General features: G+C 45.0%; 55 protein-coding genes, 1 pseudogene, 1 riboswitch and 1 other annotated feature (2 of these 58 only partly in view). Of the genes and pseudogenes, 14 read left to right on the forward strand and 42 right to left on the reverse strand.

Annotation, left to right across the window (positions count from 1 at the left end):
- The 17 genes from ACTQ50_RS00800 to ACTQ50_RS00880 all read right to left on the reverse strand — a co-directional run.
- On the reverse strand, positions 1-223 hold the beginning of the coding sequence (locus ACTQ50_RS00800) for a glycyl-radical enzyme activating protein (RefSeq protein ID WP_441482534.1). 569 nt of this gene lie to the left of the window's left edge; 223 of the gene's 792 nt are visible here — the first part of the coding sequence; the start codon lies at positions 221-223; its stop codon lies beyond the left edge, outside the window.
- A 74-nt stretch (positions 224-297) separates the two neighbouring features.
- The gene (locus ACTQ50_RS00805) at positions 298-2,823 is read right to left on the reverse strand and encodes a glycyl radical protein (RefSeq protein ID WP_441482535.1); all 2,526 of its coding nucleotides are present in this window, start codon (positions 2,821-2,823) and stop codon (positions 298-300) included.
- A 522-nt stretch (positions 2,824-3,345) separates the two neighbouring features.
- On the reverse strand, positions 3,346-3,474 hold the full coding sequence (locus tag ACTQ50_RS00810; protein ID WP_441482536.1) for a FeoB-associated Cys-rich membrane protein: 129 nt from the start codon (positions 3,472-3,474) through the stop codon (positions 3,346-3,348).
- Between the two features lie 152 nt (positions 3,475-3,626).
- The gene (locus ACTQ50_RS00815) at positions 3,627-4,697 is read right to left on the reverse strand and encodes a PTS transporter subunit IIC (protein ID WP_441482537.1); all 1,071 of its coding nucleotides are present in this window, start codon (positions 4,695-4,697) and stop codon (positions 3,627-3,629) included.
- Between the two features lie 130 nt (positions 4,698-4,827).
- Complete coding sequence (locus ACTQ50_RS00820; RefSeq protein WP_441482538.1) at positions 4,828-5,811, reverse strand: sensor histidine kinase; 984 nt, start codon at positions 5,809-5,811, stop codon at positions 4,828-4,830.
- The gene (locus ACTQ50_RS00825) at positions 5,808-6,476 is read right to left on the reverse strand and encodes a response regulator transcription factor (protein WP_441482539.1); all 669 of its coding nucleotides are present in this window, start codon (positions 6,474-6,476) and stop codon (positions 5,808-5,810) included. Before ACTQ50_RS00825 ends, ACTQ50_RS00820 begins: the two co-directional genes overlap by 4 nt.
- 4 nt (positions 6,477-6,480) lie before the next feature.
- Positions 6,481-7,512, reverse strand: coding sequence for a M42 family metallopeptidase (locus ACTQ50_RS00830; protein WP_441482540.1), 1,032 nt, complete (start codon positions 7,510-7,512; stop codon positions 6,481-6,483).
- An 18-nt stretch (positions 7,513-7,530) separates the two neighbouring features.
- The gene (gene hflX, locus ACTQ50_RS00835; protein ID WP_441482541.1) at positions 7,531-8,766 is read right to left on the reverse strand and encodes a GTPase HflX; all 1,236 of its coding nucleotides are present in this window, start codon (positions 8,764-8,766) and stop codon (positions 7,531-7,533) included.
- 216 nt (positions 8,767-8,982) lie between these two features.
- Positions 8,983-10,068, reverse strand: a complete 1,086-nt coding sequence (locus ACTQ50_RS00840) for a tetratricopeptide repeat protein (protein WP_441482542.1) — start codon at positions 10,066-10,068, stop codon at positions 8,983-8,985.
- Positions 10,069-10,070: 2 nt separating this feature from the next.
- Positions 10,071-11,417 carry a phosphoglucosamine mutase gene (gene glmM / locus ACTQ50_RS00845; RefSeq protein WP_441482543.1) on the reverse strand — a complete coding sequence of 449 codons (1,347 nt, stop codon included), beginning with the start codon at positions 11,415-11,417 and terminating at the stop codon, positions 10,071-10,073.
- A 111-nt stretch (positions 11,418-11,528) separates the two neighbouring features.
- On the reverse strand, positions 11,529-12,446 hold the full coding sequence (locus tag ACTQ50_RS00850; protein WP_226821878.1) for a sugar phosphate nucleotidyltransferase: 918 nt from the start codon (positions 12,444-12,446) through the stop codon (positions 11,529-11,531).
- Positions 12,447-12,584: 138 nt separating this feature from the next.
- Positions 12,585-13,658 carry a peptide chain release factor 1 gene (gene prfA, locus ACTQ50_RS00855; RefSeq protein WP_295307905.1) on the reverse strand — a complete coding sequence of 358 codons (1,074 nt, stop codon included), beginning with the start codon at positions 13,656-13,658 and terminating at the stop codon, positions 12,585-12,587.
- Positions 13,659-13,803: 145 nt separating this feature from the next.
- Entirely contained in the window at positions 13,804-14,673 is an 870-nt protein-coding gene (prmC, locus tag ACTQ50_RS00860; protein ID WP_441482544.1) for a peptide chain release factor N(5)-glutamine methyltransferase, read from the reverse strand.
- Positions 14,670-15,725 (reverse strand): DUF1385 domain-containing protein, encoded by a 1,056-nt coding sequence (locus tag ACTQ50_RS00865; protein WP_441482545.1) that lies wholly within the window; start codon positions 15,723-15,725, stop codon positions 14,670-14,672. The genes prmC and ACTQ50_RS00865 overlap by 4 nt, the downstream gene beginning before the upstream one ends.
- A gap of 141 nt (positions 15,726-15,866) precedes the next feature.
- Positions 15,867-16,070: a 50S ribosomal protein L31 gene (gene rpmE / locus ACTQ50_RS00870; protein ID WP_117851138.1), complete on the reverse strand. Its 204-nt coding sequence runs from the start codon at positions 16,068-16,070 to the stop codon at positions 15,867-15,869.
- Positions 16,071-16,332: 262 nt separating this feature from the next.
- On the reverse strand, positions 16,333-17,982 hold the full coding sequence (rho, locus tag ACTQ50_RS00875) for a transcription termination factor Rho (RefSeq protein ID WP_441482676.1): 1,650 nt from the start codon (positions 17,980-17,982) through the stop codon (positions 16,333-16,335).
- 467 nt (positions 17,983-18,449) lie between these two features.
- Positions 18,450-19,484 carry an anthrax toxin lethal factor-related metalloendopeptidase gene (locus tag ACTQ50_RS00880; RefSeq protein ID WP_441482546.1) on the reverse strand — a complete coding sequence of 345 codons (1,035 nt, stop codon included), beginning with the start codon at positions 19,482-19,484 and terminating at the stop codon, positions 18,450-18,452.
- Positions 19,485-19,651: 167 nt separating this feature from the next.
- Positions 19,652-19,735, reverse strand: a riboswitch (cyclic di-GMP riboswitch).
- Positions 19,736-19,980: 245 nt separating this feature from the next.
- Here ACTQ50_RS00880 and ACTQ50_RS00885 point away from each other — a divergent pair.
- From ACTQ50_RS00885 to ACTQ50_RS00915, 7 genes are all read left to right on the forward strand, one after another.
- Positions 19,981-20,910: a transglutaminase-like domain-containing protein gene (locus ACTQ50_RS00885; protein ID WP_441482547.1), complete on the forward strand. Its 930-nt coding sequence runs from the start codon at positions 19,981-19,983 to the stop codon at positions 20,908-20,910.
- A 70-nt stretch (positions 20,911-20,980) separates the two neighbouring features.
- The gene (locus ACTQ50_RS00890) at positions 20,981-22,024 is read left to right on the forward strand and encodes a type II secretion system F family protein (RefSeq protein WP_441482548.1); all 1,044 of its coding nucleotides are present in this window, start codon (positions 20,981-20,983) and stop codon (positions 22,022-22,024) included.
- Positions 22,025-22,045: 21 nt separating this feature from the next.
- A complete protein-coding gene (locus ACTQ50_RS00895; protein ID WP_441482549.1) occupies positions 22,046-22,396 on the forward strand; it encodes a hypothetical protein in 351 nt (116 codons plus the stop codon).
- Positions 22,393-22,881, forward strand: a complete 489-nt coding sequence (locus ACTQ50_RS00900; RefSeq protein WP_441482550.1) for a DUF4860 domain-containing protein — start codon at positions 22,393-22,395, stop codon at positions 22,879-22,881. Before ACTQ50_RS00895 ends, ACTQ50_RS00900 begins: the two co-directional genes overlap by 4 nt.
- A gap of 40 nt (positions 22,882-22,921) precedes the next feature.
- Positions 22,922-23,383: a hypothetical protein gene (locus tag ACTQ50_RS00905; protein ID WP_441482551.1), complete on the forward strand. Its 462-nt coding sequence runs from the start codon at positions 22,922-22,924 to the stop codon at positions 23,381-23,383.
- Complete coding sequence (locus ACTQ50_RS00910) at positions 23,380-23,856, forward strand: hypothetical protein (RefSeq protein ID WP_441482552.1); 477 nt, start codon at positions 23,380-23,382, stop codon at positions 23,854-23,856. Before ACTQ50_RS00905 ends, ACTQ50_RS00910 begins: the two co-directional genes overlap by 4 nt.
- Before the next feature lie 4 nt (positions 23,857-23,860).
- On the forward strand, positions 23,861-24,931 hold the full coding sequence (locus ACTQ50_RS00915) for a type IV pilus twitching motility protein PilT (protein ID WP_441482553.1): 1,071 nt from the start codon (positions 23,861-23,863) through the stop codon (positions 24,929-24,931).
- A 26-nt stretch (positions 24,932-24,957) separates the two neighbouring features.
- Here ACTQ50_RS00915 and ACTQ50_RS00920 read toward each other — a convergent pair whose 3' ends face one another.
- The 3 genes from ACTQ50_RS00920 to mgtE form a co-directional block, all read right to left on the reverse strand.
- Positions 24,958-27,624, reverse strand: coding sequence for a C1 family peptidase (locus ACTQ50_RS00920; RefSeq protein ID WP_441482554.1), 2,667 nt, complete (start codon positions 27,622-27,624; stop codon positions 24,958-24,960).
- 118 nt (positions 27,625-27,742) lie between these two features.
- Entirely contained in the window at positions 27,743-28,807 is a 1,065-nt protein-coding gene (gene hisC, locus ACTQ50_RS00925) for a histidinol-phosphate transaminase (RefSeq protein WP_441482555.1), read from the reverse strand.
- Positions 28,808-29,230: 423 nt separating this feature from the next.
- A complete protein-coding gene (gene mgtE / locus ACTQ50_RS00930; RefSeq protein WP_441482556.1) occupies positions 29,231-30,625 on the reverse strand; it encodes a magnesium transporter in 1,395 nt (464 codons plus the stop codon).
- 861 nt (positions 30,626-31,486) lie between these two features.
- On the opposite strand from mgtE, the gene ACTQ50_RS00935 reads away from it, so the two are divergent.
- Together ACTQ50_RS00935 and ACTQ50_RS00940 are read left to right on the forward strand one after the other, a co-directional pair.
- The gene (locus tag ACTQ50_RS00935; RefSeq protein WP_441482557.1) at positions 31,487-31,657 is read left to right on the forward strand and encodes a hypothetical protein; all 171 of its coding nucleotides are present in this window, start codon (positions 31,487-31,489) and stop codon (positions 31,655-31,657) included.
- Positions 31,658-31,678: 21 nt separating this feature from the next.
- Positions 31,679-32,575, forward strand: a complete 897-nt coding sequence (locus ACTQ50_RS00940; RefSeq protein ID WP_441482558.1) for a cobalamin B12-binding domain-containing protein — start codon at positions 31,679-31,681, stop codon at positions 32,573-32,575.
- 205 nt (positions 32,576-32,780) lie between these two features.
- Here ACTQ50_RS00940 and ACTQ50_RS00945 read toward each other — a convergent pair whose 3' ends face one another.
- From ACTQ50_RS00945 to ACTQ50_RS00960, 4 genes are all read right to left on the reverse strand, one after another.
- Entirely contained in the window at positions 32,781-34,106 is a 1,326-nt protein-coding gene (locus ACTQ50_RS00945) for a phospholipase D-like domain-containing protein (protein WP_441482559.1), read from the reverse strand.
- Positions 34,107-34,365: 259 nt separating this feature from the next.
- Entirely contained in the window at positions 34,366-34,500 is a 135-nt protein-coding gene (locus tag ACTQ50_RS00950; RefSeq protein WP_441482560.1) for a hypothetical protein, read from the reverse strand.
- A 247-nt stretch (positions 34,501-34,747) separates the two neighbouring features.
- A complete protein-coding gene (locus ACTQ50_RS00955) occupies positions 34,748-36,106 on the reverse strand; it encodes a GntP family permease (protein WP_441482561.1) in 1,359 nt (452 codons plus the stop codon).
- 28 nt (positions 36,107-36,134) lie between these two features.
- Positions 36,135-37,754 carry a mannitol dehydrogenase family protein gene (locus tag ACTQ50_RS00960; protein ID WP_441482562.1) on the reverse strand — a complete coding sequence of 540 codons (1,620 nt, stop codon included), beginning with the start codon at positions 37,752-37,754 and terminating at the stop codon, positions 36,135-36,137.
- A gap of 326 nt (positions 37,755-38,080) precedes the next feature.
- On the opposite strand from ACTQ50_RS00960, the gene ACTQ50_RS00965 reads away from it, so the two are divergent.
- On the forward strand, positions 38,081-39,214 hold the full coding sequence (locus ACTQ50_RS00965) for an ROK family transcriptional regulator (RefSeq protein WP_441482563.1): 1,134 nt from the start codon (positions 38,081-38,083) through the stop codon (positions 39,212-39,214).
- Positions 39,215-39,363: 149 nt separating this feature from the next.
- Here ACTQ50_RS00965 and ACTQ50_RS00970 read toward each other — a convergent pair whose 3' ends face one another.
- A complete protein-coding gene (locus tag ACTQ50_RS00970; RefSeq protein ID WP_441482564.1) occupies positions 39,364-41,061 on the reverse strand; it encodes a carbon starvation CstA family protein in 1,698 nt (565 codons plus the stop codon).
- A gap of 139 nt (positions 41,062-41,200) precedes the next feature.
- Positions 41,201-41,440 (reverse strand) — a binding site (T-box leader).
- 194 nt (positions 41,441-41,634) lie between these two features.
- Between ACTQ50_RS00970 and ACTQ50_RS00975 the strand changes: the two genes are divergently transcribed.
- Entirely contained in the window at positions 41,635-42,087 is a 453-nt protein-coding gene (locus tag ACTQ50_RS00975) for a MarR family winged helix-turn-helix transcriptional regulator (protein WP_441482565.1), read from the forward strand.
- On the forward strand, positions 42,077-43,426 hold the full coding sequence (locus ACTQ50_RS00980; RefSeq protein WP_441482566.1) for an MATE family efflux transporter: 1,350 nt from the start codon (positions 42,077-42,079) through the stop codon (positions 43,424-43,426). The genes ACTQ50_RS00975 and ACTQ50_RS00980 overlap by 11 nt, the downstream gene beginning before the upstream one ends.
- 242 nt (positions 43,427-43,668) lie before the next feature.
- On the opposite strand, the gene ACTQ50_RS00985 is transcribed toward ACTQ50_RS00980, so the two are convergent.
- The 12 genes and pseudogenes from ACTQ50_RS00985 to ACTQ50_RS01040 all read right to left on the reverse strand — a co-directional run bounded on the left by ACTQ50_RS00985 (position 43,669) and on the right by ACTQ50_RS01040 (position 53,064).
- Positions 43,669-45,060 (reverse strand): alanine/glycine:cation symporter family protein, encoded by a 1,392-nt coding sequence (locus ACTQ50_RS00985; protein ID WP_441482567.1) that lies wholly within the window; start codon positions 45,058-45,060, stop codon positions 43,669-43,671.
- A gap of 296 nt (positions 45,061-45,356) precedes the next feature.
- A complete protein-coding gene (gene iolG / locus ACTQ50_RS00990) occupies positions 45,357-46,277 on the reverse strand; it encodes an inositol 2-dehydrogenase (protein WP_441482568.1) in 921 nt (306 codons plus the stop codon).
- Between the two features lie 386 nt (positions 46,278-46,663).
- On the reverse strand, positions 46,664-47,521 hold the full coding sequence (locus ACTQ50_RS00995; protein WP_441482569.1) for a KilA-N domain-containing protein: 858 nt from the start codon (positions 47,519-47,521) through the stop codon (positions 46,664-46,666).
- Positions 47,511-47,717, reverse strand: coding sequence for a helix-turn-helix domain-containing protein (locus tag ACTQ50_RS01000; protein WP_441482570.1), 207 nt, complete (start codon positions 47,715-47,717; stop codon positions 47,511-47,513). The genes ACTQ50_RS00995 and ACTQ50_RS01000 overlap by 11 nt, the downstream gene beginning before the upstream one ends.
- 69 nt (positions 47,718-47,786) lie before the next feature.
- Positions 47,787-49,892 carry a S8 family serine peptidase gene (locus tag ACTQ50_RS01005; RefSeq protein WP_441482571.1) on the reverse strand — a complete coding sequence of 702 codons (2,106 nt, stop codon included), beginning with the start codon at positions 49,890-49,892 and terminating at the stop codon, positions 47,787-47,789.
- Positions 49,893-49,983: 91 nt separating this feature from the next.
- The gene (locus tag ACTQ50_RS01010) at positions 49,984-50,583 is read right to left on the reverse strand and encodes a YczE/YyaS/YitT family protein (RefSeq protein WP_441482572.1); all 600 of its coding nucleotides are present in this window, start codon (positions 50,581-50,583) and stop codon (positions 49,984-49,986) included.
- 117 nt (positions 50,584-50,700) lie between these two features.
- The gene (locus tag ACTQ50_RS01015) at positions 50,701-51,021 is read right to left on the reverse strand and encodes a GGDEF domain-containing protein (protein ID WP_441482573.1); all 321 of its coding nucleotides are present in this window, start codon (positions 51,019-51,021) and stop codon (positions 50,701-50,703) included.
- Positions 51,018-51,689, reverse strand: a complete 672-nt coding sequence (locus ACTQ50_RS01020; protein WP_441482574.1) for a hypothetical protein — start codon at positions 51,687-51,689, stop codon at positions 51,018-51,020. The genes ACTQ50_RS01015 and ACTQ50_RS01020 overlap by 4 nt, the downstream gene beginning before the upstream one ends.
- A gap of 26 nt (positions 51,690-51,715) precedes the next feature.
- Positions 51,716-52,264, reverse strand: coding sequence for a nitroreductase (locus tag ACTQ50_RS01025; RefSeq protein WP_441482575.1), 549 nt, complete (start codon positions 52,262-52,264; stop codon positions 51,716-51,718).
- Position 52,265: 1 nt separating this feature from the next.
- Positions 52,266-52,544, reverse strand: a pseudogene (locus ACTQ50_RS01030) (DapH/DapD/GlmU-related protein); the annotation flags it as partial.
- The gene (locus ACTQ50_RS01035) at positions 52,472-52,924 is read right to left on the reverse strand and encodes a hypothetical protein (RefSeq protein ID WP_441482680.1); all 453 of its coding nucleotides are present in this window, start codon (positions 52,922-52,924) and stop codon (positions 52,472-52,474) included. The pseudogene ACTQ50_RS01030 and the gene ACTQ50_RS01035, both read right to left, overlap by 73 nt.
- Before the next feature lie 5 nt (positions 52,925-52,929).
- Positions 52,930-53,064: a hypothetical protein gene (locus tag ACTQ50_RS01040; protein WP_441482576.1), complete on the reverse strand. Its 135-nt coding sequence runs from the start codon at positions 53,062-53,064 to the stop codon at positions 52,930-52,932.
- 62 nt (positions 53,065-53,126) lie between these two features.
- Here ACTQ50_RS01040 and ACTQ50_RS01045 point away from each other — a divergent pair, with 62 nt between their 5' ends.
- A complete protein-coding gene (locus ACTQ50_RS01045; RefSeq protein ID WP_441482577.1) occupies positions 53,127-54,005 on the forward strand; it encodes an AraC family transcriptional regulator in 879 nt (292 codons plus the stop codon).
- A 28-nt stretch (positions 54,006-54,033) separates the two neighbouring features.
- On the opposite strand, the gene ACTQ50_RS01050 is transcribed toward ACTQ50_RS01045, so the two are convergent.
- A complete protein-coding gene (locus tag ACTQ50_RS01050) occupies positions 54,034-55,215 on the reverse strand; it encodes an MFS transporter (RefSeq protein ID WP_441482578.1) in 1,182 nt (393 codons plus the stop codon).
- Between the two features lie 83 nt (positions 55,216-55,298).
- Here ACTQ50_RS01050 and ACTQ50_RS01055 point away from each other — a divergent pair, with 83 nt between their 5' ends.
- Positions 55,299-55,601, forward strand: coding sequence for a helix-turn-helix transcriptional regulator (locus tag ACTQ50_RS01055; RefSeq protein WP_441482677.1), 303 nt, complete (start codon positions 55,299-55,301; stop codon positions 55,599-55,601).
- 16 nt (positions 55,602-55,617) lie between these two features.
- On the opposite strand, the gene ACTQ50_RS01060 is transcribed toward ACTQ50_RS01055, so the two are convergent.
- The 4 genes from ACTQ50_RS01060 to ACTQ50_RS01075 form a co-directional block, all read right to left on the reverse strand.
- Positions 55,618-56,001 (reverse strand): winged helix-turn-helix transcriptional regulator, encoded by a 384-nt coding sequence (locus tag ACTQ50_RS01060; RefSeq protein ID WP_441482579.1) that lies wholly within the window; start codon positions 55,999-56,001, stop codon positions 55,618-55,620.
- Between the two features lie 145 nt (positions 56,002-56,146).
- Positions 56,147-56,542 (reverse strand): pyridoxamine 5'-phosphate oxidase family protein, encoded by a 396-nt coding sequence (locus tag ACTQ50_RS01065; protein ID WP_441482580.1) that lies wholly within the window; start codon positions 56,540-56,542, stop codon positions 56,147-56,149.
- Positions 56,543-56,686: 144 nt separating this feature from the next.
- Positions 56,687-57,280, reverse strand: coding sequence for a nitroreductase family protein (locus ACTQ50_RS01070; RefSeq protein ID WP_441482581.1), 594 nt, complete (start codon positions 57,278-57,280; stop codon positions 56,687-56,689).
- 206 nt (positions 57,281-57,486) lie between these two features.
- Positions 57,487-57,671, reverse strand: the final stretch of a protein-coding gene (locus tag ACTQ50_RS01075; protein ID WP_441482582.1) for a radical SAM protein. It continues 421 nt past the right edge of the window; the window shows 185 of its 606 coding nt (coding positions 422-606); its start codon lies beyond the right edge, outside the window — the gene reads right to left on this strand; the stop codon is at positions 57,487-57,489.

Raw genomic sequence — 57,671 nt, forward strand, 5'->3', positions numbered from 1 at the left:
CCAGTTCGATCATCTCACGGACGGTTACATCCCGTCCCATGGTCTTCACCCCGTCTGGAGTCTTCATTGTCTGGATCTTATATTCCTGGGATTCCGGATTGCAGCACCACTGGCATCTGAGCACACAGCCTTTCAAAAACACAATGGTACGGATTCCAGGACCGTCATGGATGGAATAACGCTGGACGTCGAAAATACGTCCTGTGGTATCTAAATATTCCATAGATTTCTCCATTATATGGAAGCGCCAGCTGACGTCCTATTGAGAAGCAGCCAGCAGTTCCATTTATATTTTCTTTAAAAGCCCTGCTCAGTTCTGCGGATGATATCATCCTGCAGAGACTTGGACAGTGTGGTAAACAGTGCACTGTAACCAGCCACACGTACAACCAGATGCTTATAGTTCTCCGGATGTGCCTGTGCATCAAGCAGTGTCTCCCTGCTTACAACGTTAAACTGCATATGCATTCCTTTCTGATCGAAGTAGGAACGGATCAGTGCAACGAACTTCTCAAGGCCTTCACGTCCTGACAGTGCTGACGGATGGAATTTCTGGTTGAACAGAGTACCGTTGGATACAATAAAGTGATCCAGTTTTGCAACAGAGCTTGCTGCTGCAGTCGGTCCGTTCACATCCTTGCCTGCGGATGGGGAAACACCATCTGCAACAGGTGTATGCGCATATCTTCCATCTGGTGTAGCACCAGTCTGTCCGCCAAGAGGTACGTTAGCAGATACCGGATAAAGTCCTGCCTGGTACTGTCCGCCTCTTGGGTTCTTGAAGTTCTGTAACGGTCTTGTATAGGTGTAAGCCACGTCTCTTGCGAAGTAATCAACCTCCGGAATGTCATTTCCAAATTTCGGAACTTCTGCGATCATGTCGTGGATTTCCTGATATCTTGCCATCTTCTCAGGTGCCATCTGGGCATTCATAACAGATTTCAGTACAGCAGCTGCTGTATCTGCATCAACCTTGGCACCACTCTCGGTCATCTCTCTTAAGATGCCGGTTGTGATCTCTTTCACAGACTGCTCATCCAGTCCTTTGCCATAGTTCCATGCAAGAGCTTCCTTCAGTTCCTCCATTGTGAGCTTCTTCTCCTGATAAACCAGCTGGCGGATGGCGTAAAGAGAATCTGCCATGTTTGCAATACCAAATCCCTGAGGACCGGTAAAGTTATAAACTGCGCCGCCTTCCTGTACCGTCTTTCCACGGGCGATACAGTCATCGATCATACTGGAAAGGAATGGAAGCGGGCAACGCTTTGCATGGGCTACGTCAATAGCATTATCTGCATTTACAAGCAGGGAAATGCAGTATTCCATCTGTTTCTTATATGCATCGTAAAATTCATCGAAGGTTTCCATCTTGTTAACATCGCCGGTAGGAATACCAACCATCTCACCCTGATCCATACCATTGCCAAATACAAGCTCTAACGGACGGCACATGTTAAAGAATGCTGCATCATGCCAGCCCTCTGTCTTGCCTGCTTTCTGCGGCTCTACGCATCCGATGATATTGTACTCACGGGCATCTGCCAGGGAAAGACCTCTGTTCTGCAGTGCCGGGATGATCACTTCGTCATTATAATAAGCCGGAAGTCCGATACCGGTTCTGGTAAGCTCTGCTGCCTTGATCAGAAGATCGTGCGGAGAGCCGTTCCATACACGGATGGAAAGGGACGGTGCCGGAAGATGTACATGCATAGATGCTTCAATGCACATAAAGGAAAGATCATTTGTCACATCCTCGCCGTCTTTGTTCTGTCCGCCTACGATCAGGTTCTGGAACAGGCTGTAGCCTGCGAAGCCCTCTGCGGAGGCTGCGTCACGGACTTTATTCAGATCATTTAATTTTACCCAGATACAGTCGATCAGCTCCTGAGCTGCTGTTCTGGTGATCGCACCACTCTCAATATCCTTCTTATAGTAAGGATACATATACTGGTCAAAACGTCCTGGAGAAATAGAATGTCCGCTGGACTCCATCTGAAGGAGCTGCTGTACAAACCAGAAGGACTGACATGCCTCCCAGAAGTTGGTGGCCCCTTTCGCCGGTACCTTGCTACAGTTGGATGCAATTACAAGAAGCTCGGCTTTACGCTGGGGATCTGTACATTTCTCTGCCATTTCAAGGGCAAGTTTGGCATATCTTGCAGCGTAATCCATAACAGCCTGGCAGCTTATGATAACTGCTTCCAGGAAACGGGAGCGCTCTGCATAGTCACCGTCACCTACGTTGCATTTGTCCAGCTCAGCCTGTGCTTTCGCCATAATGCCTTCGTATCCGATCTCGAGAACTTCCCAGTATTTTACAGTAACATGTCCTACACCGTTATAGAAATAGTTTCCTGGTGTGAAGATGTTATGATCAATGGCACGGATTGCCTCTGGTGCCATGTATGCTGTGGCAAGCTCACTGGTGGTCTTGCCCTTCCAGTATTTATGCACCTCATGAAGATCTGCCTTGGCCTGCTCTGAAATGTAGAACGGATCGGCAGTTCTGGTCGCAACGGTATCCAGCTCATCCTCCAGCCACTGGTAGGAAAATTCCGGGAATGTCTGACATCCTCTCGGTGCAATGGAGTTGCTTCCTACGATCAGCTCCTCATCACGGATGATGATGGGGATATTATGTAAAATGTGGGCAAAAGCTTTCGCTCTTCTGGTAATGATCGGCTGGTCTTCAGTCTCTTTATAAGATTCTGTGATCAGCTTGGCTCTGTACGATTCGATTTCCGGCATCTTGGCATAGAGATGGTCAACCAGACGGGTAATTCTGGAAGATTTGGGAATCTCACTTGTATTGTATTTTTCCATGGTTCTCCTTTCTCATGGATGTTCCGGCAGGGAAAACGACTGACTCACAAAGCACAGCTCCTGTGAATCGGTTCCTTCAATGTCATCAAATCTCTCCCCTTCGGCAACAAAAATGTCCGTTATTCCATGACATAGTTGTTACTGTTCACTGCGTTCACAGCAACACGCTTCGCGATGCACAGAAATCATGCTTTGCATGATTTCGCGCCGCACTTCTCGGGTTTTCTGTGAGCTCTGCTCACACAAAACACCTCGCGGAACTTTTCCAGCGAACAATAAACTATAGTTTTCTATGCTCATTATACGTCATCCACTATTCAGTGTCAACATAATTCAACACCAATTTTGTTGCTTTGATTTGTGTTTTGTTTTGATTGTTGTGGTTTTTCGTTGTTTTTAAGCATAAAAGCCACAGTATTTTCTCATGCTGCGCGAACAAAAAAACTGCCATACCAGATTTCTCCAGCATGACAGTCCTTTCAAGATTACTTTGGCATATGTAAAATAATCAGTCATCCAGTCTCAATGGCATCCGCCGCAGCTTCCGCAGTTTCCGTTGCAGCCTTTTCCATTCTTTTTGTCTTTGCGCATGCTTCTGATCGCAAGACCAACGATCGCTACTACGATAGCACCTACAACTACTGTTCCCATACTAAACTCCTTTCAAGTTCCCTGTAGATTAGCTGTTGCTGTTCACTTCGCAGCCGCGGCAAATGACCGTGACGCTTTTTCGGTGAACGGTAACAATAGTTTCCACTTATAGTGTTAGTATATTCTAACGTCCATTAGATGTCAATATCTTTTTACACATTCAGCTTCATCTGTCCATCCTTGATATATCCCATATTTCTCATGCCACGGTAAATAATGTAAGACAAAAGTCCCGGAAGCAGGAAGTGGAATACTACGATCTTCAGGATTACCAGAACCGGAGACTCAGTAGCCGCCATAGTCTGATAGGTCATGATCTGTCCCACCAGGCCAGAGGTTCCCATTCCGGAACCGGTAGCATTGTTTGTCATATGGAACGGTCCGATAATGGCGATGGGGCCAAGAATGGCGGACGCCAGTGTAGGCGGCAGCCAGATCAGCGGGCGCTTCATAATGTTCGGGATCTGCAGCATGGAGGTTCCAATTCCCTGGGCAAAAAGACCGCCAACGCCGTTGTCCTTAAAGCTTGTCACTGCAAAACCAATCATCTGACAGCAGCATCCAATGGTTGCAGCGCCTGCTGCCACACCGTTCAGTCCCAGAATAATTCCAAGGGCTGCAGAACTGATGGGCAAAGTCAGTACCATTCCCATAATAACAGAAACCACAATTCCCATCAGAATCGGCTGCTGCTCGGTTCCCCAGTTTACCAGATTTCCAAGCCATGTCATAAATCTTGACACTCCAGGACCTACCAGGATACCAACTGCACCACCGGACAGAATGGTCACAGCCGGTGTGATCAGAAGATCCAGCTTTGTTTTTCCAGCAACCAGTCTTCCAACGGTGATTCCCACATAAGCTGCCACAAACGCACCAAGAGGCTCTCCAGGGCCTGACAGCACAAGTGCACCTGTATCAGACAGCAGAGTTCCAGCGATCAGGTTCGATGCATAAGCACCGATCATTCCAGCTGCCGCTGCAGACAAAAGCACATATGTGGATTCCCGGAATTTATACGCCACTCCGATACCGATCCCGGCACCGGTCAGTCTCTGGGCAATGACGGCAAATGTACTCAGGTAAGCCCCATAAGTACCGCCCATCAGATCCCCGATCTGCTTCAAAATCGTTCCGATGATCAAAGTGGAAAACAGGCCCAGGGCCATACCACTTAAACCATCAATAAAAATGTTGTTCAAAACCTTCTTTACTGCTTTCATGCTCTCTCCTTATCCCCTGTCGATCTTACCGTTTCCAGTCTGCGCTACACAGACCTGGTTAACTATCATTTATAAAAGGCAACACAGCAGAGTTTTCCTTAATTCTTCTTTTCTGACTTTCCAGAGCTCCCTAATACAGATCCAGCTTTTTCCTTCCCAGTTCCAGAAAAACCTTCGTCCCTTTTCCCAGTTCCGATTCAATCCGGATCCCATGATCCAGCTTCTTCATGATCTTCCCACAAAGGTAAAGCCCGATTCCCGTGGACCTGGTCTCTTCTCTTCCGTTGTAACCGGTAAAGCCTTTTTCAAAAACCCGGGGCAGATCTTCCCCGCGGATTCCGATTCCCGTGTCCTCTACCACCAACGTATGGGCCTTTGCCTTACTCATATAAATGGATATTTTCCCTTTTTTCGTGTATTTCAGCGCATTTGACAAAATTTGTCCCAGCACAAAACCAAGCCACTTTTCATCTGTAAGCACAGTCTCCGACACGCCCTGGTATTCCAGGGAAAGCTTTTTCCCAATAAAAATACGGGCAAACTTATGGATCTGGCCCCGGATCAGGGCATCCAGCTCCACTTCCTGAAAACGGATATCCGCCGCCATATCCTCTGTGCGAAGATACCCAAGCACCATTTCCACATACTGTTCCACCTTAAAAAGCTCGTTCTGGATTTCCTGGGGCTTTGGCTCTTCCTCCTGAAGGAGGAGCCTGGCTGCCGCGATAGGCGTTTTGATCTGGTGCACCCACATGGTGTAAAAATCTGTCAGTTCCGTACAAAAGGCGCTTCGCTGGTTCTCAGCCTCCACCCGCTTCTCATCCAGTTCCTGGCAGATTTCCTGGTAAATCTCCTCGATTCCATCTTCCGGGGCGTCCAGATAATCTGTTCCAAACCCTTCACAGGACTTTATGTATCGCAGATTTTCCAGCTTTTTCCCATACTTCCTGTAATCCAGCCAAAGTGCCAGGGCGGCTACCAGTATGCAAAGGACCGCAACATAAAGCACAGGCTCCAGAGGAACATCATACAGAAAAAGGATCCCCGCAGTGGCTGCCACCATAAACAGTACCAACGCTGCCATCTTCCACCTGGTTTTCAGATATTTCATCATATCATGTACCCCAGACCTTTTTTGGTGATAATGAAATTCTCCACTCCAAGCCTTTCCAGCTTCCGGCGGATCCTGGTGATATTTACCGTCAAAGTATTGTCATCCACGAAGCTGTCGCTCTCCCAGAGCTTTGTCATAATGGACTCTCTGGAAACAACATGTCCCTGATGTTCAAACAAAATCTGCAAGATCTTCAATTCATTTTTCGTCAGGTCCGCAAGCTTTCCGTCCACAGAAACTGTTCCGTTTCCAGGATTCAGCACCACTCCGTTATGCTCCAGAAGACTGCTGTTCTGCCCGAAAGCGTAAGTTCTTCGAAGCACCGCCTGCACCTTCGCTGCCAGCACATCCAGGTCAAAGGGCTTGGCAATAAAATCATCTGCGCCCCGGCTCATAGCCATGACCATATTCATATTGTCCGCTGCAGAAGACAGGAACAGTACTGGCACCTGGGAAATCTTGCGGATTTCCTCGCACCAGTGAAAGCCGTTGAAAAATGGAAGCTTCAGATCCAGAAGCACAAGCTGCGGATCCTTTTGCACAAATTCCTGGATCACATGGGAAAAATCTTCGATCTGAAAAATCTCATATCCCCAGGATTCCAGATGACGTTTCACCGTCTGTACAATGGTCTCGTCATCTTCAACTACTAAAATTTTATACATTTCTTTACCCTAAATATGCTTTTAATAACTTCAGCGTATTCTTCGCTCCATCCTCATGAGAACGCTCATATCCATGGGAAGCATAAACACCAGGTCCGATCAGACCGTGTTTCATGTCATAGCCAGCCTTCAGTGCAGCATCCACATCTGAGCCATAGTGTGGATAAACGTCCACGGCAAATGCAATGTCGTTCTCCTGTGCCGCCTTGATCAGCCCGGAAACCACCTGGTAATCATATGGTCCCATGCTGTCCTTCGCACAGATGGATACCATGGTCTCATCGCATTCCAGGCCTTTTCCTACACATCCCATGTCTACGGAGATCATCTCTGTTACCCCCTCCGGGATAGCAGCGCATCCGCCATGTCCCACTTCCTCATAAGAAGTGATCAGCACATAAATAGTACGCTCCGGCTGAACTTTTTTCTCCTTCAGATATTTGGCATAGCCAAGAAGAATGGCAGTGCTGAATTTGTCATCCAGGAAGCGGCTCTTAATGTAACCGCTCTCAGTCACTACTGTTCTCGGGTCAAAGCAGACAAAATCACCTGTCATGATTCCAAGCTTTTTCACATCCTCTTTGTTCTTCACCGGCTCGTCCAGAATGGCTTCCATAGTCTCATAAGTACGTTTGGTATCGCTATATTCGCCATTTACGTGAACAGACGCATTCTCAAGCTGGAAAGTTGCATCATAAACCTTGCCTGATTTTGTGTAAACCTTACAGTTCTCAGCTTCCGCATTGTTTGGGTTCATACCGCCAATATTTGTCAGTTTCAGACGTCCGTTGTCCATGATCTGGCAGACCATTCCACCAAGTGTATCCATGTGAGCCGCCAGAACCACTGCATTTTTGTCATCTTTGCCGCCAAGCTTTACAAGCACAGCACCCTTCTGGGTGATCTGCGGCTCATAGCCCAGGTTCTCAAATTCTTTTTTCACAAAATCTGCTGCCATATGTGTAAAACCGCTTGGGCTTGGCACTGCAAGCAGCTCCTGTGCTGTTTTCATAATGTAGTCTGTGTATTTTCCCATGATCTTATCTCCTGTTTCTCACATAATCTTCCCATGAATCTCCTGGGGCACTCTTGCTTTCACCAGGATTCCAGTATCTGTATATTCCTCGGAAAGCAACTGTCCATACTCCCGGATCAGCTGGATCTTGCCAGCCTCCTGATAACCAAAAAGCTTTTCCACATAAATCTGCTCTTCGGAAAGGATTTTCCCCAGAAGTTCCTTTAAATCCTCAAGGCCTTCCCCTGTTTTCGCTGAAACCTTCAGGGTGTAGTCGGCATTGCTGTCTCGCATGCGGATCGCCGCTCCCATATCCACCTTATTAAATAAGGTGATGGTTTTCTTTCCCTGAACCTCAAGCTCCTGCAGCGTATCGTAGACAACCTCCATCTGCTGTACCGCCTGTGGATTGGAGCAGTCCACCACGTGAATAATATAGTCTGCATATTTCGCTTCTTCCAGGGTACTCTTAAAGGCCTCAACCAGATTGTGCGGCAGTTTGCGGATAAATCCGACGGTATCGGTAAGCAGAATCTGCTGTCCGTCATCCAGAGTCAGCGCCCTTGTAGTGGGATCCAGAGTTGCAAAAAGCTTGTCCTCGGAAAGCACCCCGGCACCAGTCAAAGTATTCAGCAAAGTAGATTTCCCGGCATTGGTATAGCCTACAATAGCCGCTGTCTTCATCTTTCCTCTGGTGCGTCCGGTGCGGAGCAGTTCTCTGTGCTTCTCCACCTGGGAAAGCTCCTCCTTCAGCGCCGTGATTCTCTTCCGGATCAGACGACGGTCACTCTCCAGCTTTTTCTCTCCAGGACCTCTGGTTCCGATTCCGCCGCCAAGCCTGGACAAAGAGGCTCCAAGGCCAACCAGTCTGGAGGCCCTGTATCGGAGCTGGGCCAGCTCTACCTGGATCTTCCCCTCGCTGGTAGTGGCATGTTTGGCAAAAATATCCAGGATCAGAAGGGTTCTGTCCATTACCTTGCATTCCAGCTCATGCTCCAGATTATTCATCTGCGCAGGGGAAAGCTCGTCATCACAGATAATTCCGGTAGCGTCTGTGGCCAGCATAAGGGCACGTACTTCCTCAATTTTTCCTTTTCCTATATAAGTTCCAGGATGAACAGTTTCACGGTTCTGGATGAGCATTCCAACTGTTTCTGCTCCGGCAGTATCTGCCAGCTCCGCAAGCTCGTCCAGGGACTCTTTTACATTGTCGTTTTCATCCAGCTGGACGCCCACCAGGATCACCCGCTCCTGTATTTCTTCAATATATTCCATAACTCCTCCTTCCGGATTGCTTTTCATAATAAACTTCCTGTCACCACCTGGCAACATTACTCATGTGTTAGAGTATAACACACTCACTTCCCTTTTGGGAGAGGTTTCCTATAAGAAAATTGCCCTCACAGTTCTTTCGTGAGGGCAAATTCTATATCACTTTTTCAGTTCAGGTCAATTCCTGTTAGCTGCCAGCCATGCCGCGAGCCGCAGCGCCTATTGCACAGAACTGGTTCTGGACTTCAGGAAATCCAGTTCTTTAGCAGCTTCTTCGTCATCTGGATACATTCCCACATATTCCTGCGCTTTCGCCTGAGCTGTGGAAAAATCCAGTTTTTTCTCATAAATAACAATTTCGTTAAATAAAAGGCTCTGCATCTCATCATCTGCAGCCACGGAAATTCCGTTGTTTATATTCTCCAACGCTGAATCATAATTTCCTTCTGCCATATCACACACTGCCAAGCCATTATAGCCGGGCGCTGCAGTCTGTGTCTGATTCCTGCTGGTATCCTCCAGCTTCTGATTTACAAACTGCTGGTACATGGAACGGGCATTTGCATAATCCTGCTGGGCACTATAAACCATGCCTAGAACAAGGAGCGCCTCCTGGCTTCCCTGATTTGACGCATCCGTCAGTTCTTTTTTCGCATTGGCGTAATCTTCCATATAGTAGTAGATCCGCCCCCGGTCGCACAGATCATCTGTCCCTTTGGCTTCTGTGGACAAAACAGCCTCCAGATATCTGGTACCGTCTGCTTCCATATCTTTTTCCAGGTAAGCCTCGTAAATCTGGATTGCCCGGTCATAGCTGGAATCCTCTCCATAGGCCTGCTCGAAATCGGAGGACGCTTCGTCATATCCATCCATAGCAAGTGCAACCTTGCCGGTAAGGAACCAGCAGTCCGCATCCATATCATAATTCTGGGCCAGCACCTGGCAATCTGCCATTGCATCTTCCAGATGACCAGCCTGCAATCTGGCAGTCGCCCGGTATAAATACAGATCTTTCGCCACAGACTTGCTCACCTTCTCTGTACCAAGAGCATTTGTAAAGGCAGTGATCGCATCCTCATAATTTCCCATGCGGAGCTGACAGATTCCAATTCCCCGGTAGGAAGTGGTCAGATGAATGCCGTTATCCACAGAGGTGGTAAATTCATCCAGGGCATAATCATAGCTTCCCTGCTCCAGATCCTTCTCGGCCTCTTTAAAAATCTGCTGTTTTTCATCCCCACAGCCTGCCAGAAGGGAAAGTCCCATGCAGGCTGTGAATATTAATGCTGTTTTTCTGATTTTCATGCTCAACCAACGATCAGCCCTTCGGCTTCCATGACTTTTACAACGCTGTCTACATACTGATGGCAAAGATCATCTGTCTCAGCCTCCACCATAACACGGATCAACGGCTCTGTACCACTCTCACGGACCAGAATACGTCCGGAATCACCAAGTGCCCTGGCAGCTGCCTCTACAGCCTCTACCACCTTCGGATTCTCACGGGCGGTCTTCTTATCTGCTACGCGCACATTGCGAAGGACCTGTGGATAAACCTTCATCTCTTTTGCAAGATCACATAAGGTTGCTTTCTTATCTACGCAGGCTTCCATAACCATAAGGGAAGTGAGGATACCATCTCCGGTAGCTGCATAGCGGCTGAAAATAATATGACCGGACTGCTCTCCGCCAATGCTGTAGTTATTTGCCAGCATGTTCTCCGCAACATATTTATCACCAACAGCGGTCTGCTCATAGCGCATTCCCTCACGCTCCAGAGCCTTGTAAAGTCCCATATTGGACATCACGGTGGTAACTACTGTATTTCCGTTTAATTTGCCCTGCTCCTTCAGATATTTGCCGCAAACATACATGATCTTGTCACCATCGATGATATTTCCCCGGTGGTCAACTGCGATACAGCGGTCTGCGTCTCCATCATAGGCAAATCCAATATCCAGGCCGTTATCTACCACAAATTTCTGCAGGACCTCAATATGAGTGGAGCCACAGTTTGTGTTGATGTTAGTTCCATCCGGCTGGTTATTAATTACATAGGTCTTCGCCTGGAGTGCCTCGAAAACGCTCTTTGCAATTGCGGAAGAGCTTCCGTTTGCACAGTCAAGACCAACCTTTACATTCTTAAAGTCGCGGCTTGGAATGGAGATCAGATATCCAATATAGCGGTTACGTCCGGAAGCAAAGTCGATGGTACGTCCAATGTCTTCCTTGCGTGCCAGCGGAAGCTCCTCGATCTCGCCGTCAATATAAGCCTCAATACGCTCCTCGATCTCAGCCTCGATCTTCTGGCCGTTTCCATTCAGAAGCTTGATTCCATTATCATAGAATGGGTTATGGCTTGCAGAAATCATGATACCGCAGTCAAAATCCTCTGTACGAACTGCAAAGGATACACTAGGAGTCGTTGTTACATGAAGAAGATATACATCTGCACCGGAAGCGGTAAGGCCTGCAACCAGAGCATATTCAAACATGTAGCTGCTTCGTCTGGTATCCTTTCCGATTACGATTTTCGCCTTATGGTCGCGTCCATAATACCAGCCTACATAGCGGCCTACTTTAAATGCGTTGTCAACTGTCAGCTGAACATTTGCTTCTCCACGAAATCCGTCTGTTCCAAAATATTTTCCCATAGCTAATTATCCTCCTTGTTCAAAAACCCGAACTCATTATATACAGAAAATCATTTCCCTCTGCCCGCATTTTCCCGAACAGACCTCTTTACTATACACCCCTGTGTTTCTTTATTTGTAAAGTCCGTTTGGATATACACCAGCCTCTGTGAGCTCTTTGAAAGCCTTGATCACAACTTCCTTATCTTCCTGATAGGTTACGCCGAACCAGGTATCCTTTGTCTCGAGAACATCAACCTGTGCTGCTCCCTTCTGGATCAGTTCGTCGATCATAACCGGAAGAAGGTACTCTGCCTTAAGATCTCCTGGCTTCACATTCTGAAGGAATTCTACAAATCCATTATATAATGTATCCATAAATGCTGGTGTCAGTCCCCACATGTTCATGGAAACAAGTTCATTTAAATCAAGCTTCTCTACTGGCTGTCCATCTTCCCGGCTCTCCGCACCATCTGCGGTCTTGAAAATATTGTGTGTCTCTGTTACACCGGTAAGCTTGCCGTCTGTAATGTGGCAAAGGCCTCTGGTAACACTACCGTTATCACTTAAGGTATTTCCAAGTCTGAAGCCTGCCATGCAGATATGAAGCACATCATCTGACGGCTGCTCCTGAACCAGATAATCGTGTACTTTTACATAAGCCTCTTTGCCATAGTAATCATCTGCATTGATAACTGCAAATGGCTCTGTAAGAAACTCTCTTGCGCAGATAACGGCGTGTCCGGTTCCCCATGGCTTGGTTCTGTCAGCTGGCTTTGTAAAGCCCTCTGGAAGCTTCTCAAGCTCCTGATAAGCATATGCAACTTCTGCGATCTTCTCTACTCTTGCACCGATGGTGCTCTTAAACTCTTCCTCCAGATCCCTGCGGATAATGAAAACGATCTTATTAAATCCTGCTTCCAGCGCATCTCTGATGGAATAATCCATAATGATCTCTCCATTCGGTCCAACTGGTGCAAGCTGTTTGATTCCATTTCCAAAGCGGCTTCCCACTCCGGCTGCCATGATTACAAGAGCTGTTTTTTTCATAGGTATATACCCTCCCATTTTTCACATGATTGTTATTATATTCGTACTACATTCTGAAAGCTCTTCTCTATAGGTCTTCCAGCATTCAGTCTGTTCCAGTCATGTAGTTTTCTGCTTTATGATTCCTATTTTCCAAGCTTACTGCTCCTGCAGATTGCTCAGTTTTACAGCCTGGTCAGCTGCGATCAGACTGTCAATGATCTCATCCAGATCACCGCCCAGAATATTATCCAGTCTGTGAAGTGTCAGTTTGATACGGTGGTCTGTCACACGTCCCTGCGGGAAGTTGTAAGTTCTGATCTTCTCGGAACGGTCACCTGTACCGATCTGGCTTCGTCTTGCCTCTGCTTCTGCATCATGCTGCTTCGCCAGTTCCATCTCATACAGACGGGAACGAAGTACCTTCAAAGCCTTATCCTTATTCTTCAGCTGGGACTTCTCATCCTGGCAGGAAATAACGATTCCTGTAGGAATATGGGTAAGTCTGACTGCGGAGTCTGTGGTGTTGACACACTGTCCACCGTTTCCGGAAGCTCTGAACACATCAAATTTACAGTCGTTCATATCCAGATGGAAGTCGATTTCTTCCGCCTCCGGCATGATTGCAACCGTACAGGTAGAAGTATGGATCCTTCCGCCGGATTCTGTCTCTGGAACTCGCTGTACACGGTGTACACCGCTCTCATATTTCAGTCTGGAATAAGCTCCGGCACCATTGATCATAAAAGTAACCTCTTTAAATCCGCCGATCCCATTCTCATTTAAGCTCATCATCTCTGTTTTCCAGCGTCTGGATTCTGCATATTTCACATACATTCTGTAAATCTCAGCCGCAAAAAGAGCAGCCTCATCTCCGCCTGCGCCAGCACGGATCTCCACGATAACGTTCTTATTATCGTTGGGGTCCTTCGGCAGAAGAAGGATCTTCAGATCATGCTCCAGCTCTTCTACACGCTTCTTGGCGTCGGAAAGCTCTTCCTTCAGCATTTCTCTCATCTCTTCATCCTTCTCCTCTTCCAGCATGGAAAGGCTGTCCTGGATGGTTTCTTTATTTTTCTTATATTCCTTATAGGTATCCACAATTGGCTGCAGGTCGCTCTGTTCCTTCATCAGCTTCTGAAAACGCTCTGGATTGGATGTTACATCCGGCTCACCCAGCTCATTCAGAACTTCCTCGAAACGTATGAGCAAATCGTCCAACTTGTCAAACATGGTTTTCCTCCTGTTATTTTCTGATTGCTGTAAAATGCCTTCACAGCAATATGATCTTTGTTCTTTTCTCTGAGGCCGCTGCCTCATCATTTGTTGCTTCAGTCTGATAGACCGGTTCTCTTCTTGTGTTTCATGCACCTTGAAGCTATCTCTTTCCCAGCACCACTCTGTCCAGTCCGGTCAGATCTTTGACCACCTGCACATCCGTGAAGCCGTTATCCTTCATCAGTTTTGACACATCCCCGCCCTGGTCATATCCGATCTCAAACAGCATCCAGCCGTCTTTTTTCAGAAAAATCTTTCCCTCAGATACGATCTTCCGGTAAAAATACAGACCGTCCTCATGACCGTCCAATGCAAGTCTGGGATCGTGATCCCGCACTTCTTCCATAAGCTCTTCAATGTCTGCACTTCTAATATATGGGGGATTCGAGATAAGGATATCATAGAGTGGCATATCTTTGCCAGTCTTTTCTTGAAAAAAAGGTGCCAAAAACAGGTCGCTTTCTACGAAATCCGCTCTGTCTGCCACTCCCAGGCTGTTCGCATTCTTCTTTGCCACCTGAAGAGCAAGCGGGGAAACATCGGCTCCCACACCATGAGCCTCCTCTGTAAGAGCCAGAAGACTCAGCAGGATACACCCGGACCCGGTGCACATATCCAGGATTCCGGGACTTTTTCGTCCTTTCAGGATCTCCAGTGCTTTTTCCACAAGAGTCTCTGTATCCTGTCTCGGCACCAGAACATTCTCATTTACATAAAATTCAAAGCCCATAAAGTAAGCCTGGTGGGTAATGTACTGTAAGGGGATATGTTCCGCTCTTTCCCCAATGGCTTTTCGGTATGCAGCGGCTTTCTCTTCTTCCACCTCATCATCAGAATGGGCGAAATAAAAGGCTCTGTTCACACCAGTCACATACTCCAGAAGAAGCCAGGCATCCAGCCTGGCTTCCTGGATCTCATGCTGTTCCAGAACCTTGGTTCCTTCTTTTAATAATGTTTCCAGGGAAGTCATTGCACATCTCCTGTTTCCGGCACTTTTCCAGTGCTTTCTTCCATGTTTCCGCTTTCGGCTTTCTCTGAAACAACTTCCTCGTTCTCATACGGAATATCCAGATCAAACTCTGTCTTTAAGTATGCTCTCCAGTCAAACACGGCCTCTACTGCTTTAATGGCAACCTCTGCCATATCTGCGGTAGGCTCTTTGGTGGTAAACTTCTGCATGGCCATACCTGGCTTGCTCATCATCAGGGCAAACTTGCTGTCTGTTCTGCCTGCCCACTGGATGATCTCAAAGGAAATTCCAGATACGATTGGTACCATAAGGAGACGTCCGAAAAGACGCAGCCAGTATGACGGTACCAGTACAAAAATAAAGTGCAGGAAAATACTTACCAGCATAACCAGGAACAGAAAGCTGGTTCCACAGCGTCTGTGGAATCTGGAGCTCTCCAGCACATTCTCCACGGTAAGAGGCTTGCCGTTCTCCACACAGTTGATACATTTGTGCTCTGCACCGTGGTACATAAAGGTTCTCTGGATATCCTTCATTCTGGAGATCAGGATCATGTACCCCATAAACAATCCCAGTTTTACAAAGGCTTCCACGATAGTAACGATCACCTCTGAAGCCCCCACCTTGCGGCAAAGACTGGCCAGCGCATAGGGAAGCAGCATAAATGCGGCAATGGAGATCACAATGGAAACAGCCACGGTCACATAAAGCAGGGATTTAAATGCCTTGTCCTCTTTTTTCTTCTTGGCTTCCAGTTCCTCTGGGGAAAGATTGGCGTTCTTTTTTGCCTCTTCCTCGTCCTCCTCATCTCCTGCGATTTCTGCAGAATACATCAGGCACTTGGTTCCAGTTACCAGAGAGTCAATGAAACTGACCATTCCACGGATGATCGGCTTGCGCCAGATTTTGACATTGCCGAAGATGCATTTGTAATCTTCTACTTTTACTTCAATTTCTTTATCAGGACGGCGTACTGCAATAGAATATTTATCCTTATGGCGCATCATGATACCTTCCATTACAGCTTGTCCACCGATATTTGATGGTTTCATTTTATCCTCCGTCTCGTTAATACGGCAGCCGCCAGGTTTTCGTGCAAGCACGGACTTTGGCTCGCCCCGCTTCTATTACTTCTATTACAAAGAAAGGTTGAGATTTCCCAACCTCAACCTTCTCATTCAGTAATATTCAAATTATTTATTCAGGCCGTATTTCTCGTTGAACTTATTGATACGTCCGCGAGCCTGAGTAGCTTTCTGCTGTCCTGTATAGAACGGATGACATTTGGAGCAGATTTCTACGTGGATGTCCTGCTTGGTAGAACCTGTTACAAAAGTATTACCGCAGTTGCAGGTTACAGTTGCCTGATAGTAATTCGGATGGATTCCTTCTCTCATGATTTTCACCTCTCTATATTTATTCTCTTTTATTTGCGTTGAATCTGACGAATTCACACTTTACACAGCCTATTGATTATAGCATGGCCGTATGAGAAATGCAAGTTATTTATAAAAATTTCTAAAACTATTCGCAGGAAACATTCCGCGAGGTGTTTTTTGTGAACAAAGTTCACAGAAAACCCGAGACTTTCAGCGCGAAATCATGCTCTGCATGATTTCTGTGCATCGCGAAGCGTGTAACTGCGAAGGTACTGAGCTGTTACAATTTCTGTTTTTTTACAGTTTGCACAAATTCGGCGTTGTTTGCCGTGTGTGAAAACATATTCAGGATCTGTTCTACTGCCTCGTCAGACTTCATGCCGTTAAGCGCTTTTCGCATGATATAGACCGCCTCCTGCTCGTCCTTGCTAAGCAGCAGGTCCTCTCGTCTGGTACCGGATTTCTGGATGTCGATAGCCGGGAATACCCGCTTCTCCTGAAGCTTACGGTCAAGCACAAGCTCCATATTACCAGTTCCCTTAAACTCCTCGTAAATAACATCGTCCATCTTGCTTCCTGTATCCACAAGCGCGGTAGCCAGAATGGTAAGGCTTCCGCCCTCCCGCATATTACGGGCAGCACCGAAGAAACGCTTCGGCATATGAAGGGCTCCCGGATCAAGACCACCGGACAGGGTTCTTCCGCTTGGCGGAACCACCAGGTTATAGGCTCTGGCCAGTCTGGTAATGGAATCCAGAAGGATCACAACATCCTGCTTATGTTCTACAAGGCGGCGTGCGCGCTCCACAACCATCTCAGAAACACGCTTATGATGCTCTGGAAGCTCATCAAATGTGGAATAGATTACTTCCACGTTTGGTCCCTGTATTGCTTCCTTAATATCTGTAACCTCCTCTGGACGCTCGTCAATGAGAAGGATGATCAGATGCATATCTTTATTATTTTTAAGAATAGACTTTGCCACATCCTTGAGCAGTGTGGTCTTACCAGCCTTCGGCGGGGAAACGATCATACCACGCTGTCCCTTTCCAATAGGGCTGATCAGATCTACAATACGCATGGCAGTAGTTCCGCCAGGGCGCTCCATGATCAGACGCTCATTTGGAAAAATAGGCGTCATATTCTCGAAGTTATATCTCTTCTGGCCTTCACTTGGATGGAACCCATTGATAGAAGTCACATATAAAAGTGCACTGAACTTCTCGCCCTGTGTCTTAATACGGATATTTCCCTGAATAATATCTCCCGTCTTCAGATTAAATCTGCGAATCTGTGAAGGGGAAACGTAGATATCGTTCTCGCCTGGAAGATAATTCTCGCTTCGGATAAATCCAAAGCCATCTGGCATAACCTCCAGGATGCCGTTTGCCTTCTCTCCACTGTCAAGCTGAACGGTTTCAGCAGAAATCTGGTAGGTATTGCTCAAAACTTCTGCCTGATCTTCATTGACAGTGCGTGGCTGCTCTGGCTCTTCACTTTTGATTTCAGCCGGCGGGACAACTTCCACAGGCTTGGTGGCAGGCTGCTCCCGTTTCACATAGCCTCCCTGTCTTCCCTCGCCGTTATAGCCATTATAACCGCCCTGACGGCCTGCATTGTCATTTCTGCTGTAATTGTTGCTTCGAAATTCCGGATTACGTCTTACGATGGTACGGGATCTGACCGGTGCTTCCTTCCGCTCGGTCTCGGTTCTCTCCGGTGCAGCTGTGCTCTCGGCTTTTACAGGAGCAGCTGTATTCTCCTGCTTCGGAGCAGCCGCCGGTTCATTCGCAGCAGCTTCTTTCTTATCTTCTTCTAGCATTCGCTCAATTAATTCAGGCTTTCTCATGGTAGAAATGCCCTTCAGTCCCCTGGCTTTCGCAATCCCTTTCAGCTCCACCAAAGGTAAAGATTCATACTTTTCTCTCATCAATCATCTACCTCTTCGACTAATACTTTTCTAAAACACATTTCAATTTTGATCTTACGGGATACAATGTCTGATTAGACAGAAGCAATATAGTTACGATCCACTGCGTGGATAAGAACGAAATATATACTAAATTTGTAAAATAGCTTAAAAATCTGATAGAGTTCATTTTAGCACATTTCGGATGCCGTGTCTATATCAATTCCAAATATAGTTACCGTTCACCCACTGACCAGTAACATCCAAATTCTATCCCTGCCTGCAAATTCCAGTTATTCTTATTTTTCTCATATCTGCCTATGAGATCATATAAAAACTAACCTTTGCCTTGTATTATACACACCCTGGCTTTTTCATTGCAAGAATTATTTGTCGACACATATCCTGACTCTTCGACATCGGTTTAACCGAAAACACCCGGAGACAACTCTCCGGGTGGTGATTACTTTTTGAAACTTATGTAGGATTTAGTTCCAGTATGGTCCGTAAATCTTCTGGATCTTAGCGATCTGCGCATCTGTAATCTGGTTCAGTGCTGTCTGAACCGCTGCATAGGTCTGAGGTCTTGCACTCTTCAGCGCTGCATTGTTCAGGATGTAATCCTTAACAGACTCTGCAAAGTATTCAGAAGAATTCTGTGTTACATATGCTCTATTGAATGCGGTAACTTTGCTCTTCTCAGCTGCATAAATGCTCTGGAAGCTTGAAGTTCTGTCTGCGTTTCCAGCGATGAATGCAAGAAAATGTCCAAGTTCATGATATACAGAATCATCAATCTGTTGCATGGTGATGGATCTGGATCTTGCTTCAAAGTATCCGGAATAGTTAACGGACGGATCAACAACCAGCTTGAATCCTAATTTCTGGAATGCGGAAAGTACACGGCTGTCCATCTTGCCTGCAACAGATGTTACATTTGCTTCGTATTTGGTCTTGTTTGCAGTGGAAGCTGTGGTTGCCTTCGCTGTTGTGGTAGTTGCTGTGCTCTTTGCAGTTGTACCAGAAGATGCGGTATTGGCTGCTGCTACGTTTGTAACGGTTACTTTCTGAGTTGTAGTTGTCTGAACAGTTGTGGTAACCTTGGAGGTAACCAGTTTCTTTTTGGATTTCTTGGTGTATTTCTCGGTTGCGTTGGTTACGACTGTTTTCTTTGTTGCTACGGTTGTGTTTCCAGAGGTCTTGGAAGAATTGGAAACCTTGGTAGTTGTTTTCAGCTTCTTGGTGTAGCTCTTCTTGGAAGCTTTTTTCAGTTTAACGGTTTTCTTCGTTGTCTTGGTGCTGCGTGTGGTCTTCACTGAGGTCTTCGGCTGGGAAGCTAATGGAGTCTCTTCTTCCTGAATGGAGGTCTCCATTACAGGATCTGTATAGCTTGGGAATTCCGGTGCCTCTCCTGCTCCTGAGAATAAGGAAACACCGCCGATCACAGCTGCAAGTGCTATCGCTGCACAACTGGAAACGATTTTCTTACTTGTGAACCACTCTGTTAATTTCTTTCCTTTCATATATATACACACCTTTCTTGAACGATAATGGATTCTGACTGCCGCTTTCCAGAAACAAGTTTCTTAATTTATGGTAATAAAAAAACCGTTTATCAGATTAAATAAACGGTCGCCACAAATAGAAGACTTCTGTCTCCTGTCATTATCACATCACAAATCAATATCAATGCGGCAACCGGCTGTCATAGTCACACGACCTTAGACCCTTGGCTTTGCGTCCCCGCCTTTCGACAGGTTTGCCTTTAATTACATTCTTATAATAAGCCATTTTCCGACGGTTGTCAACGATAAAACCCAGTAAAAAATCACCAAATTTCCAATAAAAAAGCACGAAACAACGCGAAAATCCATAAACCAAAGACGAATCTTCTCGTACCTGCCACAAGAACTAGTGTTTACTTCGCAAACTGAACTTCTCTCTTCCTTTTTTGACATAATCTGCTATACTTATTTCTATAGAAAAAATTGTGACTATTGTAATAAAAGGAGCGGCACTATGTCAGATCGAACTTCTGCCCTTCCTCTTTGCTTACTTTTTATCTACCTTTCCCTGTTTTTGATAACGGGATGCGGCGGAAGCGGTAATTCCGGTTCTTCTGAAGAGCCTCCCGTTTTTTCCCCGCTGCAGGTTCTGGTCCCGGAAGCCCCTGGGACAGACACCATAGGATATTCCCCGCTGGTACTGGATACCTCCAACATCAGTCAGGGATATCTGACCGCGATCAGCGATAGCAATGGCACCACCAAGAACATTCAGCTTTCCGCAGATGACGGCGTTGTTTATTCCTATTTCGTAAACTCCGGTGACAGTGCTGTCATCCCTTTTACCAGCGGAAGCGGCACTTACCAGGTTTCCTGTTATGAACAGGTAAACGGCAGCCAGTATGCTGCACTTTTTGCCCAGGCCCTGGAGGTTTCCCTGGAGAATGAATTTCTCCCTTTTTTGTATCCGAACCAATATGTAAATTTCACCCCTGACTCGGAAGCCAGCAAATTAGCCCTTTCTCTTCTGGCAGAGGATGCTACGGAACAGGAAAGCATTGATGCCATTTTCCAGTATGTGACCCAGCACGTTACCTACGACGAGGACAAAGCGGCCACCGTTGAAACAGGCTATCTTCCTGACGTAGACGAAACGCTTTCTACCGGAAAGGGAATCTGCTTTGATTACGCAGCCCTGATGACAGCAATGCTGCGAAGCCGGGACATCCCCTGTAAGCTTCAGATTGGTTATGCTGGTGACATCAAGCATGCATGGATCGATGTTTACATCCGGGGAAAAGGATGGGTGGAACAGGCCATTACCTATGACGGAGAGAAATGGAACCGCATGGATCCAACCTTTACCGCCAACAGCGAAGACGAAGAGCTTATCAATTCCTATATCGGTGACAGCGAAAATTATACCTTGCAGTTCACCCGATAATACTACGAAAATATGGTTCCTGTATTTTTTTGTGGAACCTGCCTGATGCTTTTTTCAGAGAGGATTTTATATGATTACCAAATTAAATAACCGGGAGCTGTTCCAGTTCTGCGAACAGTTTTCCATTATACTGCGTTCCGGAATGTCCGCCATCGAGGGACTTGCCGTCTTAAATGATGACAGCCAGACAGAACGGGGCAAAGAGATTTTAACCTTTCTTTATAAAGATATGGAGGAATCCGGTTCCCTGGCACATGCACTGGAAGAATCCGGGGCTTTTCCAGCTTCTATGACTGCCTATGTCCGCACCGGTGAAGAAACCGGCTGTCTGGATGAGGTTATGAAAGGACTGTCCGCATTCTATGAAAAAGAGATCCAGATCACGGACCAGATCCAGAGCGCCGTCACTTATCCCCTTGTTATGCTGGGCATGATGACTGCTGTTATTGTAATTCTTCTGGTAAAAGTCCTCCCGGTTTTCCGACAGGTTTTCCGACAGCTGGGACTGGAAATGAGTGGAGTCTCCGGCGCCCTTCTTGGAATGGGCGAAACGCTCAGCCGCTATTCCACTGTATTTCTTGTTCTTTTGATCGCGCTGATCGGCTTCATCCTTTTTCTTGTCCTTCATCCAAAGGGACAGGAGCTGATCCGCAAAATCGTCTACCGTTTTCCAGGAATGAAAGAAATCCCGGTGAACTTAGATTACAGCCGTCTCTGCCAGTGCATTTCCATGGGAATCCGCAGCGGACTTTCCCCTGAGCTTTGTGTGGAGCTTGCAAACGCGGTTGTTTCCCAGACCGAGATCAGAGAAAAGCTTAACGCAGCCCAGAAGCAGCTCTCCCAGGGATATGGATTTACAGAAGCCATCACAGAGTCCGGGCTTTTTAAGGCCATGGAGCTTCGCCTGATCTCCCTTGGTTTTCAGGCTGGCGCATCCGACGAAGTGATGGAAAAGCTTGCCGGGCAGTACGAAGAGAAGTCCGTAGGCTCTATTTCCCATATTGTGTCAATTTTAGAGCCAACGATCGTGATCGTCCTTTCTCTTCTTGTAGGGCTGATCCTTCTTTCTGTTATGATGCCGCTTTTGGGACTGTTGTCTGAGATGATCGCGTAACAGACGCAAGGGAGAATAAAAATGGATATCTTTGAAACCAAAGGAACGCATGCGAAGCGGATTTTCCGGAGCCTTGTTCCGATCTTATCCGCAGTGATCCTCTGCTTTGTCTTCTACCTGGGGATTGCACGTACACAGGCAGATTCCCTGGAAAAAGAACAAATTACGTTAACCCAGGCGCTGGAAGGCGGTGCCATCCGCACTTATGCCCTCACAGGCCGGTATCCCCAGAGCCTGGACGAATTGCTTTCCGATTATCATATTACCTATGACTCTGAGAAATTTGTGGTAGAATATGTTCCAAACGGATCCAATCTGCTGCCATCCATCAGTGTACTTCCGGTAACTGCCCGAAAAGGAGGTGCCAGATGATCTCCAGATTTAACCAGAAGAACCACAGTATTGATTCACTGGCAGCCCTGCTGCTCTTTGCAATGTATGTGCTGTTTCTTTTATTTCTGCTGCTTTTTGGTGCCGGGAACTATCAGGCATCTGTAAAAAGCCTGGACACCAATAACAACCTTTATACCGCTGCCTCTTACATCACTACCAAATTCCGTCAGCATGATATTCCTGGAAAGACTTCCCTTACAGAGCTTCAGGGAACACAGGCCCTTTGCTTTCAGGAAGATATTGAGGGCAAAGCTTACTGCACTTATATTTATTTTGACGGCAGCCACTTAAAAGAGCTTTTTACCGCAGAAGGTTCCCAGGCAGATTTTTCCATGGGGACTGACCTGGTACAGCTTCAGGATTTCCAGATTGAAGCTGTGGAAAACACTTTTTACAGGATCACATTAACGGACACAGACGGACATAGCTCCAGTTTTCTGCTTCATCCCGGCGTTCCAGCCTGAAGCACAGGCTTTTGAATTATGTTCGGAAAGGAAGTTTTTCATGCAAAAAATTACTACCCATTCCAAATCCGGTCTTTTTCTTATGGAAATGATATTTGTCCTTCTTTTTCTTGGACTGACCTGCGGCGTCTGTGTAAGACTGTTTGCAGCCTCCTATACCGCAAGGGTGAACGCCCGGGAGGACTCTCATATCCAGGAACTGATCACCAGCGCCGGTGAAATTCTGGAGGGGACCGACGGCACTGTCCAAAGTTTTCTTTCTCTGATGCCGGAGGGAGTTGCAGATCAGGACAGTATTTGCTATTATTTTGACAAACAGTGGCAGAATACTTCCCAGGAAGACGCAGTTTATAAAATGATGGTGGTCTGCTCTGCTTCTGCCAATGTCAAAGAAGTTCAGATCACGTTTGTAAAGCTCCAGAATGCCAATGAAGAAAACAGTCTCTATACACAGACCATCCGTTTTCCTATTTTGACTGCAAAGGAGGAATCGGATTCATGAAAGAGAAAAAAAATCTTTTTTCCGCGACTGGAATTCCTTCCCTGTTTCTGATCTTCGGAGTGCTTATGCTGGTGATCCTTTCCCTTTTGGGATATGGTACTTCCAGGCAGAATCTGCGCGCCAGTACCCTTTCCCTGGAACAGACCACAGCTTATTATAATGCCTGCAGTGAGGCAGCTGATTTTTATGCCAAACTGGTACAGGCCTTAGAAGAATTCCAGACACAGGCCAAAACAGAGAGTGCCTATTACCAGCTCGTCTCTGATTATCTGGACTTACAGGAGAATGTACAATGGGATCCAGATGAGCATACAGTCAGCTACGTGAAAGCATTTTCGGATACCCAGAGTCTGGCTGCAAAGATTTCTGTATTCCGGACAGACAGCAATCCCGCCAGGATCCTTTCCTGGAACACCGTTGTAACTGCCGACTGGAACCCAGATAGCAGCCAGTCCGTCTATAAAGGAGAATAGTTTTATGGAAGAAAAAGTAAAGGCTTTTCTCCAGCTTGCCACTGAGAAAAAAGCCTCTGACATTTTTATTATTGCAGGCCGTCCCCTTTCTGTACAAATCGACGGAAAGCTCTGCACTCTGGAGGGATTTGAGGAACGGCTCATGCCCCCTGAGACAGACGAATTTATCCGGATCATCTACAAGCTTGCCCATGACCGGAACATCCAGCCTATGCTGGAATCTGGAGACGACGACTTCTCCATGGCAATTCCCGGACTTTCCAGATTCCGTGTAAATGCCTACCGCCAGCGTGGTTCTCTTGCTGCTGTCATCCGTATCATTGCCTTTAACCTGCCGGATCCCCAGGATCTGCATATTCCGCCAGCTGTTATGGAAGCTGCCGATCTTACCAAAGGCATGGTTCTGATCACTGGCCCTGCCGGAAGCGGAAAATCCACCACTATGGCCTGCATCATTGACCAGATCAACCACAGCAGGGAAGGACATATCATCACCCTTGAGGATCCTCTGGAATACCTGCACCGCCATGACAAATGCATTGTCAGCCAGCGTGAGATCTGCACCGATACTGCTAATTATCTGGTTTCCCTGCGCGCTACCCTGCGCCAGAGCCCGGATGTGATCCTTCTTGGAGAAATGCGTGACCACGAGACCATCCAGACGGCCATGACAGCTGCCGAGACCGGTCATCTCATCCTTTCCAGCCTTCATACTACCGGGGCTGCCAATACCATCAGCCGTATTATGGATGTTTTTGAACCAAGCCAGCAGCACCAGATCGCCATTCAGCTTTCCATGGTACTGCAGACTGTTATTTCCCAGCAGCTGGTTCCAGATGTGAATGGACACAATATTCCGGTTTTTGAAATTATGAGACTGACCCCGGCCATCCGAAATATGATCCGTGATAATAAGATTTACCAGATTGACGGCGTGATTGCCTCCTCTTCACAGGCAGACATGCGTTCCATGGATAACAGCCTGCTGGAGCTTTACCGAAACCGCCAGATCACCAGGGAAACAGCCCTGAAATATTCTTCCAACCCGGAAATGTTAAAAAGGAAGCTCATGTAACGAGCTTCCTTTTTGCTTGCTGCTTCTCAGCTTTTTTTCACTGCCTTAAACGCCTTATATTTACTCTTCACTACACCTGTAGGTTCTTTTACATAGGCACACACATAATACGTGTATTTCTTCCCTTTCTTCGCTTTCGTGTCTGTCCAGGAGGAGGTACTGCCCTTCTTAATTGTAGCGGTCAGCGTATATTTGCCGCTTCCAGTCTTTCGGTAAATGTAATAACCATCACATTTTTTCTGCGCTTTCCATTTCACCTTCAATCCATTTTTCACATTGGAAACAGAAGAAACAGACTGCGTACTCGGCGCCGACTTATATTTTCCACTGGACTTATAGCTGCTTGCCACAGTTTTTTTATTCACGGTACAGTAAGCTCTTACTGTGTATTCATACACTGTGGTGGCTTTAGTCTTTTTGTCTTTATAAGAGGTCGTTGCAGCCTTTTTTATAGTGGATATTTTCGTCCATTTTCCAGAAGAAGTTTTCCGGTAAACCACATATCCTTCGGCTCCGGAGATCTTATTCCAGGAAACCGTATTATAGCCGCCAGAAGAAACCTTCACAGAAACAGCCGGAGTGGAAAGTGCCGGTTTCACAGCTTTTCCCCCTGTAAAATCGGAATATTTCGCAGTTCCGTTTACCATGCTGTACGCGCGGATCTTATAGGTATATGTAATTCCAGGCTTCACGGTGGTGTCTGTCCATGCACTGTAGCTCCAAGACAGGGTTGTCATCTTCTTGTACTCGCCGCCAGATTCTTTCCGGTAGATCTGGTAGCCGGAAACGCCTGAGACTTTCGTCCAGGTCAGACCGACCTTGTTATAAGCCTTGGCAAATGCCTGCATGGAGGATGGCTTCTGCACCGTTACTGCACTGCTCAGGGTCCGTGTATGGGCTTTAATTCTGGCACATGCGCTTGGACTGGTCTTGGAAAAATCATTCCAGCCGCTTTTCTCATGATAACAGAAGCTCTGATTTTCCTTCAGATCTGCATTAAATTCCACCCAGTCATAAGCACTGTTGGTCTCACACAGATAGTCCACAGCGGAAGAGCCTATATTAGTAACTACCACGGAATACAAGGTGCCGCTCATCAAATTTACTTCCGGAACCGTCACGGTAGAAATGCCGGCATGCTCCTGATAAAAGGTAACCGGACTGCTGTAGGCTGGTGTTCCACTCACTGGATTACTCTTATCCTTCAGATTGGTATAGATCTGAATGCTGTAGGAACCGCCGTCTGTGTAGGTAGCCAGCACCACCTCCCCCAGCGCCTCTCCCTTTCCGTTTCCTGCTTTTGCCTGAAAAACATTGGAAACAGAAGAAATCCCGCCGCTTCCGGAAGGGTACAGTTTCAGTTTGCTCAGCGCACAGGAACCGTCATAGAAATAATTGTTTCTGTACTTCGGGCTTGTACTGGCTTCTGCAGCCACAATGTTATAGTTGCATTTGTTCTGGTAGGAAATGTAGAAGTAACCGCCGTCACCCCAGTCATCTCCCCAGCTGTTTCTCGCGATCCACGCTCCGTCAGAAGTTACCTTGCTGTCTTCGTTGAAATTTTCCCTGGAAAAATTATCGTCCCATCCAACCAATGTCACCGCATGGTTTACTCCCGCGCTTCCCGGGTAACTGTAGGCATACATATGTGGATTATAATAGCTGTCATACATGCCAAAAGACATGGAAACAGAGCCATATTCCGAAATCAGGTTCTTAATATTATTTACAGAGTAAGAGGAAAATGCAGCATTTTCCAGGTATGCCGTTGTTTTGTATGCCATGCTGGAATCTGGGACTTTCTCGGAATCCAGAGTGTGGTCTGCATTGGTCTCATAGGGAACCTGAGACTCCAGCGCCATGCCGCTCCAGGTGCTTAAAAAGATGGCAGCCAGTGTCTGATTTCCGCCTTCCCGGTAGGAATGCTGAACTTCATTCCTGTCATTGGCGGTATTTCCCAGCGGATCGTTCTTTCGGTTTGCAAAAAAGTAGGCCAGATGTTCTTCCGACAGATCAAAAAGACCAGCTCCAGCTCTTTTGAAGGATATTTCCAGATTGGCAGCCAGAGTGTACGCCCAGCACATATTGGAGGGCTTCTGGTTGCGGACCTGAAGGGAAAGACTGCTTCTTGGATCGTACCTCGCAGGATAGGACGCGGCTCTTGCAGCGCCTATGCCTCCCGTATCCCCGTTCCCATTGCCAGAAGGCGGATCCACATAGCTTAAAGGCTCCAGTTCCCGGATAGGCTCTAACTGGGCTTCGATTTCCTCATCAGTAAGGCCATTCTCTTCTATGGAATTTTCATCTTCCGGGGACGGATCATCGGGATCCAGACTGCCAAATCCAGAAGTCTGTTCCTCAGCTTCTCCATCGGAAAAGCCGTCGTCGCTGCCTGCGGACTGGAAGTCGTCTGTGTCTGAAAAAACGTCTGTGTCATCACCAGAGGCAAATGCGTTCTGCTGATCTGTATCCCAGGTCTGCGACTGGTCTCCAGTGGACATTTGCCTTTCTTCAAACGACTGGTTCGCATTTTCTTCGGAACTTTCCGTTTCAGTACCTATTGTGACGCTGGCTTCCCAGCTTGTATTTCCGTCCACGGAGTCCATGGCCCAGGCAGGCATTCCGGTGAAAACCAGGGAGCCTGCCAGAAGAAGGCTTAAAACTCCTTTTTTTAACAACTTGTTATATTTCATTTTTACTCCTGGTTGTCTGGCGTTATCAATGCCAGAAATTTAATAAGAGTGAATAGCAATATCGCCCAAGCGCATTCATATTATAGCTGCATACAGAGTTAAGTCGTCAGTTACTGTGCTATTTTCGCTTTGTCAGATAAATTTTTAAAAACTGAATCAATTTCTCCATTTCTGCCTGTGTTCCCACTGTGATGCGCAGATAGTTGTCAATCCTTGGTTTCGGGAAGTATCTTACATAAATATGTTCTTCCCTGAGTGCCTCAAAAATCTCTTTTGCAGGACAACTGTTGTGAGATGCAAAAATAAAATTGGTCTTGGAGTCCGGGAAGGTGAAGCCAAGAGCAGACAGTTCTTTCTTGGTCCATTCTCTTGTGGCCATGATCTTCCCGCATGTCTCTGTGAAATATGCCTTATCCTGGATTGCAGCCACACCGGTGGCAAGGGTGGTGCGGTCCATGGTGTAGGAGTTAAAGGAATATTTCACGTCGTTCAGGAATTTGATCAGCTGTGGATTTCCGCAGGCAAAACCGATACGCATTCCTGCCATGGAGCGGGATTTGGAAAAGGTCTGGACCACCAGAAGGTTGTCGTATTTCCCGATCAGTTCCAGAGCTGATTTCGCTCCAAAATCTACGTAAGCTTCGTCTACGATCACGATCACGTCTGGATTGTGCTGAATAATTTCTTCAATGTCACCAAGTGGAAGTTCTACTCCTGTAGGAGCGTTTGGATTGGGGAAAATGATTCCGCCGTTTTCTCCGAAGTAGTCTTCTTTGCGGATGCAGAAGTTCTCATCAAGAGCTTTGCATTCATATGGGATCCGGAAAAGGTCTGCCCATACGTCGTAGAAGGAATAGGTAATATCGGGGAAAAGGATTGGTTTGTCTGAGTTAAAGAAGGTGAGAAAGCTCATGGCAAGTACGTCGTCTGAGCCTACGCCTACAAATACCTGCTCGTCTTTCATGCCATAGTTCTGGGCGATGGCGTGTACCAGGTCGCCGGCTGTGGGATCTGGGTAAAGACGGAGGGTATCCGGCTTGATTCCATGTAATGCTTTTTCCACGCCTGGTGCAGGGGGATATGGGTTCTCGTTGGTATTCAGCTTGATCATGTCTGGCTGATTGGGCTGCTCGCCTGGGGTATAAGGTACTACTTTACGAATGTTTGCTTCCCATGTATTCATTTCGGTCCATCCTCGCTTCTTCGTATTTTTTATTATAGTTTTCCTTTGGAAAAGATCTGTAGTATGCATGTTTCTGCATAGTTATAAGTATTTTACTTTTTTATGGAAAGTTTGTCAAATTCGTTACCCGGACGCGATTTTACAATGTATATTCACCGCCGTGCGTCGCAACGCTTCGGCAAGCTAGCTGGTAACTGCGACTAAGCCGCTCGGGAGAGCCCTCTCGGCTAAGTCGACCTAACCATCGGATCTCGCCTACGCTAAAACCGCTCCTGAAATGCACGGCTACATGAATATACATTGCAAAATCGCTGGGTATTTGAAGCGTAAAATTACATTTTCTCAGACACTGAACAATAACACGGTAAAGCAAAAGCTCCTCAGGATTTTTAATTCCTAAAGAGCTTTCAATATACAATGTTATTAACCTGCCAGGTGCAGGACTCCGATGAGGAATACCCATCCAAGGCCGTAATAGGTTACAACGGCAACAAGGTCGTTGACAGTGGTGATTAGGGGGCCAGAGGCTACGGCGGGGTCTACGCCTACTTTTTTGAAAAACAGAGGGATGCAGGTACCTACGGCACTGGAGATCAGCATTGCAAGAAGCAGGGCGACTCCGATGCAGCCGGATACGGCGTATGCGAATAACAGTGTTTTTCCTTTAAATAAGTAGATGTAAAGTCCGATGAGTACGAAGGACAAAATACCAAGCAATGCACCGTTGCAAAGGCCAATCCGCATTTCCTTCAATACAAGTTCCAGCTTCTGCTTGCCGGTGAGGGACTCGTCCATCAGTACCCGGATGGTAACAGCCAGGGACTGGGTACCAACGTTTCCGGCCATGTCCAGGATAAGGGACTGGAAGGCCATGATGATGGGGAGCTGGGTAACTACATTCTCGAAGACACCTACTACAGAGGATACCACCATGCCAAGACCAAGAAGAACGATCAGCCATGGCATACGTTTCTTCATACTCTCTTTCAAGGGCTCCTTCAGATCCTCCTCCGCAGTAAGACCTGCCAGCATGGCGTAATCTTCTCCCATCTCATCATCAACCAGGTCGATGATGTTGGAAGATGTGATAACACCTAAAAGGCGGTTGTCATTATCCAGTACCGGAATGGAATCCTCGGAATAAGCTTTCAGTTCTTCGATACAGTCGTCAATGTCCTCTTCCGCATATACATATGGGTAAGAGGTTGCCACCAGATCATCCAGGGATTTGTCCTGTCTTGCAATGATCAGGTCCTTCAGATCAATGGCTCCGTAAAATTTCTGTGATTCCGTTACCACAAAGATTGTGGAAATATTATCATTCCTGGCAGCCTGCTCCACAAGGCTGTTCATAGCCTGCTTTACAGTCAGATTCTCACGAATGATGATGCAGTTGGTAGTCATACGGCTACCGATCTCATCCTCGTCAAAGGAAGCGATCATTTCGATGTCGTGGCGGACATCATCGTCCATTAATTCGAACAGTAATTTCTTTTTAGCTTTATCAATTTTCTGGAGTACCTCCACAAGAGCGTCGGTCTCCATGCGTGAAAGAATGGCGGCACCTTTTTTTACATCCATCTCTTTCACATATTCTGCTGCATTGTCTGAGTCTGTATACTCAAAAATATCAGACAGCATGTTCAAGTCCAGAATCCGGTACAGTTTATAGCGTTCCTGAACAGTCAGCCTCGGCATTGCGTCAGCAAGGTCGTTGGCATGAAAATCCTCCAGCTTGTTGCTCATAGCAGCTGGAGAAGTATTACTTCTTACTACAGCCAGAATGTCCTGGGTGTAGTCCTGCACTCTTTTCTCCATCCTACTTTCTCCAATCTGACAATAAGACATTTCACCTGTTCCGAGCGTATAAATAGCTCTATGGTGTTTATCTTATGTATTTTTCAGCGGACTTAGCAAAGTCCAATTTTACGGACAGTAAAATCCGTATTCGAACAGAATCTCTTCTGTTCTTTTCAGGGAATATTGGATCCCGCACAGGGCATATGAAGCGATCCAGATAACTATCATTTTCACCTGGACACAGCACAAATATACACACCAAAAAAGCGCAGAATCACAAACGATCCTCTGCTGTTATTAGATGAGTCCCTTTATTGGTACTGTAACTTCTTTGTGGATTTCATAGGATTGAAAAAAGAAATGTCATCAGAGAGCCGGCTCACACCACACTCTATTATAATGAAAGAACAGAATGTACGCTGCGCTCATCTGTCATTTCGTTTTTCCATCCTATGCAACTACTTCGCCCATGAGAATCGCAACTATCCATTCTGTTCACCTGCCTTTGTTCTTAGATTTTATTTGTGGGGAACTACTTTTATCCCCACAGGTCATTCTAACTGCTTTTATACAAAAAATCAATTCCTAATTTACTATTTATTTGATTTTTCACCATCTTTTTTCCGTTTTCTTTCCGTTTCTTTACAATATCAGAAAGTGTTATGTTGTTTTGTGTGGATTTGGAGAACAGATATATTGACAGATGAGAATTGTACTATTATAGTTTTATTATAACAGTTACTGTTCACGGCAACACAATTTGCGGAATGCTGCCAGCGAATAGTAAACGATAGCACGCTGTAACTGTTATATTTTTTTTGCAAAATATTTCCAATGAAACAGTTATATGCGAACATTATAAAAAGGAGACTTGTAAAAATGAGTTTATTATGGATGGAATACGAAAAGGAATTTCAGGATCTCACTGAGTCCTCATTTCTCCATGAGCAGAAGAATAATGCGGAGTACTTCGCCTCATTAAACAAGCGCGTGCACAAGATCATTTACCGTGACACCCGTTATAATGTGGACTTTTTGTACACCTCTTAGATCCTTGGCGAAGACAAGATCATGGAGGACTATGCAGCATGGCTGTATCAGCTTATGGCTTCTGTTTTCAAAGGTAGAAGAACAGCGGACCAGACGAAAGAGTATGTGATTGCTCACTTTAATGAGATCAGAAAGGGAATCCAGGATACCATCGAGCCGGAAAAGAGAGCGGAACTTTTCAGACTTTTGGATGTGGCATGTGAGAGCGTACGCAAGGTAAATCCGGAGATTCAGACGGATGTCTCAAAGGCAGGGGATGTCCCACCTTTTTCACGTTATGAAAGTCAGGTTCAGCAGTATCTGGACAGTCTGTTTAAGAAAGATATGCGAAAGTCCATGGAGCTGATCCAGCAGTTTACCAGGCAGGGCATTCCAGTGAATGATATTTATGTGGAGATTCTTGCTGAGAGCATGCGCCGTATTGGAGAATTATGGCATACTGCGCAGATTTCTGTAGATGCAGAGCATTACTGTACTTCTGTTACCCAGATGGCGATGGCGCAGATGTACCCGCTTCTCTTTGCCAAAGAGAGAAAGAACCGCAAGATCCTATGTGCCTGTCCGGGTATGGAGCTTCACGAGATGGGCTCCCGTATGGTAGCGGATCTTTTCGAAAATGATGGCTGGGACAGCATTTTCCTTGGTGCAGCGGTACCGGAGGATGCTCTGCTGAAATCCATTGAGGAAAACCAGCCGGATCTGGTGGCGCTTTCTGTATCTATGCCCCAGCATCTGATCACCTGTCAGGAATTTGCTGAGTCTATCCGGGAGCAATTTCCGAATGTGAAAATTGCAGTTGGTGGTAAAGCTTTCAAAAGTACACAGGATATCTGGAAGCAGTGGCCGTTGGATGTGTATACCAATGATGCAAGGGAATTGCTGGCGTATGCCAATGGGGTGTTTGAGGATAAAAAATAGAATTGGATTGCGTATAAATGCGTGAGTACATAACAGTGCATACTTATATCTTATGTTGACCTGTTCGGTTTGAGCTTTAAAAAGGACTTAGGTTTTTAGAGAGAAAAAACTTAAGTCCTTTTTCTTGTATTATTTTTTATAACAATATTCACATTATTCGTTATATCTTTTTGATTTTACTTTGTAAATATAACATTTTTATTCTCTACAACAGCTGCCGTAATGGTCTGATTATAATTCTTAATATTCCATAGAACATTTTTTTCTGCCAGTTCAACACCTTCTTTTCATACTGTGCCCCTTCGGTCTCCTGTCCGTTTGACAGGACTTCTTTACTTTTTTCCATGTAAATGTTCTCAGTAGACTGAATCTGTTGGTTTAGTTCTGCGCTGTCGATAACAAGCATTAATTCTGTATCCAGATAAGTGCTTCTCATGTCCAGGTTATAGGATCCGACAATGGACAGGCGGTCGTCGAGAAGAACGGCCTTGGTATGTACTGGAACCTCGTTCATCAGCTCATATACGTCGGCACCGGTTTTCCGGATTTTCTTTTTCTGGTTCAGGTAATCGGTGCAGCCCCAGGGGTTGGAGCCTTTTTCTACGGCATTGAGGATGATCTTCAGCTGGGCGTGGGAGGCCATTTCGTTTAATGTATCGTACATGTAGCCGTTGCAGATAACGTATGGAGTCTGGATGGTTACCTTGTCTGCCTCCTGGGATAAATAGCGGATTGCCTGAAGTACCAGCGGGGTCTTGGGACCAGCCTGGGTTCCGTTGTTGAGCAAGGTAATTTTGTTGGCCGAAATGGTATCCTTTTTCCAGGAATTGTAGATTTCAATGTCAGGGTATTTTTCTGCCAGAGAAGCGTAACGGGCTTCTAAGGACTGGTACTGATTTTCGTATTTTGACAGATTGGTTTGTGTGCCGCTCTTCACCTGCACACAGTCTTCGTTCCATATCTGCTGAAAATACGCTTCCAGTTCCTGCAGGGATTCTCCCTCGCCTTTTGTGGTATCGCACACCAGAATATCCCGGTCCACATTGATATCTGTAGTATAATCTCCCAGGAAAATATCGTTGCTGTTGCGGCCGCCCAGCAGATACATTTCGTCGTCTACAATGACGTATTTATCGTGCATACGGTAATTAAGCTTAAATAAACCGGTTGGACTCACTGGGTTATAGACACCAACCTCCACATTTTCCCGTGCCGCCAGCGCCTGGAACTCCTTGCTTCCGTTTAAGAAAAGCTGCTGGTAAATGCCGTCGATCAAAAGCTTAATTTCCACGCCTTTTTCAGCGGCATGATTCAGCGCTGCCAGAAGATCCGTCCCACTTTCATCTGCCCGCAGGTCAAAAGTTGCCAGCACAATGCTCTTCTTCGCAGCCCCTATCATCCTCAGCCGCCACAGAAGTGCCTCTTCGTTATCGTCAATGCAGCGGATCCGTTCGCTTCCTGGCGTATCAGAAGTAAATTCAGTTGTTTTCAGTATTTCCTCAAATTTCGTATCTGGCTTCTTACAATACAATGGCGCAAAAACATTTACCAACACTACAATAAGCAGAAACCATAGAAGTATATTCCGTATTCGTTTTAGATTTTTCTTTATCGTTATACACCCTTTCTAAAATCAATGCTTTTCAAACTTTACTTCGGCACCCTTTAATTTATATAGTTCAATAAACAGGACTTTTTATAGGTACAATCTAATAAATAGTCAATTACATTCCCACAAAAACTTCCTCAAATCCACACATCCATTTTCCTTCAGCGTAACCCCTTCCGCCTTAAGCAGCCACCTTTCCCACAGGGATTTCCTCCACCACTGAAAGAATCTCGTAGGCAAGGTCGTCGTTCAATTTTGATGTGCTTTCTTTATGCTTATTTGTTCTAAGTAAATCAGAAAAAGGATCGTCAATCATAACTTTCACCTTATTTTTTATTATGTTTTTCTATCATATCACGGTTTCTGTCCTTGAACAAGAAAAGAAACAATAAAGACAATATGAATTTTAAATGCAGATTTATCCTAAACCTCAGATAAATCTCATAGTAAAATTTCATATTGTCTTTTCGGAATAAACAATAATTCTTTTCGTATTTCGGCTAATTTGGAATATGATTTCAGATTAGCCGAATAATTATAAATACTGACTAAACTTCACTCTCCTATGCAAACAGGCTGATCACAATAGCACAGGCCAGTCCTATAAATCCAAGAATGGTTTCCATCATGGTCCAGGACTTCAGGGTTGTTTTTTCATCAATCTCAAGAAGGGAGCTGACCAGCCAGAAACCTGAATCATTTACATGACTGAAAGCGGTTGCGCCTCCGTTGATGGCACAGACCATAGCTGCCAGATAAACCGGTGACAGACCTGCTACTCCAGGCATGGCGGCCATAATTCCGGCAGCCATTGTCATGGCTACCACTGCAGCTCCGACAGACGCGCGGATCAATGCTGCAATGAGAAACGCTACCAATACTAACGGAAGTCCGCTTTTTTCCAAAGCTGGTCCGATGATATTTCCCATGCCGCAGTCCTGGAGCACCCAGCGGATAATTCCGCCGCCAGTGATCACCAGAAGGATCTGGCCTGTAGGGCGCAGGGAACGGTCCAGGATTTTCTTTAGCTGTTCTCCATCATATCCCTGCTTTTTTCCAAGGAAGTACATGGCACACAACACAGCAATGATCAGCGCCACAAATGGCGTTCCCAGGAACTCCAGCACTGATCTGACCGAATCAATGCCAGGAATATAAGTTGAAATTGTGCTACACAAAATCAGTATCAGCGGCACAAGGATAATGCATAGCACAGTAGAAAATTTCGGAAGATTTCCTTCTTCGGCTTCCCGAACCTCCTGAATATTTGACGGAAGTCCAGCATCAATTTTGCTTCCAATAAATTTTGACCATAAAATGCCTGCAAAAATCAGTGACAAAATTCCAACTGGCACACCTACTGCGATCATAACCCCAAGATCCACATTCAGCATGTTTGCAACCAGTACAGAACCCGCTGATGGCGGGATAAATGCAAAACCGGTAGCCAGTCCTGCCAGAAGAGGGATCACATAATATAAAGTAGATTTCTTCGTCTTTTTGGCAAGTCCGAATGCAAGCGGAATGAGAATCACCACACCAGCTTCAAAAAATACAGTGGTTCCCACTACCAGGCCAGTAATTCCCAGTGCAATTCCTGCTTTTTTCTCGCCAAATTTATTAATCAGCGTCTGGGCAACACATTGCGCGCCTCCGGATACTTCCAGGATTCCTCTAAACAAAGAGCCAAGTCCAATTAACAGGACAATTCCCTGAAGGGTATCCCCGGTGCCTTTTTCCACTGTGCTTACCAGAGTTGGAACCGGCATTCCGGCTCCAAGTCCAATAAACAGGGCTGATATCAGCAGTGATAAAATCGGATGGATCTTAAATTTAATAATAAACAGCAAAAGCAATATAATTCCTGCCGCTGCTGCGACCAGCAGTCTTGCCGGTTCCGCCGCAAATACCGGTTCTGTCATTTTGTATTTCCTCCCCCCAATATGTATTTTATTTGGTAACATATTTATGGATTGTTGCCTGCACAGCCCCAGGCCCTGCGATCATTTCCCTGAACATGTTCTCAATCTTCTCTCCCACACCTGCTTTATAAAGATCTTTAAAAAACAGACGCTCATTAGAAAGAATCAGTTTCAGCTGATCCTTAAATGTCTCAGGCTTTCCAATGACAATATCTTTCAACTGCTCCTGAAGCTCTTCATTCATCAGATCTGGAGCAAGTTCATATTTGTTACCCTCATCATCAACAGCCAGCATATATCTCAGCCATCCGGCGATTCCAAGAGGAATTGCAGTAAGCCTGGACGCATCTCCAAATCTTTCTACATATGCTTTTACTGTCTCGCCAAAACGGATGCCAACCATCTGGGACACGTCAACTGCCAGACGAAGATTGGTATCTCCCAGATATTCATTTGGAAAACGATCGTTGAAAAGTTCATCCACAAACGCCTGCGGGGAAAGGATTCCAGGATCCGCAACTACCGGAAGGCCCTCATCATAGGCTACCATACGCGCCATTTTCATCATATCTTCATTTGTATTCAGCATATGGGCAAAAAGGTCATATCCAAGAACTACGCCAAGAGGGCCTGTTGCAGAATGAACCGGATTCAGACATACGGTTACTTTCATTCGCTCAGAAAGGTTTACCGTATTTCTGTCTGCCATGTATACGCCGAAACCTTTTTTCAGAGCAGGTCGTCCATTAGGGAAGCTGTCCTCGATAACAAGGTACTGTGGTTTCTCCGCGTTTACAAATGGTGCAATATATGTTTTCCTGCTTGTGATAACAGGCTGCATGCTTTCCACACCAAGCTTCTCAAGGTCAGCTACAATCTGCTCACTTGGACGAGGTGTAATCTTGTCGATCATGGTCCATGGGAAAGCCACCACACTCTCATCACTTACGTAGCTTACAAATCCATCATCCACAAAACCGGCTTTCTTCCACTCTTCTGTCATGGTCAGCACAGATTCCCGAAGCTTGGCCCCATTCTTGGAACAATTGTCCATGGATACAAGGGCGATGGGATATTTGCCTGCTTTATATCTCTCATAAAGCATTGCCACCAGAACTGCCATGGCTCCTGTAGCTTTGTCCGGGCCATCCTGGATATCTGCCTGTACAAATGGGAACCAGGTTCCGTCAGCTTTATGTAATGCATATCCCTTCTCCGTGATGGTAAAGGATACCATCTGAAGGGATTTGCTGGTGAAAATTTCTTTCAGACGGTTCCATTGATCCAGGTCTGAAGACTGAGCCTTTACTGCTTCTGCCAGAGCCCCAAGAACCTTATACTCACGGGTTCCGTCCCCATGAAGGATTACGTTTAGCCCGAGATTGTCATATGGCTCATAAATCTTGTCCACTACATCATAGTCAAAGGTCTCCACGCATGTGATTCCTCTGTCCAGAATTCCTTCCTCCAGAAGTCCGTCTGCAATACTTCCAATAAACACACGGAAGATATTTCCAATTCCAAAGTGCACCCATACTGGTGCCTCCTTTGCCTTTGCGGATACTTTCTCCACATCATAGCCTGGAAGCTGGATTCCTGCCTTTTCCCATGCTTCACGATCTTTGATTCCCTCTAATGTTAATTTCATGTTCTGTTCCTCCCTGATTTTCTTCTTGTGCGGATCTGATTTTCTATCAAAATCTGATTTGCTGTTCTTTATGTTTTCTTTTTGTTTTAACTTATGTGTATATCTTAACTATAAGTCGAGTATATATCTTTTTTTTTAAATCCATTAACAATAATTCTAATTTTCCAATTCTGATTTTGTATGATTTTACCAGTTTTCTAATGATTGTTGCTTTTTTCCGGCCACTATACTAGAATACAGTTAAAACTTAGTATTATCTGGTACATTGAAGATAGTCATATATCAACCACTTCATACTGCACCAGAGGCGTAATCAGGAGACCATCATGAGTGAAAAAGGATTGACCACCATTGCTTTAAAAAAGATAAACCGTTCCAAGGTTTACCAATATATTTACCGTAACAAACTGACTTCCAAGCTTCAGATTGTCCAGGATCTGCAAATGGGATTGTCTACTGTCAGCCAGAACTTAAATCTTTTGGAAAACGAAGGGCTGATTGAGAAAAACGGCTACTTTGATTCCACAGGCGGACGAAAAGCCAACGCCATTCAGATTGTTTCTGATTTCAGAATTTCTATCGGTGTGGGCATATTAAAAAACATGTTTCATATCACAGCCATCGACCTGTATGGAAACACAATCTGTACCGATACCATTCCACTGACTTATTCAAATACAGCAGCCTACTATCAACAGCTTACAGATAAGATCAAAGAATTTATTGCCGCAAACCAGTATCCGGAGGATAAGATTCTGGGCGTTTCCATTGCTACCCAGGGAATCACCTCCCCGGACAATACGACTGTTATCTACGGAAATATTATGAACAACACAGGAATGCGGCTGAAGGATTTTTCCAGGCATCTGCCTTATCTCTGCCATCTGGAGCACGACTCCAAATCCGCAGCTTTTCTGGAATTATGGAATCATCCGGAGCTTGACAGTGCGGTTGTGTTTTTACTGAACCGAAATCTTGGCGGTGCGATCATCACCAATCATCAGATTCATCAGGGAAGCTCTATGCACAGCGGCACCATTGAGCATATGTGTATTGATCCGGAAGGACCCCTTTGCTACTGCGGAAACCATGGCTGTCTGGAGACCTATTGTTCGGCTAATTCCCTGGAACAGGCCAGCGGCATGTCCATAAAAGAGTTTTTCCCCCTTTTAAGAGAAAAAAAATCCCCCCAGCTCACACAAATCTGGGAGGATTATCTGAACCATCTGGCTTTTGCAATGAAAAATCTCAATCTGATCATTGATGCCCCGATTATTATCAGTGGATATCTGGCACCTTATTTTACGGAAGATGACACAGATCATCTGCTGCGGCAGATCAATTCCATGACTCCATTTGAGCTGGAAGAGGAACAGATTCTCGTGGGCACACATGGGCAGTATACACCGGCTATCGGAGCTGCACTTTTTTATGTGGAGGAATTTATCCAGTCGGTTTGACATATTAAAATCAAGACTAGAGCGTCATGGACTAAAAAAGCATTGAAAAACCATTTTTCAGGTTTCTCAATGCTTTTCATTTACGCGAACAACAAGCCAGAGTTCGTGCTTACACGAAATCCTGATGACTGCCGCGATAACGGATAAGACTACTCTGTCACTTTTTTATCATCTGTCTTTTCAAGCAGCTTCTGAACACCCTGGATGGCAACTAATACGCCGAGGATCAGCAGCAGAACTGCGAAGATCAGTTGTAAGGTGTTTCCAAGATCCAGTCCTGTGGAGAAGAATGCTTTGGAAAGTTTTACGATTGTCATGCCAAGTGCAGTGAAGGTAACTGCCATCATAAATACCATTGGTACCCAGAGCATCCAGCCCTGACGCTTGGTTTTCTTTAAGAATACGGCGCAGGCTACCAGTGCAAGTACGGATAACAGCTGGTTTGCAGAACCGAACAGCGGCCAGATTTCTGCGTATCCAACCTTGGTAAGCAGGTAAGCAAGTACAAGTGTAATAATGGTTGCAAAGTATTTATTTGTTACCACTTTCTGGAATGCACTCATATTTTCCTCATCTGTATCAGAATCAAGGAAAAATTCCTGGAAGGACAGACGTCCAACTCTGGCTACAGAATCAAGGGAAGTCAGTGCAAATGCAGATACTGCAAGGTTGATCAGAGTGAACACAAGGGAGTGCGGCAAACCGATCACGGAAAGGAAGTTTGCAATAGCACCTGCGAAAATCTGCGGCTGTGTTGTAAGTCCCTGTGCAGCTGCCTCGCCCTGTCCAAAGGATGCAACTGCGATCAATGCGATAATCGCAAGCATGCTTTCCATAAGCATTGCACCAAAGGAAACCGGAAGCATGTTTTTCTCATTTTTGATCTGCTTGGAAGCAGTACCGGAAGATACCAGGGAATGGAAACCGGAAACTGCACCACAGGCGATTGTTACAAATAAGATTGGGAACATGTACTGTCCATCTACGTTAAAGCTTGTAAATGCCTGAAGGTTACATGCTGGGTTTGCTGCAAATACACCGATAACAGCACCCACGATCATGAAGATAAGCAGATAACTGTTCAGATAATCTCGTGGCTGGAGCAGTGCCCATACAGGAGCTACACTGGCTACCAGGATATATGCAAAGATGATAATGTGCCATGTTCCAAGGCTTACATAAATCGGGAACTGAAGTCCCAGCGCAATTGCTGCTACCAGAAGTACAATTGCAAAAGCAGTATTGACCCATTTATTGAACTTTGTATATTTCAGGAAAAATCCAAGTCCAACTGCCTCTAAAATGAATAACATGGAAGTAGTTGCAACAGCTCCATTTGCTGCTACTTTTGTAACTTCACCAGCATCACTTGTGGCAAATCCGTTGAAGGTTCCGGCTACAACATCTGCAAATGCTGCAACAACCAGAATACAGAACAGCCAGCAGAATAAAAGGAATAATTTTTTTCCAAGTTTTCCAATATACTCTTCAATGATGTATCCGATGGTACGTCCTTTGTTCTTAACAGATGCATACATAGACGCAAAATCCTGAACAGCTCCGAAGAACACACCACCGATCAGGATCCACAGCAGTACCGGAAGCCATCCAAAAATGGCAGCCTGGATTGGTCCATTGATCGGGCCTGCACCGGCAATGGATGCAAACTGATGTCCAAATACTACATTGGTGTCAGCAGGTACATAGTCAACTCCATCTTCCATTTCGTAAGCTGGAGTTTTTGCGTTTGGGTCAATGCCCCATTTGTTCTGGAGGTAACGGCCATACAGAAGATAGGCTCCGCCAAGAACAACGATGGCAATTACCATCATTACGATTCCACTCATAATCTCTCTCCTCGTCTTTCGTTTGTATTAGAGCATGTTTAAAAAAGGCTTTCTGCAAGATGTGCGTCACAATTTACGGGAATGATTTTTCAAACACGTTCTAGAATATATAAAAAACGCCCTTGCTATCCAACTGGATAACAAAGGCGGAATTTCCGTGGTACCACTTTGTATTATCGCATCTATTGCTAAATGCGGTCGCTCATTGCTGTCGATAGAAACAGCCTCTTCTGTAACGTGAAGACTACGTCCCAGCTTACTGGATTCAGTGGGATGCTCCCGGGTGATATCACAAAAACACCATCTGCCGCATCTCACCAGTCTGCGGTTCTCTGTAATCAGGTTCTCTTTTGTGACTTGTCCTGTTCAATGCATTTCGCTTTATTGTTTATCTAATATTTTACTCCTTTTTTGGGAAAATTGCAATACAGTATTTGTATATTTTATATAGTTTTATATTTCTGTTTTTGTTTATTTTGTATAATTCATTTTTCTTGACAAATCACTCTCTCCTCCTTATAATTACCGTTGATAATTATCATTGATAACTATTTTTTTAGGAGTATGAACATTATGGATATTGAACTTGCAAAGCGGATGATGGATGCCTGTTACCAGGGGAAACGGATCCGTGATATGCTTCCGGCACTGCCGGAGGGTGTTTCCTCTTCTTTTATCCAGTATCTGGATGTGATTGAGACGCTGGAACGTCAGGGAATCCAGGTGAAGGTTTCAGATGTAAGCGATACCCTGGCACTGCCCAGACCTGGGGTAACCCGGACGATCAAGGATATGGAGTCAAAAGGCTATGTGAAAAAACTGTCTTCTTCAGAAGACAGACGTGTCACTTATCTGACCGCCACCGATGCAGGGAAAGCCCTGTCAGAAAAGTACAATACACAGTACTTTACTGCACTGTCCTCTTTTATGGACGATCTTCCCGAAGAAGACATCCGCTGCACCATCCGCACGATGGAAAAATTTTACAAGATCATGTGTGAAAGGAGAATCAACCTTGACAAGTGAAAAAAATGATTTTACACAGGGCAGCATTCTGAAAAAGCTTGCCTTATTTATGCTTCCCATTCTGGGAGCACTGGTGCTGCAGGCCGCTTATGGTGCTGTAGACCTTCTGGTGGTGGGACGTTTCGGCTCCACTTCCGGACTTTCCGCAGTTTCTACCGGCAGCCAGGTACTGAACCTGGTCACCTTCGTGGTCATCCAGACTGCCATGGGAATCACCGTTCTCATTGCCCGTTATCTGGGGGAAAAGAAGCCGGAACAGATTGGAGCTGTAATCGGCGGTGCTACAGTTGTATTCGCAGTTATTTCTGCCATCCTCTTTGTAATCATGGTTACCTTTGCCCGTCCCATCTCTGTGCTCATGCAGGCACCTGAGGAGGCGGTTGCCCTTACCACAAGCTATGTGAGGATCTGCGGAAGCGGTATTTTCTTTATTGTTGCTTATAATCTGCTTGCCGCTATTTTCCGTGGACTGGGAGACAGCAAGTCACCGCTGCTTTTCGTTCTGGTTGCATGTATTGTAAATATTTTCGGCGATCTGCTTCTGGTTGCAGGTCTTCATATGGATGCAGCAGGTGCAGCCCTTGCCACAGTTTTTGCCCAGGCTGTCAGCGTAGTCTGTGCGATCATTCTTTTGATAAAGAAGAAGCTTCCATTTACCATTCGCAGATCAGACTTCTGCTTTAACCCACAGTGCAAAAAGTTTCTGGGAATCGGTCTTCCCCTGGCGCTTCAGGAATTTCTTACACAGGTTTCCTTCCTTGCACTTTGCGCCTTCGTGAACCGCCTTGGTCTGGAAGCTTCCTCTGGTTATGGCGTTGCCTGCAAGATCGTAAACTTTGCCATGCTGGTGCCAAGTGCCCTGATGCAGTCCATGGCCTCCTTGGTTTCCCAGAACGTTGGCGCTGGCAAACCAAAACGTGCCAGACAGTCCATGTTCACCGGAATCGGGGTGGGACTTGTGTTTGGATGTCTGGTATTTGCACTTGTTATGTTTAAAGGGGATGTGCTTGCCGGACTTTTCTCCACCGATGCAGCAGTTGTCCAGAAGGGCTTTGATTACCTGAAAGGTTTTGCACCGGAAACCATTGTAACTGCTATCATGTTCAGTATGGTAGGTTATTTCAACGGAAACAATCAGACCGTCTGGGTGATGTTCCAGGGGCTGTTTCAGACGCTGCTGGTACGACTGCCAATGTCTTACTACATGAGTGTCCAGCCAAATGCAAGCCTGACAAAGATTGGTCTGGCTGCACCGACCTCTACTTTTGTGGGAATTATATTGAATACAATGTTTTTCATATATTTTAATAATAAGTTAAAGAAACAGGCGAAAGCATAATCCAATAAGGAGGTTCCCTCAATTTACCATAACGAGACAAAACACGCTCTGCGAGTTTTGCTCGTTATCGCGGCAATCGCCAAGATCTCATGCAAGCACGGACTTTTGCCCGTCACTCGCGTAAATATAAAAACCTCTCTGGGCTAAATCTTATGCACAGAGAGGTTTTTATAACAATATTATCTTTTTATATCATTTTCTTATATTATCCAGCCATTTTTATCATTTTCTACTCATAAATCTTATTTTTTCCTAATTTCCGGCTGGAATGCCTCAATGTCCTTCGCGATCTCCCCACTAAGCAGTAGCATACAGATCAGGTTTGGAATTGCCATCAGAGCATTGGCAATATCTGAGAAGTTCCATACCAGGCTAAGGGTCTGGGTACATCCTACGTAGACTACCAGGGAAAATACGATTCTGTAGATCATATTATATTTATGGCTGCCAAGCAGATACTCGAAAGCTTTTTCTCCATGATATTCCCAACCGAGAATGGTAGAAAATGCAAACAGTGTGATTCCAATGGTTACCAGCCAGCCTCCAGCTCCGCCAAGAACGGTTTCGAATGCGGCGATGGTTACGTCTGATCCTGTAAGCATATTTCCTGCTGCGTCTGTAGTTCCAAGCACACCGGAAGATGCGATTGCAAGTCCAGTGATCGTACATACTACTATGGTGTCCCAGAAAGTTCCGGTCATGTTTATGTAGCCCTGGCGAACCGGATTGTCCGTGGTGGCTGCTGCCGCTGTGATTGCTGCGGAACCCATTCCTGCTTCATTTGAGAAAACACCGCGGGCAACACCGTACCGCATGGCACTCATCATAGATGCGGTTATGGTTCCGCAAAGACCGCCGCCTACTGCTTTTGCGGAAAATGCCATTTTGAAGATCATGGCCAGTCCAGAGGGCAGATTGGAAATATTACCAAAGATTACAATAAGCCCACAGATCACATAAAAGATTGCCATAACCGGAACTACCACAGAAGAAACCTTGGATATGGATTTAATTCCGCCAACAATGATCAATAATGTTAATATTGTTATAATAATTCCAGAGATTTTCATTGGCACATGGAAGGTAGCGTGAAGTGCACTTGCAATGGAGTTTCCCTGGGTCATGTTTCCAATGCCGAAGGAAGCTACCACTGCAAAGAATGCGAAAAGCCATGCCAGAATCACACCTAAGGTTTTATTTTTCAATCCTTTTTTCATGGTATACATAGGACCGCCGCTCATCTCGCCTTTTGCATTTACTTCACGGTATTTGATGGCCAGCATGCACTCGCTGAATTTGGAAGTAATGCCGAATGCAGCTGAGATCCACATCCACACCAGAGCACCAGGTCCGCCGGAGACCATGGCCGTGGCAACACCAACAATGTTTCCGGTACCGATGGTTGCTGCAAGAGCTGTAGTCAGCGCAGAAAAAGGAGACACATCGCCTTCGCCTCTGCTCTTTGTACGGGCTTCTTTGCTGAGCGTACTTTTCAAGGCATAGCCCAGATTTCTCCAGGTAAGAAACTTTGTCCGGACTGTCAGAAATATTCCTGTTCCCACAAGCAGGATCAACATAACCGGTCCCCATACAAAATCATCAATCCTTGTTACGATCTCGTTTAATTGCTCCATAAGCATATCCTCCCTCTACAATTTTTGCACACACTGTGTGTAAACGCGTCCAGCGATTTTCCAGTTTTCATTCTTATTGCATTATTAGCACTTCTATCTCCCAACCCATTTCTGTATTTCGCTGGTTTTGACATAGTTTTTGTCTTGTTATCCCCTTAAAGACAAAAAAGAGCCATGTTTGAACAACATCGCTCGTTTTTGTGTGTGCATATTAAATTATGTGTAGTATAACCTCATATATGCCGGATTGTCAAGATAATTTATCTGACAATTTATTAACATAGCAAGAAGCTGCGCTAAATTTCTGAGATTTTCACCGGCCGGTGTTCTTCCAGGGATTTTTTCGCGGCAAGTCCCATACGCACAGCTTCCAGCCCGTCCACAATTCCAAGGGGTGTTTCTGTATCCTCCTGAATGGCGTTTACAAAGCTGCGAATCTCCTTTGCGTAAGCCTGCATGTAACGCTCCAGGAAAAAGTACAGTGGTTTTTCTCCGGTTACTCCATTTGCATTGCTGATCACTGCAGAAGAGGTGGTATCGTTAGATACGCTCACCATTCCATCAGCCCCGAAAACTTCAACCCTTTGATCATAGCCATAAACCGCCTTCCGGGAGTTATCTATGGCAACAAGGCTGCCATTTTCCATCTTCATGGTGATCACTGCGGTGTCCACATCTCCTGCTTCTCCAATAGCCGGATCTACCAGAACAGCTGCCTGCACGTAAATTTCTTCTGCATTGCAGCCAGCCAGGAAGCGTGCCATGTCAAAGTCATGGATGGTCATGTCCAGGAACATACCTCCGGATACTTTTACATAGTCGATGCTTGGCGGCTCCGGGTCTCTGGAGGTGATCCGAATAATATGCGGCTGACCGATTTCGCCCGCTGCCACAGCCTCTTGTACCGCCTGGAAATTGTGATCAAAATGTCGGTTAAATCCCACCTGATATTTCACCGGATGCTTTTCCAGGGCAGACATTACCTGCTTGATTTTCCCAATATCGTGATCCACCGGTTTCTCGCAGAATACATGCTTGCCAGCTTCAATGGCTTCGATTGAAATGGAGGCATGGGTATCTGTGGAAGAACAGATGAGAACCCCATCTATTTCCGGATCCGCCAGGGTTTTCACCTTTGCTCCCGGCACCTGAGTGCAAATGCTCTCCACATGCACTCTGCCGATTCTTCCAGCACCGATGATTCCTAAGTTGATCATGATGTTTTCCTCCTTTGCTATGGTTTGACACATCATATTATGTAGAAAAAATGCTTTGTTTCTATTATATATTTTTCGAATTACAGTTTCCAGATTAATTCGTTATATTTAGAAAAATAGTGTCAGGTAAATAGAATAGCCAGTTTCTCGTGATATCGCAAGAGCGGAATACTACGCAAGAAGTTTCCTTGATTATTAAGTAAAGTAGTCGAAATCGACCACTTTAGACCACGCTGATTATCATTGTCACATTCATTGCCATTATTTTTAAGTTCAACTGTTCAGACACCGTCTGAACGGTATCTTAAATAAAAAAATCCCTTTCCATAATTCTTGGTCAAATATGCGGACAATTCTTTTATAAGTGAAACTTAGCGAAACTAAAATTATATTTTCTCCAACTGATTCTCCTCCTCTAGCATTTTAATCTGCTCTGCAGTATTCAGAACATTCAGCTGATATTCGGCAATTTCCTGTAGAATTTTAAACCGTTCTTCTTTTTTCTTTCCTTCTTTAATCATCTGCGCATTATGAGATTCCAGATTGGAAAGCACTGTCAATTCATTGATAGTTGCAAAATCTCTGACATTGTTCTTTTTTGCTAACTCAGGATTAGCTTCTCTCCACGCTTTTGCTGTAAATCCAAACAATGCCACATTTAATATATCTGCTTCTTCTGCATATGCCAGCCATTGTAGGTTCTCCCTATAATTCATCTGCGGAATTAAATAATTTTTTACTGCGTCCGTCTGAATCAAATAATTGTTTTTAGTCAAAAAGCGCTTCGCATTCCACTCACTTTGCTCTAAATTAATTTCTTCTTCCTTCAATCGCTGGAATTCTTTTATTAAATATAGTTTAAAAACCGGACTAATTGCCGATGCAAATTCAAAAGCAATATCTTTATGTGCATATGTGCCACCATACTTTCCACGCTTTACATATAATCCTATAGCATCCGTTTTATTAATCCATTCCGAAACACTTGGTGTAAAAGTCAACAATCCGGCCTGTTTTTTAAAGTGTTCAGATTCGAACACTTTAAATTGGGGATTATATATTTGCTCCCATACTGATAAATATTCTAATGTACCACGATTTCTCAACCAATTTCGTACTACATCTGCCGCTCTGGAAGAATCCGATTTTACTTTTGCAATATCCGTAATACAAATATAATCATCCAGTTCTTGTTGTGAAATTGAAATTGGTACATCTTGTACATTAATTATTCTATTCTTCATCCACTTCTTCCTTTCCTGCAAAATTTCCCATTTTTATCCTGTATGCCAATAGTCTAAAAACATAATCTGGCATTTTTCTTGTTCCTCTTTCCCATTCCGTTACGGTTCTGTAAGGAATTCCGAAATACTCACAGAATTCTTTTCTATTCATTCCTGTACTTTCCCGTAATTCTTTCATTTTATCTTTTATTTCCATATTTCTTCCGCCTCTGCGTTTACACATTGTGTATATATCATAACATGCTTTTCCTATAAATACAATATTCTAATCCGGCAGACTACTTTCCACACACAACGCCCCCCATCCAGTCAAGTCATTGGGCAAATTTTCTATTCCAGGCAGGGGCTTTGCGCCGCGGCGGAGATAGGCTTTTAGTTTTTCGCCGTAGAGGTAGGGATCGTTTTGGCGGGTGATTCCCCATTCCATTAGGAGGGCGGCGGCGCCGGTGACGAAGGGGGTGGAAAAGGAGGTGCCGGTGAAGGCGGCGTAGCCTTCGCCGGAACGGGGCGCTATAATGTTTACGCCGGGAGCGACAAGATCGGGTTTCTGATAGGGGAGGGCGCGGCTGCCGCGGCCGGAGAAATCGGCGTAGGTGTTTTGGCGGGCGTCGTAGGCGCCGACGCTGATTACGCGCCTGGCGGTGGCTGGGATCGTGAGAGTTCCCTGGGGACGAGGAAGATAGAAGGCTGTGCCCGGATTTAGCGTTTTTCCTCCTGGAAGCCATAGGAAATATTCTCCACTTTTTATGTTTCTTGCAACTAGAATTATTTTCCAGACACCGCTGTCTACGTAACCATATTCCTGCGTTCTCAAATACTTCCTGTCCTTATTTTCTTTTCTCTCTTTCTCTCTTTCGCATACCTCAAAAATACTTTCTGCAAAATATGAGTCACAATTTGTGGGAGATTTTGCTCGGATGAGGGCGTCACCACGGGATCCAACAACTGAATTTGAACAAAATTTACCGCAAAGTGCGACATACAAATTGTTGGAATAATTATTCCTGCTTTTATTTTCCTGCGTTTCCACCTCCCCATCCCGCACCAGAAAATCCACATAAATCTCCTGCGTCACATGATATGGTGCTGGTTTTCCATAGTAAATCAGAAGTTCCGTATTTCCTGCCTGCCAGCGCTGGGCGCCCAGTGTTTCGTCTAAAGGACCTACGCGCTCTCCAGCTGGACTTTCCAGATAGATTTCCATTTCATCTTCGTAATCTTTCCAAAGCTGCACATTCAAGGTCGGCTCAAAGGCACCAACACCCAGCTCAATTTCCTGCGTCTCTCCAGTGGAAAGTTTTCCACCGTAGTGCAGTGCATCACTTCCATTGTTTCCCATCCCCACACAGATCACATTTTTCCCCATGCTGGACACGCTGTCCAGATAAGTTTCCACCAGAGAATCGCCTCTGTGTGAACCGTAATTATTTCCGAAGCTTAAATTAATCGCGATTGGTCTTCCTAGCCGCAGGGCCTGCCGAACCAGATAGTCTACGCCTTGCATCAGTTCTGTAGTTCTTGGAAAGGAGTCCTGCCTTGAAATTCCCATTTTCACAACCAGAAGGTCACTTTCATATGCCACTCCCCTGTTTACAGCACCAGGGGAAAAATCGCTGCCTGCTGCCACCCCCAGCACTGCGGTTCCGTGTCCGCTTACATCCTCAGACGGAACAAGGCGCCGTCCTTCCTGCACTGGGAGGGACAACGCCTCATTAATTTCCTCATTGGTATATTCAGTTCCTGTTGCATAGCCATCTGGCGGATTCCCTTGAATACTCTGATCCCACAAACGCAGGATCCTTGATTTTCCATCTGCTGTGAGAAATGCAGGATGGCGGTAATCCACGCCGGAATCCACAATTCCGATCAGCACGCCACGCCCACTCAGCTGCAGATTCCCTGGCTCGTCACGCTGTACCTGGGTAATACAGCTTGCCTCCTTGGAAAACAAATCTTCAAAGTAAAGACGGGTAGGCTTTTCTATAAATTCTATCTGGGGGCGCCGAGAATACTCATCCAGTATGTTCTCGGGGAGTGTCACGATGGCGTAGCCACCCAAGAGAGAAACCACAGAAATGCCGGGCCCGCCAAGTAGCGCCTTAGCCGAATCACCCAATTCGCCTTCTAACGCACCGTCAGTTTTTCTTCCCTGTTCACCATTCCTCGCATTTCCGATATTATCCGCTCCACCAGACCTTATCTCTCCAGCAGTCTCTGCACCAGCACTCCCAACCTCACTATATTTCACAATAATTTCCCACATCCGTGTCTGCTCATCATACCCCACATTCAGATTCCGCGATTTCTCCCGTTCCTCCTCTGTAGCATCCATTGCAAGATTCAAAAGATTATCCAGTTTCTGATCTGGCATATTTCCTCCATTTTACAGCGCATACATAGTCCGAATACATTCATTTTCAGTTTACTCGAATTCACTTTAAATAATGCCTCTGACCTCTTATTTACATTTTAAACACTTTCTTTGTTTTTGCCGCTGTAGCCTGAATAATAGGTCCCGAAACAATAATCGTTACAATTGTACACGCTCCAAACTTTCCCCCTAAAAAAATTCCTGCAGCCACCATCACAATATCCAGTATCATTCGCACCACTTTTACCTGCCAGCCGTTTTTTTCTGCAAGGGAAAAGGTTAATGCCTCATAGGAACCACGTCCTAGAGAAGCAGCTGCATAAAATCCCGTTCCCACTGCAAAAAGCACGATTCCCAACAACATAATCAGCACATTCACCCACAAATATGAACTGTACACATGTGCATTTGCAAACAAGTCAACACAGAGGCTATACACAATCTGATAAAGAATCGTACCGATATGTATCTGTGATCTGTCATAGAAAAATACAAATACGATCATAACGATGGCTACGATCATAGACACCAGACCTATACTTATATGAAATGTTCTGGAAATCCCCTGCCATAAAACAGCAAGGGTTGCACCTCCAAATCCTGCATACAATGCAAGGGTAATGCCATATGCTGCTATGATTGATCCAATTACGATGATGATTATTTTTTTCGTCCATTCTGTTTTACTCATTGTTATGGTCTCTTTTATCCCCTGCAAGGTTTTTCTCATATTATGTGCTTCTTTCCTATTGCGTACAAAATAGTAGATTTCTCTGCCTATAATGCAATGTAGATTTCTTAACTCCATTCAAGCATTGTTTTCATTTAAATTCTTACTACGCATTTTATCTTTATACATATTCTTATCAGCTCTATTAAACAAAGTCATAAATGTACACTGATTATAATCCGCAGAAAAAGCGCACCCATGCGCATAATTTATATCCAACTGGTCGCCGCTGTGATTCAATTTATTAAATCTCTTTACCTCTTCGTCAAGTTTTATATTTATCCTATTAATCTTTTCATTTGAAGCATTATATATAACAGCCATAAATTCATCGCCACCATATCTTCCAACAAAATCTTGCGCTGGAATGGTATTTCTTAAAAGATTTGAAAAATTCAATATAAACTGATCATTATGGAAAATTTTTCACAACTGCTTTTATTAGGAAGTCCCGTATGTAGATCTAAATAAGCTGTCTTTTCCAGTTGTTTGTTCATTCTTGTTACTCTTATAGAAAACATAGTTCTCTGTAAGATGATCAAAATAAGAAATGTCATATCAACAGCGGAAACCATCTCCAATATTCTTATATTTCGTGCAATTTTTTCGGAATATCTCTCTGCCGCTGAAACTGTATTATCGGCTAAGCCAAAATATACCTCACTCATATCAATGATATCCGTATTTTCGTAACCGCTGCTCCTGACTCTCTTTATTTCTTTTTTTAATTGTTCCCAATATTCCATCTGAACATCCAAATCACTCTGATAATCCTTATCATCAAGACTTACAAGATGATAACGCCCTTTTTCATATTTGAGCCCACTTAAAATATTATTCAGACGATCTATAAGATCATTATTGGGTTGATCTGCCATTTCAAGCTTTACCACTCTTTGAGTTGCTCCCCTTACAAGTCCTGCATAATTTATCACTCTTGCTGTGCCCTGAAGCTGGCTGATACGCAGCATCATCATTGATACAATTACAATTAAAATAAATATCATTGAACTTTGAACTATTGTACTTATCATTTTCAATGTTGAAATATGTTTATCCTTAACCATAAATCTATCTCCACATCTTATAAAACTTATATGTGAATAATATAATTCTCTTTTCTTTTTGCTGCTTTCAAATCCAATAAGTCCGGATATCCCAGTGCAATAGCTCCAACTCCTCTTAAAGACTCCGATAATCCCCATTCCTTAAGAAGCATCTTGCCTTTGACATTGTCAAAGATTTCCCGTTCTCTGTGTACCCATACTGAACCAAGACCAAGTGAGGCCGCTGCCAGCATCATATTTTCCAGCACACAACTGCCATCTTCTATAAATGTATTTGCATTTCCATCAGCCAAAACCAGCACAACAACTGGAGCACCATAATATGGATCATTTTCTGATCCCATAACTTCGGCATTTAGTTCCGCAATCTCTTTTCTATATTGCGGTGATGTGATTGCAATAATGATCGGTGACTGCTTTCCGCCACCTGTCGGCGCAAATGTTCCGGCTTCCAGAACTGCATTCAGAATCTCTTCTGGTATTGCATCTGCCTTGTAAGTCCGAATACTTCTACGCTCTTTGATAACATTTAATACTTCATTTGACACGCTTGCTGCCCTGTTTTTTGAGTCCATATTATTTTTCCTCCTGTCCGCATATGATATTCCACGCTTCCTCATCAATTTCTTTATTATGAAACTCTTTTCTTCTGTCATCTTCCGTGATTTTGCGGATCACGCGGCAGGGATTTCCGGCTGCGACGGACCAGTCCGGGATATCTTTTGTCACTACGCTTCCAGCTCCGATTACTACATTATTTCCGATGTGCACACCCGGGCAGACTACTGTATTTCCGCCCAGCCACACATTATCTCCAATTGTAACCTCTTTTCCATATTCAAACATGGGTTTTCTTCTCCAAGCAGGTTTCCAACAATAATACTTCCTCCATAGCCAAAACCAGTGCAGACACATACCAGCAGATTCTTTGTTATATTGGCGATAGAATTGGCTGCTTTACATTTTATATCTGCCAGTGAGATCCAAAGATTCTTTTTTCTGTGAAGCATACATACCGTAATAACCAGCCCGATTCCATTTGCAAGGACAGTAGCCAGCGCCGCACCTGCAATTTCCAATCTGGGAAATCCCAGATACCCGTAAATAAACATTGCATTTAATCCAATGTTCAGGCAGGCAACCACTACGCTGACCATCGTACATTTTCCCACATAGCCGCAATTTTTTAATACGCCCTGCAGCACCTGCAAAGCACCGGAAAATACATAAGACAAACCGATCAGTCTGAGATATTTTCCCCGATCGTAAGCGCCGTCAGGATCAGATTAAATACAAAGGTGATCTGGGAAGCAAGGGAATTTTTCTTCCATTTTTCCTCCTTTCCATATGCAATATAAAAATATACTTTTCTCATTGATTTTTATATCAAAATCAGCCATAATTATATAACAATCGTTCGAAAAGGAGCCGTTATTCATGGAAGTATGTCCCAACATAATTCTAAACTCAGACGCATCCGAAAATGTTGCCTATAATAATCCTGACTTTCCAGCATACATAAAAAAAGGACAGTTATCCAACTATCCTGATTTTCGTGCAGTCAGCCACTGGCATGACGATCTTGAATTTATACTGATCCTGGAGGGGCAAATGTCTTATGATGTGAATGGACAGAAGCTTTTGCTTCAGGAAGGAGAGGGAATTTTCGTAAACAGCCGCTACTTTCATTATGGTTATTCTGATGCCCATACAGAGTGTTTTTTTCTCTGCATTCTGTTATCTCCACAGCTTCTTTCCGTAAATGCGTATCTTGTGGAAAACTGTCTGAATCCACTGATACAGAATACCCACTTTCCTTATGAGAAATTAAGCCCGGCGATCCGATGGCAGAACTTGATCCTTCGTGATCTTGAAGGTCTTTATGAAAGTAATCTGGATCAAATACAGCCTTTTACGGTTCTGGAAAAATTTTCCCATATTCTGCAGCTGCTTTCTGAAAATATGGACACCTTCCCACAGCAGAATAAAAACACCGAGGACATTCTGGCTCTCACAGCCATGATGGGATATGTGCAGAAACATTATTCCAATAAAATTCTGCTGAAAGATCTCTCATCCGCCGGGAATTGCTGTAAGACCAAATGCACCTCTCTTTTCCAAAAGTATTTGTCCACCTCACCAATGCTGTATCTGAGCCACTACCGCTTGGAAAAGTCGATTTTTCTGCTTCGAAATACCGCCATGTCCATTACAGAGATCGCATATGCCTGTGGATTTTCAAATACCAGTTATTTCTGCGAACTTTTCCATGAACGGTATGGGATTTCACCGGGGAAATACCGGACCAAACTATAAAACTTCAAGTTTTCATCAATATCTGTTGTTATTTTTTCTCAACCTTCACTTTTCCCAGAAGAAAAACCATCACCAGCAGCACCACCGGGAAAATCAGGCCAACGCCCATGCCCACGCGGATATTGTCTCCAGCGTTCTGGGTCACACGGCCCACGATTCCAGGGCCTATGCTGCCTCCAAGGTCTCCGGCCATGGCAAGAAGGGCGAACATGGCGGTTCCGCCTGCGGGGAATTTCTTAGAAGAGATACTGATGGTACCTGGCCACATGATTCCAACGGAAAATCCGCAGACAATACAGCCGATCAGTCCTGCTGCCGGATTGGAGGACAGGGAAGCAAGAACATAGCAGAATACGCACAAAATTCCAGATCCTGCCATAAATTTCGTCAGATCCATTTTATCTCCGTATTTTCCAAAGATCACACGGCTGATTCCCATCATGATGGCAAACATACAGGGACCTGCCAGGTCTCCGATGGTCTTGGACAGTCCAAGCGCCGCCTCCGCATAGGCAGATGCCCACTGGGACATAGACAGCTCTGACGCGCCGGAACACACCATCAGGCACACCGCGATCCAGAATACCGGCTTGCGAAACAGCTCCCCGATCTTCATCCCTTCCCCTTCGTCTACCAGATGCTCAATAGGACAGGTAGCAAAATTGTAAACATTAATGGCGGGAACGATTGCCCACAGAATAGCCAGCCATTTCCAGCTGTCCATTCCGAAAACTGCGAAAAACAGGGTGGAAACTGCAATGGTTCCTACAGAGCCCCAGCAGTAGAAGGAATGAAGAAGGCTCATAGTCGCCTCTTTGTTCTCAAAAGGACAGGCTTCTACAATAGGACTGCAAAGCACTTCGATCAGTCCGCTTCCAACGGCATATACAATAACACTGATGATAATTCCCACAAAAGGATCTGGCAAAAGGTCTGGAAGAAATGCCAGCCCCACCAGTCCTAAAGCAGAACTGATCTCAGAGGCCACAATGCACACACGATATCCGATCTTGTCCACAAACCGGGCACAAAACAGGTCGATCAGCAGCTGGGTAAAGAAAAAGCAGGTAGAGATCAGTGCAATATTTCCAAGGGAAATATTATAATCTGTGTGAAATTTCAGGAACAGCAGCGGCGCAAAATTGGCTGCTATGGCCTGGGTGATACAGCCCAGATAACAGGCTCGTTTGGTTTTCTGGTAAGTCGGCATGATTGGCTCTCCTTTTTCTCTTTGAAGAAGATTTTTTGTTATACTATATAATACAACAAAACATGTTTTAACTCCAGCTGATGATGCAGTTTATTCACGAAAATTACAGGAAAAACCTTTCCCTGGATGAAATCGCTTCACAGGCTATGCTCAGCAAAAGCTCTGCTTTAAATCTTTTTCGTAATTACCTGCACATCACGCCGGTCAATTATCTCATAAACTATCGGCTGAAACAGGCTGCCCTTCTGCTTTCCCATACAGAGAAAAAAGTCAGCACCATTTCAGCCGAAACAGGTTTTCACAATATAGATTATTTTTGCAAAGCCTTCAAAAAGCACTACCAGGTGACTCCTGGGGAATATCGGGAAGAAAAGCGGGATAAATAGCTGCTGCTCGAACAGACTATCTATGATGGTCACATTTCTGGCACTGGACCATTTCGTTTTCGCTGTCTTCCTTATAGAAAACATCGGACCACTGACAAATGCTCTGCAAAATGGGGACAACGGATTTTCCCTTTTGAGTCAGGGAGTATTCCACTTTCGGGGGAATTTCGTCGTAAGATTTCCGGTCAATGATTCCGTCTTCGATCAAGTCTTTTAAGGTTGCGGCCAGAACCGCGTCTGTTATGTTATACATTTCCTTCCGGATTTCGTTGTAGCGCAGCCGCCCATTGGCTGACAGCACGCATATAATGCGGGATTTCCATTTGCCGCCAAATATTGCAAGGCCGTATTCAAGGGGACAGCGTATATCGTCTTCTAATTTTTTCTTGTATCTTGCCATAAAAAATCACCTTCAAGCGTTATTTTATATCATTATAGCCTGAAGGTGATCTTTTTTGAAGTTACTATGAAATTTATTAGTGTGATGTATAGTCAAATATTTATGGTTTACTCCGTAACCAGTAACCACTTAACAGTGATTTAAGTTAAATTTCTTTTTTATTATCTGCGCCAGGTGTGGTAACAATTACCTGGGAAGGTGTAATAACAAGTGCTCCTTTTGCGGTAGCCGCACCATTGAACATTTTCTCCACCATAGCCTTAAAGGTGTCAACAACAGCTCCTTCTGTTACATATTCAGCGGTTCCCTTGATCTGGTAACCTTCAAGGATCTGTGCATCATATACAGAGATTGCGATTTTTCCTTTATTGGCTTTGATGTTGTTTAATGTTGTCTCAAAGAAAACATCTCCCACAACCAGCTTGCCATCCTCTGTAACATCCTTAAATGCAACCGGAACTACATTTGGCTCTCCATCTGCACAGGTTGCAAGATCCCACATACCATTTTTTAATAATTTGATAACTGATTCGTTTAACATAACATATACCTCCAAATTTTTTCTGTATTGAATGATTTGATGCTCTTATGTTAACGAATCCGCTTCTGTTTTGGAAGATATTAGCAAAATTATAAGTCACTATTCATTTTCATAGTTTAACATTTGCCAGCCTTTCCTCCCTGTCTAAAATCGCAGAATACGTTTTTCTTTTCTTGGTTTCGCCATCGGGTGTTTATCCTCTTTTCTTGGATAGCCTAGGAGTAATTGCATAACCGCATAATATCCGTTCGGAATATCCCATTTCTTCAATATTTCCTGTCCAAATGGGTCTGCAAAAGCAGTCCAGCCCTGACCAATATAGCAGGAACCCACCCCAAGTGAAGTTGCCATAAGCATCATATTCTCAGCTGCAACCGCACAGTCCTCTACAGAAAAAAGGAAGTTTCTTGGTGCAAACATTGTGATAACAATTGGGGCGTCGTAAAAAGCATTGATAAGCTTAGGATCATCCACAATGCTTGGCTGTTCTTTTGACACATAGCTTGTGGCAGTTGACATACGAAAATTAGAATTAGCCCGTTTGATTTTGCCTAGCTTTTCGTTTACCTCTTTATCCTGGCAGACTGCAAATATGACGCCCTGCCGCCCACCTGCACTTGGCGCGTACACGCCAGCCTGCAAAATCTGTTCCAGCTCATCCTCTGCAATCTGTTTTCCCTCAAAACGACGGATTGCACGACGATACATAATTGTTTTCATTACTTCATTTTCAGTCATAATCAGACAACCTCCTTCCAACACTGTGGATCTGCTGCATAAAAGTTTCCATCTTTGCCGCTTGCTACCGCAGGACAGCCCCGGCAGAATGCCAACAGTTCGCATTTTGAACATTTTTCAAATTTTGTATAATCCCTGTATTGCTCCATCTGGCTGATCTACACATCGGCAAGTCTGTCCGTAAAAACATTTGCATCTTTGCTGTTCTAGACACGCCGGCAGGCATAAATATCACCGTTTGGAAGGATGGTCAGGTGACAGTTTCCGCAGTTGCATCCACCATAAATCATTCCCGCTTCTGCATTTTGCGGAATATGAAATGCTCCTGTTTCGTATTCATAAAGCGTCCACAAATGATCTTTTTTATTGAAATATGTTTTGCATCCAGCAG

Origin of the sequence: Blautia sp. Sow4_E7, from assembly GCF_052116245.1 — a bacterium.
GTDB lineage: Bacteria > Bacillota > Clostridia > Lachnospirales > Lachnospiraceae > Blautia_A.

Excerpts from the sequence above, each read along its gene's own strand:
- ACTQ50_RS00805 (WP_441482535.1), bottom strand. The coding sequence starts at position 2,823 with ATGGAAAAATACAATACAAGTGAGATTCCCAAATCTTCCAGAATTACC.
- ACTQ50_RS00810 (WP_441482536.1), bottom strand. The coding sequence starts at position 3,474 with ATGGGAACAGTAGTTGTAGGTGCTATCGTAGTAGCGATCGTTGGTCTT.
- ACTQ50_RS00815 (WP_441482537.1), bottom strand. The coding sequence starts at position 4,697 with ATGAAAGCAGTAAAGAAGGTTTTGAACAACATTTTTATTGATGGTTTA.
- ACTQ50_RS00820 (WP_441482538.1), bottom strand. The coding sequence starts at position 5,811 with ATGATGAAATATCTGAAAACCAGGTGGAAGATGGCAGCGTTGGTACTG.
- ACTQ50_RS00825 (WP_441482539.1), bottom strand. The coding sequence starts at position 6,476 with ATGTATAAAATTTTAGTAGTTGAAGATGACGAGACCATTGTACAGACG.
- ACTQ50_RS00830 (WP_441482540.1), bottom strand. The coding sequence starts at position 7,512 with ATGGGAAAATACACAGACTACATTATGAAAACAGCACAGGAGCTGCTT.
- hflX (WP_441482541.1), bottom strand. The coding sequence starts at position 8,766 with ATGGAATATATTGAAGAAATACAGGAGCGGGTGATCCTGGTGGGCGTC.
- ACTQ50_RS00840 (WP_441482542.1), bottom strand. The coding sequence starts at position 10,068 with ATGAAAATCAGAAAAACAGCATTAATATTCACAGCCTGCATGGGACTT.
- glmM (WP_441482543.1), bottom strand. The coding sequence starts at position 11,417 with ATGGGAAAATATTTTGGAACAGACGGATTTCGTGGAGAAGCAAATGTT.
- ACTQ50_RS00850 (WP_226821878.1), bottom strand. The coding sequence starts at position 12,446 with ATGAAAAAAACAGCTCTTGTAATCATGGCAGCCGGAGTGGGAAGCCGC.
- prfA (WP_295307905.1), bottom strand. The coding sequence starts at position 13,658 with ATGTTTGACAAGTTGGACGATTTGCTCATACGTTTCGAGGAAGTTCTG.
- prmC (WP_441482544.1), bottom strand. The coding sequence starts at position 14,673 with ATGACTTCCCTGGAAACATTATTAAAAGAAGGAACCAAGGTTCTGGAA.
- ACTQ50_RS00865 (WP_441482545.1), bottom strand. The coding sequence starts at position 15,725 with ATGAAACCATCAAATATCGGTGGACAAGCTGTAATGGAAGGTATCATG.
- rpmE (WP_117851138.1), bottom strand. The coding sequence starts at position 16,070 with ATGAGAGAAGGAATCCATCCGAATTACTATCAGGCAACTGTAACCTGC.
- rho (WP_441482676.1), bottom strand. The coding sequence starts at position 17,982 with ATGAGAGAAAAGTATGAATCTTTACCTTTGGTGGAGCTGAAAGGGATT.
- ACTQ50_RS00880 (WP_441482546.1), bottom strand. The coding sequence starts at position 19,484 with ATGAAAGGAAAGAAATTAACAGAGTGGTTCACAAGTAAGAAAATCGTT.
- ACTQ50_RS00885 (WP_441482547.1), top strand. The coding sequence starts at position 19,981 with ATGTCAGATCGAACTTCTGCCCTTCCTCTTTGCTTACTTTTTATCTAC.
- ACTQ50_RS00890 (WP_441482548.1), top strand. The coding sequence starts at position 20,981 with ATGATTACCAAATTAAATAACCGGGAGCTGTTCCAGTTCTGCGAACAG.
- ACTQ50_RS00895 (WP_441482549.1), top strand. The coding sequence starts at position 22,046 with ATGGATATCTTTGAAACCAAAGGAACGCATGCGAAGCGGATTTTCCGG.
- ACTQ50_RS00900 (WP_441482550.1), top strand. The coding sequence starts at position 22,393 with ATGATCTCCAGATTTAACCAGAAGAACCACAGTATTGATTCACTGGCA.
- ACTQ50_RS00905 (WP_441482551.1), top strand. The coding sequence starts at position 22,922 with ATGCAAAAAATTACTACCCATTCCAAATCCGGTCTTTTTCTTATGGAA.
- ACTQ50_RS00910 (WP_441482552.1), top strand. The coding sequence starts at position 23,380 with ATGAAAGAGAAAAAAAATCTTTTTTCCGCGACTGGAATTCCTTCCCTG.
- ACTQ50_RS00915 (WP_441482553.1), top strand. The coding sequence starts at position 23,861 with ATGGAAGAAAAAGTAAAGGCTTTTCTCCAGCTTGCCACTGAGAAAAAA.
- ACTQ50_RS00920 (WP_441482554.1), bottom strand. The coding sequence starts at position 27,624 with ATGAAATATAACAAGTTGTTAAAAAAAGGAGTTTTAAGCCTTCTTCTG.
- hisC (WP_441482555.1), bottom strand. The coding sequence starts at position 28,807 with ATGAATACATGGGAAGCAAACATTCGTAAAGTAGTACCTTATACCCCA.
- mgtE (WP_441482556.1), bottom strand. The coding sequence starts at position 30,625 with ATGGAGAAAAGAGTGCAGGACTACACCCAGGACATTCTGGCTGTAGTA.
- ACTQ50_RS00935 (WP_441482557.1), top strand. The coding sequence starts at position 31,487 with ATGAGTTTATTATGGATGGAATACGAAAAGGAATTTCAGGATCTCACT.
- ACTQ50_RS00940 (WP_441482558.1), top strand. The coding sequence starts at position 31,679 with ATGGAGGACTATGCAGCATGGCTGTATCAGCTTATGGCTTCTGTTTTC.
- ACTQ50_RS00950 (WP_441482560.1), bottom strand. The coding sequence starts at position 34,500 with ATGATTGACGATCCTTTTTCTGATTTACTTAGAACAAATAAGCATAAA.
- ACTQ50_RS00955 (WP_441482561.1), bottom strand. The coding sequence starts at position 36,106 with ATGACAGAACCGGTATTTGCGGCGGAACCGGCAAGACTGCTGGTCGCA.
- ACTQ50_RS00960 (WP_441482562.1), bottom strand. The coding sequence starts at position 37,754 with ATGAAATTAACATTAGAGGGAATCAAAGATCGTGAAGCATGGGAAAAG.
- ACTQ50_RS00965 (WP_441482563.1), top strand. The coding sequence starts at position 38,081 with ATGAGTGAAAAAGGATTGACCACCATTGCTTTAAAAAAGATAAACCGT.
- ACTQ50_RS00970 (WP_441482564.1), bottom strand. The coding sequence starts at position 41,061 with ATGAGTGGAATCGTAATGATGGTAATTGCCATCGTTGTTCTTGGCGGA.
- ACTQ50_RS00975 (WP_441482565.1), top strand. The coding sequence starts at position 41,635 with ATGGATATTGAACTTGCAAAGCGGATGATGGATGCCTGTTACCAGGGG.
- ACTQ50_RS00985 (WP_441482567.1), bottom strand. The coding sequence starts at position 45,060 with ATGGAGCAATTAAACGAGATCGTAACAAGGATTGATGATTTTGTATGG.
- iolG (WP_441482568.1), bottom strand. The coding sequence starts at position 46,277 with ATGATCAACTTAGGAATCATCGGTGCTGGAAGAATCGGCAGAGTGCAT.
- ACTQ50_RS00995 (WP_441482569.1), bottom strand. The coding sequence starts at position 47,521 with ATGAAGAATAGAATAATTAATGTACAAGATGTACCAATTTCAATTTCA.
- ACTQ50_RS01000 (WP_441482570.1), bottom strand. The coding sequence starts at position 47,717 with ATGGAAATAAAAGATAAAATGAAAGAATTACGGGAAAGTACAGGAATG.
- ACTQ50_RS01005 (WP_441482571.1), bottom strand. The coding sequence starts at position 49,892 with ATGCCAGATCAGAAACTGGATAATCTTTTGAATCTTGCAATGGATGCT.
- ACTQ50_RS01010 (WP_441482572.1), bottom strand. The coding sequence starts at position 50,583 with ATGAGTAAAACAGAATGGACGAAAAAAATAATCATCATCGTAATTGGA.
- ACTQ50_RS01020 (WP_441482574.1), bottom strand. The coding sequence starts at position 51,689 with ATGGTTAAGGATAAACATATTTCAACATTGAAAATGATAAGTACAATA.
- ACTQ50_RS01025 (WP_441482575.1), bottom strand. The coding sequence starts at position 52,264 with ATGGACTCAAAAAACAGGGCAGCAAGCGTGTCAAATGAAGTATTAAAT.
- ACTQ50_RS01040 (WP_441482576.1), bottom strand. The coding sequence starts at position 53,064 with ATGAGAAAAGTATATTTTTATATTGCATATGGAAAGGAGGAAAAATGG.
- ACTQ50_RS01045 (WP_441482577.1), top strand. The coding sequence starts at position 53,127 with ATGGAAGTATGTCCCAACATAATTCTAAACTCAGACGCATCCGAAAAT.
- ACTQ50_RS01050 (WP_441482578.1), bottom strand. The coding sequence starts at position 55,215 with ATGCCGACTTACCAGAAAACCAAACGAGCCTGTTATCTGGGCTGTATC.
- ACTQ50_RS01055 (WP_441482677.1), top strand. The coding sequence starts at position 55,299 with ATGCAGTTTATTCACGAAAATTACAGGAAAAACCTTTCCCTGGATGAA.
- ACTQ50_RS01060 (WP_441482579.1), bottom strand. The coding sequence starts at position 56,001 with ATGGCAAGATACAAGAAAAAATTAGAAGACGATATACGCTGTCCCCTT.
- ACTQ50_RS01065 (WP_441482580.1), bottom strand. The coding sequence starts at position 56,542 with ATGTTAAACGAATCAGTTATCAAATTATTAAAAAATGGTATGTGGGAT.
- ACTQ50_RS01070 (WP_441482581.1), bottom strand. The coding sequence starts at position 57,280 with ATGACTGAAAATGAAGTAATGAAAACAATTATGTATCGTCGTGCAATC.